We start from the raw sequence: 46,750 nt of genomic DNA, 5'->3' as shown, positions 1-46,750 counted from the left end.
ATTAGGCACGCCGCCAGCGTTCGTCCTGAGCCAGGATCAAACTCTCCAAGAAAGTTGATTAGCTCATTTGTTACGTTGGCTTAGTTTCTTAATAGAAACTAAAAAATATTGTTTGTTGACGTTTTTGTTTGTTTAGTTTTCAAAGAACAATTTGTTACCTCGTTCAGAAGCAACTTTATTACTATATCATTTCAAGTTGTCAGTGTCAACAACTTTTTTAAAACTGTTTTTCGTCTTGCTGACGACTTTTCATATATTACAGGAGATTAATAGATTGGTCAATGCCTTTTTTTAATTATTTTTAAATATAGTTCGTTGCAGCCTCTTTTCTTAATATAATCGCGATCATTTATTTTCGGGGTCACGGTGTTATGTTAGTGTTTCAGAGCAAAAAATAAAAAGAGCATCCGCATGCTCTTCCTTATCCCTTAATGATTGGCTACCCCTACATAATGAAAGCCTAGACTCTCCATTAAATCTTTATCAAGAATATTTCTTCCATCGAAAAGATATGGCTGTCCTATTAGCGGCTTTATACTTGCCCAATCAATATTCTTATATTCATCCCAGTCCGTACAAATAACGAGCGCATCTGCACGGGAAATAGTTTCTTCTATTGTTTGAAATTGCTCAGTAGGGCCGGTTATTTTTACAATTGGGTCGTGTACCCTAACCTTCGCCTCTTCTGCTAGTAATCTTTCAATTAAAAAGAGGCTAGGCGATTCCCTTGTATCATCCGTATTTGCCTTAAATGATAATCCGAGCAAGGCGATTGTCTTATTTTTCAAATCTCCACCAAGAGCCTGTTTCATTTTTTCAACAAAGATTAGCGGTTGAGTTTCGTTCACTTCAACTACTTTCTCTAAGATCGTTAGTGTGGTTTCATTTTCTTTCGCAATTTGAATGAGTGCGTTTACATCCTTCGGAAAGCAGGAGCCGCCATAGCCCATTCCCGCTTTTAAAAATTGCGGACCAATCCGGTTGTCGAGCCCCATCCCCGTTGAAACGTCATTTATATTGATCCCTAGCACATCGCAAACCCGCGCTAATTCGTTAATAAAGGAAATTTTCATCGCAAGGAAGGAATTCGCGGCATATTTAATCATTTCGGAGGCTTTCGGGTTGGTTTCAAGAATAGGGCATGAGAAATCTTGATACAATTCGCGCATTATTTTTCTTGCGGGTTCGCTCGTTGTACCGATGACTATTCGATCAGGGTTGAAGGCATCCTGAAGTGCGGAGCCCTCCCTCAGAAACTCGGGATTGGAGACAACATCAAAAGGGATGGCTTCGGCTTGACTTTCCTGAATCCATTTTGTCACTAAATCGGCCGTTCCTACTGGCACTGTGCTTTTTGTAACAATTACTTTATATTGGGTCATATATTTTCCGATGGACTCAGCCACATTTTTTACATAGGTGAGATCTGCACTTCCGTCCGACCTCTTAGGCGTTCCGACACAAATGAAAATAACATCATTCTCTTTAATAGCCTTTTTGGCCTTTTTTGTGAATTTGATTGTTTCATTTGTGACATGTTTATTTAACAATCCATCAAGAAAGGGCTCATAGAAATGTAGTTTACCTGTTTTTAATGCTTTTATTTTCTTTTCATCAAGGTCTAACCCTGTTACCTGGTGACCTTTTTCACAAAATACAAGACCTGTCGTTGTTCCGACATATCCCGTTCCGACGATTAATATATTCACAGTTGTTTATTCCCCCTTCATTACCGATAGGGACGGATCAGTATGGAAAAACTGACGTCCCCTTGACTTGGCTTGTATTAATTTATTCGCAAATGTGTTTTTTGGAAGGTCGTTCAACATAAACGGGCAATAAATGGGGAGTTGTCCTGTGGGGCTCTTCGGGCACAAAAAAAGGCACCTATAGAAGGTACCTCTCCACCGTTAGATCCAACCTTTTTTCTCGGCAATGCCGGCGGCTTCGGTTCGGTTTTTAGCATCGAGTTTGTGGATGATTTCTGAGATGTAGTTACGGACGGTACCAGATGATAGATAGAGTTCGGATGTGATTTCTTTGGTTGTTTTACCTAAAGCCGCCAGGCGCAGAATCTCTTGTTCCTTCGGGGTCAGCGGATTTTCTTCACGAATCACGTCAAAGGTCAGCTCCGGACTGAACACCCGTTTTCCGGCCATCACCTTGCGGATCGCATCTGCGAGTTCATCAATTTCCCCGTCCTTTAGTAAGTAGCCGTGAACACCGATTTTTACTGCGCGCTCAAAATATCCCGGGCGGGCAAAGGTGGTTAAAATGATGATCTTACTGGAGGACGCACGACGTGCAAGCTCTTCCGCGACCTCGAGTCCATTTAAAACAGGCATTTCAATATCCATCAAGCAGACATCCGGCTTAAGTTCCGTGATTGCTGCGAGTGCCTCCTCCCCGTTCATCGCTTGGCCGATGACCTTCATATCTTTCTCTAAATCTAGCAAAGACCCCAATGCTCCCAGCAGCATTCGTTGATCTTCTGCGATAAACAGGCGAATCATACCGTTGCCCCCTCCTTTTTAATAATTGGTATGTTGATTTCCAAAACTGTCCCATTGTGGTTTGACAGCGCGAGCAACCCGTCAACGAGTGCAAGCCTCTCTTCCATCCCCCGTAAACCATTCCCAAATGCATGATTATTCCGTATGCCCATCCCATCATCACGGATGACTAGGTTTATTTTTTCTGAAAAGAGCTTGATGGAAATGGAGCAATGGGTAGCGCGGCTATGCTTCACGATATTGGTTGCAGCCTCGCGGATGCACATACCGATGATATTTTGCGTAAACGGGGAAACACTGGAAAACTCACTATCGCCATCGTATTGAAAGGTAATTCCCGCTGCGCGTAAGATTTGTTGCACTTGCAGCAGCTCTTCCGTTATCATAGCTGCGCGCATATCGGTAACGAGTTCTCGTACCTGCTTGAGTGCGGTGCGGGAAGTGACTTCCATTTCCTTTGCTTCGAGACGCGCTCGTTCCGGATCAACCGCTGTTAACCGCTGTACTAGCTGGCTTTTTAACGTGAGGAGGGACAGTGTATGACCGAGCGTATCATGGAGATCACGGGCAATCCGGACACGCTCTTCTCTTTTGACTAATTCTTCGATTTTTTGATTCGCCCGAGCAAGCTCCTTTTCCAGCTCCATCCGGCGGTTCATGGAGCGGATGCCAAACGGAGAAATCAGCATAATAATTAGAAAGGGAACAAAGTAAATGAGTTCTGCCGGGGTGAGAAAGGTCTTCGTTCGGATCACATGAACAACGAATGGAAGAATTTCAACCACCACAAGCCAGATGAGTCCTCGTCTAAACACTCTTTTTTCTGGATACCAACCAATGAAATTCGCCGGGAAAAACCCTAAGAACATGTAGTTTAAGTTGTAAAACAGACTGAAAATAAACACAATCGCCAGTTGAATGGCAAGCCAGTAAGTGAATGTTCTTTTTCCCATCGAAAAATAAAGCTGGCGATAGGTCACCAAGAAAAGCAGCAACATTCCATAGCCAATGAGCTGCTTCATACCTGATTCTTTTGTTAAATAAAAAGCTGGAAAACCAATATAAACGAGAAAGACATAAGGGAAAAAGCCAAATTGTCTCGGAAAAACTGACCATTTCATACTACATCACGCCGCTTCCTGCTTTCGTCTAATATACCTCGATAGTAGCATGAATACGGCTAAATAGGCGATTAAAATCAGAATATTTTTCCAATCCGGCATGTTGCCGCGGATAATCTCCCAGGCGCCATTGCCGAAATTATAGGAAGGCAGCCATTTTCCAATCGATTGCATGATTTTTGGCATAATTTCGAGCGGCATCCACAATCCGCCGGCAATCGCCATCACCATATAGATCACGTTGCTGATACCGGCTGCCGTTTCTACTTTTTTCATCATCCCTATAAGAGTGCCGATGGCGAGGAATGGCAGCGAGCCGAGCAAAATCCACAAACCGCTGGCGATCCATTCAAAGGCAGTAAGTGTTACGCCATTGATGATTGCCCCTGCGATGAAGATAATCGTAATCGAAAGCAGATGGATGACACTTTGGCCAATCATTTGCGCCGCAAAATAGACAGTATCGGAAAGTGGCGTGATGCGAATGAAGGTTGACCAGCCTTGGGAGCGCTCCTGCACCATCCGGATGCCGAGCGTCATCATCGACGAGCCCATTACGCTGAATACGGTCATTGACATTAAGTAATGCGCCTGCCACTCGGCCTGGTTTGGCGCATTGGTGTTGACCACGTTTGTAAAAATATAATAGAAAAGAATCGGCATCACGAGCGACCAAAACACGAAATAGCGATTCCTAAGAATGCGGATGATTTCGACTTTGCACTGCATTTGAAATGTTTTCATTTATATGGCCTCCTTTGTTGTGCCGCTTGTCAGTTGTTCAAACGCTTCTTCCAGCTTGCCGCGTTCAATTTGAATGTCACGGGCACCGATTTTTTCTTGAAAAAGTAACTCTAGGACTCTGTCTGTGTTGTTCGACTGGACATAGACACGGTTGTTTTTTCTGTAGATATCATCAATTTCACTGTGAAGATATAGAGTTTCCAGCGAGATCTCCGGGTCAACGATAAAGGAAACGGACTGTTTCGAAATTCTTGCTTTGATTTGCGCTGGTGTCCCGTCGGCAACGATGGCTCCGTCTTTAAAAAGTAAGATCCTGCCGGCGGCATCATCCGCTTCCTGCAGATAATGCGTGGAGAAAATGATTGTTTTCCCTTGATCTGCCAAGTGATGAACCGTTTGCCAAAAACGATTCCTTGACGTTATATCCATGCCGACGGTCGGTTCATCAAAAATGATCAGTTCCGGATTGCCTGCGAGAGCTAGGGCAAAGCTTAAGCGACGTTTTTGTCCGCCTGACAATTTTTCCGCTCGTGTTTTCAAATCCTGCTCGGTTAAACCGGTTAAGTTGATGAGTTCCGGCATCGCGAGCGGATGCGGATAATAGCATCTGATTAGTTGGAGAATTTCGTGAACCTTTAGGCCAGGCATCACGCTTACTTCCTGGAGCATCGTACCGATTTTTTCGCGGACCTGCTTTTCCTGCGGCTTGTGGTTAAATAGTTTGACCTCGCCAGCGGTTGGGTGGAGCAGTCCTAAGATCATCGAAATGGTTGTAGTTTTCCCAGCGCCATTCGGGCCAAGAATCGCCACCACCTCGCCTTTTCCAATGGTGAAAGATACATCGTTAACCGCCGTTTTATGTTGAAATGACTTTGTCACGTTCAGTAAGCTTACAATTTCATTCATCTTTCGAACACCTCCTGATTACTTGATTTCATTGTATGATGTCCGGAAGGAAACTTTTAGTAAGTAATGTCACCAAAACGAGGTGACAAAAGTCATATTATGGTGCGGTGCCTGACACCATTACCACTGTCAAACTATTATTAATGGTGTCAGGCACCAAAGAAGGGATGCACCCAAAAAGGGATCTTCATGGGCGAAGATCCCTTCTCGATTTTTTATTTTTGATAGGTTAGTACCCTAACCCGTGGTCAAATCCGTATAAAACACTGCCGTCCTGGTTGTAAATTGTAACCGGAAGTTTGGCGGTTGGCTTATTTACACCAAATATGGTATTAACCGCCGCCTCAAAGCTTACGTCCTTTGTGCCATACTGTGTCAGGTACGCATCTGCATTTGGATAGGCCATAATATCATATGGATTGCGAATCCCAACACCAATAACCGAAGCATCCGTTTGCTCAATCACTTGATTTGCCAGCTTCATTAAGTTAGCAGAGGGTAATCTACCGCTAACTGTAGAGGTATTTGTGCCAACAATGATATATTTTGCTGATTTTGCTATTTCTAAATTGGCGGCTGAAAGCGGTGCTGCCGTATCGATCACCGTTACATTTTGATGGTGCTTTTTGACCTCAGCCGTGATAACCGAGGCGCTAGAACCGACGACAACAATTTTATCATCTGCGGCTCCCTTTAAAGGAAGAACGCCATTATTTTTTACAAGGGTAATCGATTTAGCCGCTGCTTCTTTTTCTACCTGCAAATGTTCGGCTGATCTTGTCACTTTCTCAGCATTCGCAATTTTTCCGTCAAGGCTCTTTCCCACTTCAGCCTTCACAATTCCGCGATTTAATTTCAATGTTAAAATTCGCTCAACGGACTGATCAAGTCTTTCCTCCGAAATATCCCCGGAGTTCACAGCATCGTAAAGTCCATTCGCAACGGATTCAAGTCCTACAGGCATTAACACAATATCCGTTCCCGCTTTCACGGCACGAACCGCTGCATCGACCGGCCCAAAATGGTCGGCGATCGCCTGCATATTCATCGCATCCGTCACAATAACGCCCTTAAAGCCCATCTCTTCACGCATTAAACCTGTTAACACCTTATGTGATAGTGTGCCTGGAATAGCAATTTCCGTACCATCTTTTTTCGATATGGCTTTCGTGCTGTCGATTTTCGGGAAGGTGACATGAGCCGACATCACTGCATCAATTCCAGCATCCATCGCCTGTTGGAAAGGGTACAATTCTACCTTTTTCAAGCGGTCAATATCATGCGGCACCTCTGGCAGACCTAAATGGGAATCTGTTGCGGTATCACCATGGCCGGGAAAATGCTTTGCCGTGGATGCTGTTCCGGTTTCATGAAGCCCTTTAATATAGGCGTTCCCCAATTTTGCCACCAACTCCGGATCCTCTCCGAATGACCGAACGCCAATCACGGGATTATCGGGGTTATTATTTACATCAAGAACAGGCCCAAAGTTCATATTAATCCCGACAGCGTTAAGCTCCTCGCCAATCGCCTTGCCAACTTTTTCGGCCAGCGCTTCAGACCTTGAGGCTCCAAGCGCCATGTTCCCAGGAAAATCTGTTCCGAACTGAAGGCGCGTGACAATCCCGCCCTCTTGGTCAATCGAAATCAACAAGCCAGCCTTTTCTGCAGCATCTTGGTAAGCAGACACGAGCTTCGTTGTTTGCGCAGCCGTTACGGTGTTTTCACGGAACAGAATGACACCGCCAAGATGATATTTTTTAACAAGCGCAGCAATTTCAGCATTCATTTCTGTCACATTTTGCCCCTTCCACGTACGGAAGTCCGGCATCAGCATTTGCCCAACTTTTTCTTCCATCGTCATCTGTTTGATTGCATCGCCGATAAGATCATAGCGTGATCCCTTTTCTTTTTCCACGAGGATTTCTCCTTGATTTCCTTTGAATTGAATCGCAATTCGATCAGTGAACCTGCCATCACTGACAGAGATAAATGTTTTGCCATTGTGTCCTGATAGGGTTACCGCACCTTCTTTAACAGCAGCCACATTTTTATTAGAAGATTTCCAGGTTAGATTCTCCGATGCCAACATAAAGTGGCCATCTTCGTACACATGAAGGGCATTTAATTGAATTTTGTTGCCATTCACTTCCCGTGTCACTTGAGGTACGTTAAGGTCAATCACAAGATCCTTAATCCCCGAAGCCGCCGATGCTCCTGAAAGTGGAACCCCTGTTAATAATAGAGCAAATGCCATCACTGTGATGATGAACGTTTTGAATAACTGTTGCATGGTTTCTCCTCCTCTATCTATTTGATAATTGACTTCATTGCGGGCGCCGCTTATGTAATGAGTGTATGATCGCGCTTACAATATTACTTAATCATAAACACCCCAATGTATGGTCGTCTATACCACTTTTATCCTATACAAACCATTTCCCCTTGTTTCATTAGGTATAAAGGAGCGTGTCATTAGATTTATTTTTTAAAGACCGATATCCACAGATTTCATTAAGATATCCACATTAAAATGGCAGTTATCAACAAACATTTCATGTTATTCACAAACTTATCAACATTATTTTATTATTCATCCACATTTATAGCTAGTCGAGCTTTCTATCCACATTTCATGTCTTTTTTTCCACATTTTTTAAAAAGTTATCTACATTATTGGTTACATTACCCACAAATCTTTTCCATCCCTGAGGATAACATCTAAATATGGACCTAGAAAAAATTCTAAGTCCATATTTTCCACCCTTTTTATTCCGGCATACCAGACTCCTTAGTATCAGGGGTGATCCTTCCTTTTTCCACAATCTCCTTTAATTCACCTTCATCCCCTTTTGCGTTAATAATCTCGAAAATTTGATTCAATCCTTCACTTGTTTTATCCATTTTATTTTTCAAAAAATAGCCTCCTTTTCCTAGTAGAATGCCCAGTTTGGATGCGGTTATTTAGCATTAACACGTTGTTAATATTGCCTTGCTCATTGGTTCACAATTTGTTCACTAGCTACCTCATTTTGAGTGATTTGAATCACTAGTGCAATCTGTTCAGAAGTTAAAATGAAGGGGTAGGAAGGAATTAAAAAAAGGGGTAACTGGGGGAGATTATTAATGGGTAAGGTAGCTAAGTTTGCAGCAATTATCGTTTCATCTGTCATGGTGTTAAGTGCTTGTGGTAAGGCGGATCTTTCAATTGAAAAAGATGTAAAGGCACAGACTAATAAGAATGCAACTTCTACTGTTATTGCACCCCATGAGCATCTAAATCAAAAACCAACTCCAATTAAAATAGATCGAATCGGCGAGCACGAGGTCAATATCGGAATGACTTCACAAATCACGGATATTGAAATTTCTAAAGGCGATATGTATAAAGCCTGGACCTTTAATGGCGAAGCCCCAGGGCCTGTCATTGTTGTGAACTAAGGCGATAAAATTAATTTTACCTTGAAAAATATGGATCCATCCATTCCGCACAGCATGGACTTTCATGCGGTTCATGCCGCTCCATCTGAGGATTTTGCGAATGTGATGCCAGACCATACCGGCACATTCAGCTATCCAGCTGACAACCCAGGCGTGTTCATGTATCATTGCGGAACAAAACCAGTGTTATCCCACATTACCAACGGCATGCACGGCACGATTATCGTCAAACCAACAAGCGGTTATCCAACGGATTCCGAAGTCGACCGTGAATTTGTGATCGTGCAAAATGAATGGTACAAATACAATAATTTAGATGATTTCACAAATGGAACACCAAAATATGTTGTTTTTTCAGCGAAGGCTTTAAAAGATGGGGATATCAATACGAACGGTACAGTGGGTGCGCTTGTTGACAAACCGCTGCTTGCAAAAGTGGGCGACAAGGTTAGATTCTACGTGATGAACGTTGGGCCAAATGAAGTGTCAAGCTTCCATGTGGTCGGCACCATGTTTGACGATGTCTATGTGGATGGAAATCCGTTTAACCATATGAAGGGCTTGCAAACAGTCATGCTTCCGGCGAGCGGTGGGGCGGTGGTTGAATTCACGGTTACGAAGGAAGGCAGCTACCCGTTTGTTACCCACCAATTTAACCATGCTACAAAAGGTGCTGTCGGCGCCTTGAAGGTTACGAAAGACGGTCATGATGATGGCAGCGCAGTGATGTCACATTAATTCTTAATCAAAATGAAAGTAAATTGAATTAATAACATAAACGGGGTGTAGAACCACAATCGTTCTATACCCTGTAGATTTTTTACAAACTTTCTAATAAAGAAAATCCAATATTTTGATCGTCATTTGCACCTAATCTATAATTAGCTAAAACCACAACAGCGACCTTTTTTTTCTTATCAATACCTAAGAATGAACTAAAGCAACCTGTTCCACCGCAATGCCAGCCTACATTATTATTTTCCTTTAAAAGCCACCATCCAAGACCCATATCATACTTCTTTTTTCCTTTTCCATGTTTTTTATGGCAAAGAGACAAATACGGTTTATCTTCGTAAATATTTATTTTTGCATAATTAAGCAGATCTTCAGCCGTTGAACTTATTGCCCCCGCAGGTGCTATAAGGTTATTTTGATTCCATTTCCAGTTTCCGCAATCATTATTTTTTTTGTCAAAACCATGTATATTATTTTGTGATGTTCCCAAATATGTATCGCTTAATCCAAGTTCATTTTGTAGGAAATCATTCATCGTGTCCCAGTATCCTTTGCCCGATATAATCCCCAACCCATACCCAATAAGTGACATACCAAAATTTGAATATTTCCATGAATAATCTTCGTCTCTCAATTTATTTCCCTCAGTAAGCATTTTCAATTTGTTAAAATCCATATTTAACGGATTATTCTTATTCATATCACCACCGCCACTTATTAATCCTAAAAGGATCCTAAAATATTCCCGTTTATTTAATGGCAGTGTTTCTGAATATCCAGAAGAGTGAGTAGCAAGACGGAGTAATGTAGGATAATACTGGTCTGCCCTAAGTTCTTCAATATATCTTTGTATTGAATCGTTTAATGACATCTTGTTTTCAAATACATATTTTGACAATAACGATGTAGTAAAGGTCTTGGTTATAGAGCCAATTTCATAATGATATTTTTTGTATGGAAGTTCCCCATTTGCATCATAAATTTTTATTACAGAATCATTGCCCCTTAAATATCCAACAGTTAACTTTAAATTTTTTCTTCCTTTACAAGTTTTTTGAATTAATCGTAATGTTTTATCATTGATTTCAAACATAACTATTACTCTCCCTAAGAATATCCTTTTTTTTATTATATTCTGAATTTCCATTAATTTCCCTATAACTACAATAAAAGCAAAAAGAAAAAGCATATATCATTCCGTCTTTGAATGACAATGCTTTTTCTTTTGTTAATTGGTATGCTATTTTACATTTTGTGATTCAAAAGGGAACGTCCTAGTGTGAGAACCCGACACTTTTTTGTTGGGCACCATGCCCGTTACATTCTTAAACCCATTTCTACCGCTTTACTGTTATGATACGTCGCTTTCACCTTTAACTTCATTCTTAGCGCATAATCCAGGCAATCTTGCTGCAGCAATTCATGGTGATGGTGCTGGAATAGATGATAATAATATTTGCCCCTTATAAATATTTTCAACACATGAAAACCTCCTCAATTGTTGGTTTACATAAATCGCAGGAGTTGGTCGTGTTCGGTAACTGGCAAGCATCGTTGGTAAACATTAGCCCCTATAGTTTTGCGTCACCATCTTTCAATGGTTTTGCCGTTTCGTACGATTTATGTGTTTATTAAAAATATAAGCATCCGCATTTTAAAAGGAAAGAGCAAATAGACCTAATTAGTCAAAATATTTGGGAAAGTTAAAAAAGAGACAGAATGTAACTGCTATAGTGCGGTTTATTTTTTTAGGCGTTTTAAAGTCTTTAATCGTGTCCATGATAGTAACAGAAGTAAGTTTTTAAAGAAAAGTGCAAGGCGCCCGTCTATCGGCGTATGGACTGGAGCGTTTCGACTGAGATAAAGGATACACGAAGAGCGTAGCGATTCGATGTTGACTTATCGTAGGGAGAAGAGCGAAGTACACTAGCCGATGGCGCCTGGAGCTAGACAATTCTCAAAGCCTAAACTTATACTTTCTTATCTTTTAAAAGGGACGATTACCATGTCAAAATTAACTAGATTCCTTATTTGCTTTCTTGTGATCGCACTTTCATTATTAGGCTACTCCTGGAAAAACCATTCGGTGAAAGAAGAGGGAAAAGTGGTTAATATGCCGCCTGTTCCCGCCAATCATTCTTCAACGGAGTCAAACAAAAACAAGGAGCGCACGGAGAAGGATTCGCGCATTCAGATTGTTGCTGCACCGGAGATCATCCCTGTTCTTGTCAACAAACAAAATATGCTTCCTGATGATTACAATCCGAGTGATTTGGTTGATCCCAATATCCCTTTTATTTTTACTGAGAAATTACCAAAGCGGAAAATGCGCGCTATGGCTGCGGCTGCCATCGAGAAATTATTTGCTGCGGCTAAACGGGATGGTGTGAGCCTTCTGGGTGTTTCGGCATACCGATCCCACGAAGCCCAAACCTCTTTGTTTAATCACTACGTTAACGTAGATGGGTACAAGGCTGCTATGACCTATAGTGCCGTTCCTGGTACAAGTGAGCATGAAACAGGCCTTGCCATTGATGTTACGGGCGGGAACGGGAAATGCGCGGCCGAGGATTGCTTCGAAGGAACACCTGAGGCGGATTGGCTTCAAGAACATGCCGCCGATTACGGCTTCATCATCCGCTATCCAAAAGGAAAAGACGAAATCACCGGCTACCAATACGAACCCTGGCACCTCCGCTACGTCGGCAAAACCATCGCCAAAAAAATCATGGATCGCGGCATCACCCTCGAAGAATACTACAACACCGCACAAGTAAATAATGGTGCCTGACACCCTTCGTGGACACAAGAAAAGCGAAAGGCGCCCGTTTATCGGCGTATGGACTGGAGCGCTTCGACTGAGATAAAGGAAACACGGAGAGCGTAGCGATCCGATGTTGACTTATCGTAGGGAGAAGAGCGAAGTACACTAGCCGATGGCGCCTGGAGCTGGACAATTCTCAAAGTCGAAATTTATACTTTCCACTGACACAAGAAAAAGGGGGCACCACTTGCTGCTAGTAATTTGCAGCGAGTGGTGCCCCCTTTTGTTATTTCCCTTTTATTTCTAACAGTTTTAATCGCAGGTCGTTTTCCATGTTGGCTAGTTCTTGTTCTGCAAGGCGGCGCTTGTGGCGGCCTTCTTCTTGGATTCGCATGGTTTCCTCGAGTGTGGTGATTAAGCTTTCCTGGGTTTTCTTTAATGTTTCAATATCCACGAGACCGCGCTCATTTTCTCTTGCCGTTTCAATCGTATTGGTTTTCAGCATTTCGGCATTTTTAAGCAAAAGCTCATTGGTGGTTTTGGAGACCTGCTTCTGCGCTTCAACCGCATGACGCTGGCGAATGAGTGTCAACGCAATGGCCACTTGATTTTTCCACAGAGGAATCGCCGTCATGATTGATGATTGAATTTTTTCCACAAGCGCCTGGTTCGTGTTTTGAATTAACCGGATTTGCGGCGCACTTTGAATCGTGATTTCACGGCTTAATTTCAAATCATGCAGACGCTTGTCTAGACGGTCGGCAAACTGGATCATATCGTTGACTTCTTGAAATTTCATTTGGTCATTGGCTGACTCCGCCGTCTTTTTCAACTGCGGAATGGTCTTGGTTTGCATTTCTTCCAGTTTTATTTCACCGGCAGCTATATAAATATTAAGGGCATGAAAATATTCTTTATTCGTTTCATAAAGCTGTTCAAGCAATTTAATATCAGATAAAAGGACATTTTTGCTGCGATCGAGCTTCACACTAATCCGGTCAATCTGCGCCCCCGTTTTCTGGTATTTGGATAGCACCTCTTGGAGGGTGCCGGAAATTTTTCCAAACATACGAGCAAATAAGGATGGCTTCCCATCCTTAAGTTCATCAGGATTTACCTCATCAAGTCTCTTCATTAAATCGCCGATGATTTCCCCAATTTCACCGACATCCTGTTTCTGAACATGCTCAAGCATTGCATGTGAAAAGGAAAGCAACTTTCCTTGCGCTTGGGTGCCATAGAGAATCATCGCTTGATGGTTGGTCGGGTCAATTTGTTCCGCTAGCTGGTACGCCTTTGCTCGGTTTTCCTCGGGTATGACATCAATTAACTTGACTGGTTTTGCTTCACTCGGAGCTTGAGGTGCAGGTTGCTTTGCGAGTTCAAGCTGATCACCAAATGGATTGGCCAGCATATCATCTAATAAATTTCCAGTTTTATTAAGTTCAATTGGATTGTTTTCACTCATTTTAGCCACCTATTTTCTTCTGGGAATTTGGAATCTTTATTCTTTTTGATAGAATGCTTTGCGACATCAATTTCAAAGTTTAATGTATCGATATCATTCGAAATGACGTGGTATAAATCTTCCTCCAGCACCTTTGTTAATTCATTTAATGTTCGGCGCGTTTCTATCAGGGATTGCCCCATCTCGATGTTTTGTTTTGGCTGGGAGGACAGGAAGGTATATTTTTCTGTCAGCTCAACGATGGAATCTAAATGGGAAAAATAAAATTCCTCCGCCTTGTAAAAACGCTTCGGTTCTTTCGTTGTCATTTTGTGTATTTTTTTTGTAATTCTGTGGATATCAATTCTTTGTTTGACAGATGAAATATCCCGGATCTTGAAAATGCTTTTATTTAAGCGTTTGATTTTCTGGTTTCCCTCGGCTAAATTTTTCTTAATATAGCGGTATTCTTTCCGTGTCAGCTGATGCTTTTTTAAATAGCTGGTGTTCATAAACAGCGAAAGGATCAGATGGGAAAGAACTCCTCCAAGAATCGCAAACGCGGTTGACGACCAGAAGGTGAGTCCAATAGGAAAATAGCAAATTAGCCATGTACTCACGGTTATAGGGACAGCCACTAATGAGCGAAGCAGTAATGACAATATCGGGTTCATAATAAATCGACTCCTGACTTAATAATCCTTTATATTCATACGAATGAAAGTAAATGAATGTTTCATATTCCTAAAGAATTTCCATTTACTACTTCCACAATACACGAAAAAACTCCTGCCTGCCATAGACCACAAACGGAAAGAAATCTAAGACCTAAGACGTATTTTTAATGTTTTGGGTGGTTTGGGTATTGTTTATAGTGTTATCGGTGTCAGGCACCATTCGTGAGGAGCCCATATTTGGTGGAGTTGCATATGTTGGGCTTTTGCCCAAGAGGAATATTAATTATTTCATAGGCTAATGAAGGTGTATGAGAAATAAAGAGTTATAAAGGGAAGAGAGGAGTTCACATGAATTATCCTTATAGAATGCCTGTTGAGCATCATCATGGAGGAAACCAGCATCACAATGGTGGACAATATCATCTGGGAAATCATCAGCATCATGGTGGACAGCATCAACAAGGAAATCATCAACACAATGGTCAGCACCATCATGGTGGGCAGCATCACCATGGTGGGCAGTCACATCACGATGGATCGTACCACCATGGGGGCAATTACCATCATGGAGATCATCAACACCATGGAGATCCGCACACAGCAAATTCTGGTCTAGGAGCATTGGGAGCTGGCATGCTTGGGCTAGGCTTAGGTTATTTAGGATCGGGGTTGGCACATGGATCCGTTCCGGGATATGGCGGTTATGGTGGTTATGGCGGTTATGGTGGTTATGGCGGATATCCTCCGGTTCCGGGGGCTTACGGTTATGGGCCTGGAGTGGGATATGGAGCCCCTGTTGCCGCACCTTCTGGGTATCCGGGGATGGGCCCGAATATGTATGGATCTTATCCACCATATCCAAATGTCGGCGGCTATGGCACATGGTCTCCCGCTGAATACGGTATCCCAAGATAAGTTCCAATTTAATAACAACAAAAAGCAGGCTATCAAATTGATAACCTGCTTTTGATTCTTCCATTTGACCTATCAACGCTCGTACAGCTCGATTGGCAGCCCATCTGGATCGGCAAAGAAGGTAAATTTTTTACCTGTTAAAGAATCTACGCGTATATCTTCGACGGTTACGTCATGTACAGCTAAATCGCGAACAGCTTCTTCGATATTCTCCACCTCGAAGGCAATGTGTCTTAATCCGGCGGCTTCCGGATAGCTTGGCCGTGCCGGTGGATCCGGAAACGAAAACAACTCGATTTGATAAAGGCCATCCACTGCCAAATCAAGTTTATACGAGTCCCTTTCCTTCCTGTAGACCTCCTGTACAGGTGTCAGTCCAAGAATCCGCACATAAAAATCCTTTGATTTTTGATAATCTGAACAAATTACGGCAATATGATGAATCCTTTTTAATTTCATCCAAACACTTCCCTTAAACAAAAATCAACACTAACCCTCTAATCTGCTCCTAGGCAAAGGGCAGTGCGTACCCTTAATACCTAAGATAACACATATGGTTGTTGTAAAGTGATATGGTATTTTTCTAGTGATTCATAAAAAAACTGCAAAATACTTTTTTCGGAAAAGATGACTTTTTCCTCCTCAAATAATCCTCGTCCGAACCTGAATAGACCCTCTTGTTCTTCATGGACAACTTTTTCCAAGCTTGCAGGAGCAGGGAACTGATCCTGACCTATTGGATAGGGGGTATGGAAACTAAACGTAAACGCTCCACTGCTGATAGACAGGAAAAATAAAGAATAATAGTCCTCGTTTGTATCATAGGTACAGCTTGGACATTTTCTTATTTCTTTTTCATACATCCAAAAATAATCCCATTTACTGATATAATCATCTTTCCTGATCATGACCCAAAAATCATAATGTTGTTCACAAAATTGAAGGTTTGAGATCTTGTGCGGTTTTTCCGGGCGGTAAAACTGAAGCTTACAAAGAGGGGATTTCATGAGGACGTTAAGCGCTTCACTCTTTAATTGATAAAAAAACTCTTTCTTCTCTCGATATTCAGCGGCCTTTTTTTAGCCTTTCCTTCTTTAACCTGCATTTCTTTGGCAAACCGATTGACCCACATGGTCCAAAATGCCAACTGAAGTGTGGCACCAGTTATCGGGTCTTCCATGTACCATTGTTTAAGCAAGGTTTTCCATTCATCTTCATAAAAATTTTTAATAAGAAATTGATGGTGTTTTCTAGTTTTAACAGCCGCCCTTGCGGAAACTTTTCTATTCATGGCTACCTCTTCATTATGTGACTTTCGCCATTTTTCAACTAAATTTTTACGCAATATTTGGATGGCCTCAAAGTAATTATACATAGGGTACTCTAAAGTCCTCCCCCATTTTCTAAAAGATTCGTAGTACACGACAGGTAATTTAGAATCCTTTGTCCAACGGGGCCTTTCTGATTTCGTGATCTCCAATAATTCCTCTACTTCTAATGGATGTAAGGCAAAAATAGCGGGATACTTTTTTATAATATTCAGTTGCAAAAGGTCGTTTCCCTCTATTTTTTCAAGAAATAGAGCAACCAGCTCTGTCTTTTTCAATTTCATTAGTGATTTATTCTGTGGAGATATTTCTTCTATTAATATAGATTTATGTAACCTTTTTGCACGTTCTTCATCAATTAACAATGTTAACACTCCTTTCACGCCTAACAGGAACGTATGTTTCTTATATGTTCTATTATACAACCCCCTATTTATAAAGCAAGAACCTCCCCTACATGTCACAAAAAGTTCGCAATTCCCCATTGCCTTTCCGAACTGTCAAAATGTTCAAAATTGTACAAATTACCTTTCCGCCGCCTTGGAATATATTGCAAGGGTGAATTGAAATATCCAATCCGAGAGGTGAATGAAATTTTGAAGAAAAGGGCTCTTTTTACCATTCCATTAAGCTTGGTGCTTATTGCTGTGATTGTAACCTCCTTCTTCTTAATCAATATCAAACCGGCAGAAGGAAAAATAGCGCAAGCACAGAAACTGGCTGAGTATACGAAGCCAGCGGTCGTTCGAATCGTTGATTATGCCGTTGTCGGGTGGCAATTTAACAACGCTAATGACCCTGAAGTTATGGCTATATTGGATCAATTAAAGTACCAATCAGTTGTTGGTGGTTCCGGGTCAGGCGCGATCATTAGCTCCGATGGCTATATCGTTACAAATGCCCATGTTGTCGAAGCGACGCAAATGAAGGACGAAGATATTGCCAATGCGGCGTTTGAACAACTCGTTGGCATTATGGCAGATCAATTTAAGGTAGACTTTGAAACAGCTCACCAATACATGCTCACGTATACCAAATATACTGAGATTAAAAGAGTATTGAAGGTGGTTTTACCGGGCGGGGATGTCCTAGATGGCGAAGTGAAAAGCTATGGAGCCCCTATTAATGAGGGTAAGGACGTTGCTGTTTTAAAAATTGAAGGGAAAAACCTGCCTACCTTACCGCTTGGCAATTCCGATGATATCCAGAATCAGGATAATATTTGGGTGAGCGGCTACCCGGCTGCAGCCGATTCTGACCTTTTGTCGACGGATTCATCCTTGGTTTCTTCGATGAATGCCGGGCAAATTTCGGCTACATCGAAAAAGACGGAACAGGGAAGCCCGGTCATCCAAATTAATGCAGCTGCTACACATGGGAACAGCGGGGGGCCTGTTATTAATGAACAGGGCGAGATTATTGGTTTACTAACCTTTAGAGGCGATACGGTAAATGGACAAGAGGTTCAGGGCTTTAATTTTTCCGTACCGGTGAATACGGTAAAAGAATTTGTGAACCAAGCCGGTGTCAGGGATTTCAAAAGTGAAACCGATAAGCTTTTTCAAGATGGACTGGAATTGTATTGGGGCGGCTACTATAAGCATGCGTTAGCAAAGTTTGAGGCAGTTCAGCGCATCTATCCAAACCATTCTGAGATCAAACAATATATCGCAAACTCAGAGAAGAAGATGAGCAGCAGTAAGACCCTATGGTCCGATTATACCACCACCTTCTATATCGTTGATGGTGTTTCCGGATTACTCATTCTTGTGCTGCTGGTGTTTACCTTTGCTTTTAGGCCGAAAAGCCCTGCGGTTGCCGTGGCAGCTCCAGCGGCCGGGTCAGCTGCGCCTGTTCCTCCGGTTCCGGCACCTGCACCGCAGCCAGCCACACTAGAAAATACCTTGGCAGACCTAAACAAAGATGGCAAAATCGACGTCCAAGACATCCTCCTCGCCCTTCAAGAACACCAGAAAAAACAAAAAAAAGACGACGATAGTGGAAATGGTGCCTGACACCCTTTCCACTACTGGGATGCAGTTTTTATGCTGTGTCCCCTTATTTTTTTATTTGGTCGGATAAATGATATTTGATAAATGATACGATAAATAGCACGTGACAGGAAGCAGATATTGTTTCTCGGCGGAAACTTTTCTGGGTTCGTGCATATAAAGTATAATTAAACCTAAAAGTCCAAATCTGTTCTCGTTAAGATAAAGCGGAACTTCCTTAAAGGAGCGAAACGAAGGTGACTGAAAATCTGTTATTAGCATTTGGATTAACATTATTTGCAGGCCTGGCAACTGGAATTGGCAGCGTTCTTGCCTTTTTTACTTCACACACCAACACAAAGTTTTTATCGGTAACGCTTGGTTTCTCAGCAGGAGTGATGATTTATGTATCCATGATTGAAATTTTCGCCAAAGCAAAAGTAGCACTTGTCGATGCCCTAGGAGTGGGTCTAGGAAACTGGCTGACTGTTGGCGGTTTCTTTGGCGGCATGCTATTAATTGCCAGCATTGATAAATTTATTCCTAAGCAGGGTAATCCACATGAACTGAAAACAGTGGAGGATATGCATGCTCCCGGAAGTAAAGGCAGCCAGCCGGATTTATTAAAAATGGGAACCTTCACGGCACTTGCTATCGGCATTCATAATTTTCCTGAAGGAATTGCCACCTTTACTTCGGCACTCCAAGATCCTGCACTCGGCATTGCCATTGCCGTAGCCATTGCCATTCACAATATTCCAGAAGGGATTGCCGTTTCCGTCCCTGTATATTTTGCGACAGGTGATAAGAAAAGAGCGTTTAAGCTTTCCTTCTTATCGGGCTTGTCAGAACCAATTGGAGCATTGGTTGCCTACCTCTTCCTCATGCCTTTTCTTAATGACATCATGTTTGGGATCATATTTGCTGCTGTTGCGGGAATTATGGTGTTCATCTCTCTTGATGAATTACTTCCGGCAGCTAAACGATATGACGAGGCACACCTATCCATCTACGGCCTGATTGGCGGCATGGCTGTAATGGCTCTTAGCTTGTTGTTATTTATTTAGGGCCTTTGCATGGTGCCTGACACCCTTTACACTGTATTCAGTGTGATTGACTCTGAAATGCTTTGGTCTGTGATGGCGGAGCTTGCTTGGAGGTCTGAGATGGTGCGGGCGAGGCGTATGATTTTGATTTGGGTGCGGTTGCTCCAATTTTTCTTGATAGCAAGCTGATGCAGGGTTGATTGTTGTGCACCCGTCAAAGGCTTTTCTCTTAGGAGGACTTCATAAGGGACTCGGCTGTTACTAATCTCCCCACCATAGCGGTCATACTGCCTTTCCCTTGCCTCCTTCACTCTTTCCTGCACAACTCGTGACGGCTCCCCAGGTTGCTCTATCCCAGCAGCCGATGTTAAATTTACTGGCCTTAACGCCAGATTAATATCAAACCGATCCCTCAGCGGACCAGAAAGCCTATTTTGATAAGCACGAATCTGTTTGGCTGAACACGTACAATAATGAGCATTTGAACCAGCATATCCACAGGGGCATGGATTCATCGCAGCAATCAGCACAAACGAAGCGGGATATGTAATCGTGGCGTGGGTGCGGCTGATCGTAATGAACCCATTTTCGAGCGGCTGCCGCAGCATATCTAAAGTTTTTCTTGGAAACTCACCAATTTCATCTAAAAATAAAACACCCTGATGGGCGAGCGAGATTTCCCCTGGCTTTGGGTATTGGCCGCCGCCAATAATGGCAACCCATGAGGCGGAATGATGAGGACTCCGAAAAGGTGGCAGCTGGCTCTGTGTGTAAGAATTTCTGCTTAATTGATACAAGCTAAGTACTTCTAGCTGCGCCTCTTTTGTTAATACTGGCAAAATAGACGGAAAGCTCTCGGCCAACAAGCTTTTACCACAACCAGGAGGCCCCGTCATCAGCACATGATGTTCCCCGGCAGCTGCTATCTCTAAAGCATGTTTGGCACCGGCGTGACCGATGATTTGCTGAAAATCTAAGTATGGACTGCTCTCGACTTTCACTTCATCCATTTTTTTAAAAATAGAAGGAACCCATTGCCCCGCAAGATGCCCAATGACATCTTTTAAGGAAGCAACGTAGATTATTTCTAAACCCTCGAAATCGAGAACAGGCAGATGATCATCAAAAGGGATATAAAGTCTCCTTATCCCTTGTTTTTTTGCCGCAAGAACTGCGGGCAGCAGCCCCTCCACAGGCTGCACTGAGCCGTCTAGGGAAAGTGCTCCTAGAAAACCCGTATCTTCAGGGATCACCGCCTCGACCTCATGCAGACTCAGCAGCAACCCAATTGCCATCGGGAAGTCAAACATCGGCCCAATTTTCTTTTGATCCGCTGGCGAAAGATTAATGATGATTTTATTACCCGATAAGACATAACCCAGTGAACTGAGTGCCGCAATTATTCGCTCCTTGGACTCCTTCACAGCCGCATCAGGCAGCCCGACAATTTTAAACGAGTCATTCCCTACATAAGTTCCAACCTCCACATTCACACGATATCCTTCCATCCCCTTTAAGCCAATGCTTGTCACTCGAGCCCACATGGAAACCACTCCCCCTCGAGCTTGATGATTTTTCCATCTTCCCAAAAGAACTTGTCCGTTACTAAAGATTGAATATATTGTTGGTAGTATTGGGGCTGTGGGTCAGGGAAAAAAGCGAGAATTGGGTTGGGGTTAACATGGGGGTTCTTTTCACTTTCGCCGTAGAGATAGGTACGATAGCTGCTCCAAGGATACTCCTCAGGCGCCGTCACCATCCCGGCTTCTACTGGATTTAGATGAATATATTTGCTGACATCAATCTCATATTCACGTGAGTTGAGGTGCTCTGCACCATAACGCTTGTCGAAAACATGGCCCGAAAAATCATACTTTTGATTAAAATATTTTGCGTATTTTGTATTGAGATGTTTCATGATGGTACTGAGTGGGGTTTCGTGAGTTTCAAGCTGGAGATGGGTATGATTGGTCATTAAGCAGTAAGAGTGGAGCTGAAAGGGATACCGGTCTTTCGTTTCTTCTATGTAACTAAGATACTTCTTGAAATCCTCATCCTCAAAAAACAGCGAACTTTTCCGAATTCCCCTGCTGGTCACATGATACTTCGCACCTTCATACCACAAACGAACCCTACGAGCCAAAACAATCACTCCTTCAATAAAAGCATATTTATACGATGTAAATGGTGTAATTGGTGTCAGGCACCATTTCCTTCTTTTCCATTATACAAATATTTGCCTCGAAAGTTAGCGATATTGAAATATGTAACAAAATGTTCAAATGGTTGGGTTGGGGAGCTATGTGATTTGCCTGTATCTTTCCTGAAGAAACCTTTTTGTCCCACTAAATAACCAAGTTCGAAGTTTATCATGAATGTATAAATGGTCGTTAGCCCTAATATTTATTAGTAAAGTCAAACTTCATTTCTTACTTTCCATTTAGGGGAGGAATGTCTCTGAAAAGTGTAAGAATGATACAAAGATTGGTTGGTGTTCTCCTTCTTGTGTACGGGATTTATCTCATTTTCGGCACACAAGAGTTCTTTGGTACCATATTAATAATTGTTGCCTTCTTAATTTTCCCAAGCCTAAACAAGGAAAAAAAACGATCCTATAGCAATGATGTTGATGACAGTGATCGTTACAATGATTCGGCCGATGACAACGACAGCTCCTATGGGGGCGGAGATTCGGGTGGTGGAGATGGAGGAGACTAATTCAACAAACCTTTTTGCAACTTATTGAAAAAATGCCTCCGATTTATAATATTTCGGGGGCACTTTCACATTCCATCTGAGTTACTTCGATATTGTAAAATAATACAAAAACCACACGGCGTGATTTTGCTCATCAGCCGCTGCCCTTCTGAATACTTCTTTAATGAACGGATCTGTCGCGGCATCCGCTATTTCCATATAGAAATCTACTGTTTTTTGTTCATCCTCGATAGCAAACTCCAATCCTCTTAAAAAACCCTCCGGACAGTCCTCGGTAATCTTTGGCTGAGGAGGGATTCCCGTTAAACCCCGATAAATCTGCACAAACTGCTGATAATGTTTAATTTCATCCTGACGAATCTCAAGAATTTGCTCCCGTACCTTCTTAGACGGAGCCAAATTTGCCAGCCTGGCATAACATTCACTCGCACTATACTCACCATTTATGGCTTTTTCAACATCCTGAACCAATGGATGAGATGACAGATTTATGGCATCGCGGTAATTTGTAAAACGGTACATAGAAGAACCTCCCCAATTATTTTCATTATATATATCCTATGGATAATGAAGGAATTGGGTGAATGGCCGAAATCCGTCGAATCAGCACACACAAAAAAAGCCACATTTCACCGAGTTACCCCCCCAGTAAAATGCAGCTATTCCAAAAATTAGCAAATGGTGCCTGACACCCTTTACACGTCTTGTGTGTTGCTAACCTTTTCCTTTATTTTTACCTTTTCGTTTTGAGATCCCTTTTGGTCTTCTTCGATGAGTTGTTTTAGGAATTGGAGAAGTTCATCATGGATGCCTTCCTGCTGAAGGGCAAATTCGATTGTTGTTTTGACAAAGCCGATTTTTTCCCCCACATCAAACCGTTTACCTTCGAAATTGTAAGCGAAGACGCGCTGAATCTGATTAAGTTTATGAATTGCATCCGTTAACTGGATTTCACCGCCAGCGCCTGCCTCCTGCTGGTCTAAGAACATAAAGATCTCAGGTGTTAAAATATATCTTCCCATGATGGCTAAGTTGGACGGGGCTGTTCCCGGATTCGGCTTTTCAACAAAATTTTTAACTTGATACCGTCGGCCTTCCTGCTGAAGCGGATCGACAATCCCATAACGATGTGTTTCATCTTCCGGAACATGCTGTACCCCGATAATCGACGAGAATGTCGCTTCATATTGATCAATCAGCTGCCGTAAACAAGGTGTATCGCTTTGAACAATATCATCGCCCAAAAGCACAGCAAATGGCTCATCGCCTATAAAATTCCGTGCACACCAGACGGCATGTCCCAATCCTTTAGGCTCCTTCTGACGGATATAATGAATATCAGCAAGGTTGGAGGTATAGTTCACCTTATTTAAAAGATCCCATTTCTCCTTTTCCATTAAGTTTTTCTCAAGCTCGGGGGCAGAATCAAAATGATCTTCAATCGCCCTTTTTCCTTTTCCTGTTACAATAATAATATCCTCAATCCCAGAGGCAATGGCTTCCTCGACAATATATTGAATCGTCGGCTTATCCACAATCGGCAGCATTTCTTTTGGCATTGCCTTCGTTGCTGGTAAAAAACGCGTCCCAAGCCCAGCAGCCGGGATAATTGCTTTACGAACTTTTTTCACAGCCTGTCTCTCCTTTAAATCATTATAATATGTATATTATAACAGTATTTTTAGTTTTACCCATAAATATCCCAATAACCTCTAGTATAATACCATAAGACACTTTTTTAAATAATACCTTTTATCTGAAAGGCGGTTTCCTATGTCATCTTTTATTGAGGTTCAGAATGGTGTTTTTCATGCGGTTTGCCCGCTTGATTGCCCGGATCAGTGTGGTTTGCTGCTGCATAAAGAGGACGGAAAAATTGTCAAAGTGGAGGGTGACCCTCGGCACCCGGTTACGAAGGGCCATATTTGTAACAAGGTGCGGAATATGCTTGAACGGATTCATGACGAACATCGCCTGAAATATCCACTAAAACGAATTGGCTCCAAGGGGAAAGGAAACTTCACCCCCATTAGCTGGGAGGAAGCACTCCATACCATTACTTCCCGCTGGAAGGAGCTCATCAAATCAGATGGGCCGGAAAGTATTCTTCCATACAGCTTTTATGGAAACATGGGTAGGCTCAGCGCTGAAGGAATGGATCGCCGTTTTTGGAATTACTTAGGCGCCTCTAGGCTAGATCGAACGATTTGTTCCTCCGCCGGATCTGCAGGATATCAATATACGATGGGCGGCAGCCTCGGCATTGACCCTGAAGATACATTCCATTCCAAACTGTTCATCTTTTGGGGTATCAATGCTGCCAGCACCAACATGCACCAGGTAGCCATGGCACAAAAAGCCCGCAAGCAGCACGGTGCGAAAATAATTGTCATCGATGTTCATAAAAATCAAACCGGCAAATTAGCCGATTGGTTTATTCCGATTTTGCCAGGGACGGACAGTGCCCTCGCCCTCGGGATGATGCACATCTTATTTGCTGAAAACCTGGTCGACCACGACTTTTTGCAAAAATATACCGTTGGACACGAAGAACTGCGCGAACATGTCAAGCAATACGACCCTGCCAACGTTTCCACCATCACCGGTGTTCCGGTTGAAGACATATACAAGTTAGCAAGAATGTACGGCGAAACGTCCCCTTCTTTTATTCGAATGGGCAACGGGCCGCAGCATCACGACAATGGCGGCATGTTCGTCCGTACCGTCGCATGCCTTCCTGCCCTTACCGGACATTGGCTCGTAAAAGGCGGCGGTGCCATTAAAGGAAATTCCGCCTTTCTTGCACCAAATACTAAAAGCTTGCAACGGCCAGATCTTTTGAAAAATAAACAAACCCGCATGATTAATATGAACCAACTAGGCGAAGCCTTATTAACATTAGATCCGCCCGTAAAATCCCTGTATGTGTATGGTTCAAATCCTGCACTGGTAGCGCCGTCCAGCAATAAGGTCAGAAAAGGTCTCGAGCGCGAAGATTTATTCCTTGTCGTTCATGATTTATTTTTAACAGAAACGGCCAAATACGCGGATATTGTGTTACCAGCAACATCATCCTTCGAAAACACTGATTTATACACGTCATACTGGCATCATTACGCACAAATTCAGCAGCCGGTCATCGCCCCGTACGAAGAGTCTAAATCGAATGTGGATGTCTTCCGTTTGCTGGCAAAAGAAATGGGCTTCCACGATGTGGCTGCCTTCAAAGAAACAGAGGTAGAAATGATTACTGGTGCGTTGAATAACCCGCGGAATTCCTTTTTGGAGGGGATTGACTACGACTCTTTAGTCGAGCGGCAATACATGAAAGCCAAGGTGAAACCATTGTTTCCAGGGACGCTTCCAACTCCCAGTGGAAAAATAGAGTTATATTCTGAGAGGATGAAACAGGACGGGTACCCGCCGCTGCCAACCTATATCCCGCTCGTAGACGAGGGGGATCACCGCTATCAATTTGTCCCTGGGCCGAATCATAATTTCTTAAACTCTACTTTTTCTAACAATCGGAAGCATATTTCCCTTGAAAAAGAACCACGATTACATATGAATCGGTTTGATGCGCTAGCTGCAGGAATTGAAGAGGGAGAGATCGTGCGTGTGTGGAACAATCGCGGGGAATGCGAGTTAAAGGTCACGGTGGGAGATAATGTCCTTCCAGGTGTTGTCGTGTCACAAGGACTCTGGGCAGATACTGTGGGCAAGTCAGGGGATGGCGTAAAAGCCACAAAACATTTAATGAACGCTCTGACCCCCGATCGCATCGCTGATATGGGAGGCGGCGCTGTCTTCTTTTCGGGAAGGGTCAGCGTGAAAAAAATTTAGAGTAAAAAAAGGAACCAAGGCCAAATCAGCCCTAGTTCCAGAAATTTCAAAATGGTGCCTGTCACCCTTTACTAGCTTTCTACGCATTAAATAGTGTTATTGGTGTCAGGCACCAACGGTTCCGCGGAGCCAATTTTTGCCTTCGACGAGGCGTGTGACGAGCATGGCGCAGACAGTGTTTCCGGTTGAGTTGAGTAGTGTGGCCGGTGCGTCGATGATGGTGCTGATGACGGCGATAATCGGCAGGGTTTCTGGCGGGAAGCCGTATACGCTGATAATCAGCATTTCGCCAATCATTCCGCCGCCAGGGATTGCCCCCATGACAGCACCGACTAAAAAGGCAACAGCGAGAATACTTAAGATATTCGAGATGCTCGTTAAATCCTTCCCGAATAACGCAAACAGGAAGACGATTTTTAGGACTCCGCCAAAGACTGAACCATCTTTATGTGTGTTCGCACCAAGCGGAACAATTGTTTCGGCAATATCCTTTGGCACACCCATTTTCCGGACCGTAGCGAGGTTCACAGGAATGCAAGCCGCACTCGAGCAAGTTGCAAGCGCCGTAACAGATGGGGTAATGGCATTTTTCCAAAACACCTTGACCCCGTCCTTGCCGCCGGCGATGAAGGCATACAGAGTGAAAAAGACAAAGTAATAAATAACTGCCAAAATCAAATACAGTATAAATGAGCGGGCATAGCCTTCTAAAATTTGCGGTCCAAGTTCGCCAATGACTGCGGCAAAATAACAGCCAAGCCCAATCGGCGCATAGTACATCACGATGCTGACCATCTTCATCATGACCCCCGTCGCCGCCGATAAAAAGTCCGCAACCGGTTTCGCCTTTTCCCCTACCATTGCTGTCGAAATTCCAAACAGCAACGAGAAAACAATTAGCTGAAGCATATTACTTCTCGATAGCAATAAATGAAAATCGGATACCGTGAAGGTGGCAACGAGATGATCCATAAACGATAATTTCTCCGCATCCGTTTCTACAGATGAATGATTCATAACCTCTTTAATCCCAGCAATATCCGCATTTTCAATCGGATGGATGATGGACGCACCTACCAATCCGAGAATGGCCGCAACCGAAGCGGTCACCAAAAACACGACAAGGATGCTGCCCATAATTTTTCCAAGCCGTTTCATGCCATTCATGTTCGCAATCGCCGAAGCAATGCTAAAAAACACTAATGGCACGATAATCATGAACATTAGGTTAAGAAACAGATCGCCAAATGGCTTCACAACCGCCGTCTTTGTTCCAAAAATCAAGCCAGCTGCCCCACCAATCACGATGGCAGACAGTAAAATCAAGGTGAATCGATAATTTTTAAAAAATAATTTCAAATGAATCCACAGCCTTTCGACAACAATCTACATCATATGCAAATAAATCATACCCAAATTCAGGCGCCGGGTAAATGGCTTTATTTATCAAAAAAAGCAATGCCCCATCTCAACCAAGATGAGCATTGCTTTTTTCATAAAATTAATATTGCTGTTTCTGATGCCACTTCCACGAATCAGCAATGATTTTTTCTAAATTTCGTTCTGCTTTCCAGCCAAGTTCCGAGAAAATTTTATCAGAAGAAGCCACAAGCCTTGCTGGATCACCCGCGCGGCGGTCAGCGATTTCTACATTCGCCTTCACACCGGTGACTTTTTCACAGGTTTCAATGACTTCCTTCACCGAAAACCCGAGACCGTTGCCAAGATTATAAATCTCAGCCCCCTTTTTCCCGGTTAACAGCGCTTTAAGTGCAAGAATATGGGCATTCGCTAAATCCGTCACATGAATGTAATCGCGAATACATGTGCCGTCTGGCGTATCGTAATCCGCACCATAGATAGAAATTTTTTCCCGCTGGCCTAGCAGCTGTTGAAGAATAATCGGGATTAAATGAGTTTCCGGGTCATGACTTTCACCAATACTAGACGATTCATGTGCACCGGCGGCATTAAAATATCGCAAAATCACATAATTCAGCCCATCAGATGTTGCAAGGTCTGCGAGAACCTGCTCCACCATTAATTTGGATCGACCATAAGGATTAATCGGCATCGTAGCACTTGTCTCATCAATCAGCTCAACATCAGGAATTCCATAAGTCGCCGCAGTTGAGGAAAAAATAAACCTTTTCACCTTGAATCTCATCATAACTTTTAATAGTGTAATAGTAGACGCCATATTATTTTGATAATACTTCAAAGGATCCACAACCGACTCCCCGACCAAACTGTAGGCAGCAAAGTGCATCACTGCTTTGATGGGATAACTTCTAAACACCATAAGAACATCATCCACATTGCCAAGATCCCCTTTGACAAAAATCGCACGGCTGTCAACGGCTGCGCGGTGTCCGGTCGAGAGGTTATCAAGGACGACAACATCTTCTGTTTCTACTAATTCTTTTACCACATGGCTACCAATGTAACCAGCTCCGCCAACGACGAGAATCATAGTCATTTCCCCTTAGCTAGAATTTCATTCACGTTTTCCATTATAGCATTTTTGAAAAAAAACAGCTTCTCACAGGGGTTTACCAATATTACCTAATACCAAAACATTTTTCCTTTCTGACAAGCCTTCGAAACTATGCTAAAATTTCGGTGATGAATGGAAAAAGGATGATGAAAATGTGGGGCATCACGACAAAACGACAGAAGAATCCCATGACCACCGAAGAATTTAATCAGTCTAACTACGAGCATTTATATGAAAGAATGAAACTCATTTCTTATATGTTAATCTTCACCTATCCCTGTTTCTTCATTGTCGACTTTGTTTTTTTTAAGAATCTCGACAATCCCGTATTTAAAATGGTGCTATCTGCCGTACACATAACAGGGCTCTTGATTTCTCTCATTTTTATAATGATTTACCGCAGCCATAAAGTTTCCAAGAGCGTAGTGGTGAATGGTTTTATCCTCCTTTATTTATTGATAGGAGCCGTCTCTTCTATTAATAGTCAGTTATTTACTGGAAACATTTACGCCTATATCATCATTTTATTGGCAATCGGCGCGATTTTTCCGATCCGTCCAAGGTATTTATTTTTCCATTATGCCCTTGTACATATTGGCTTCCTGGTTGGATTATTTTTCATAAAACTTGACCACTTTTCCTACTTATCTATGCTCATAAACTCAACTGGAACCGCAGCCATTTCGTTCACGATCGCCCTGGCATTTTATTCATTTCGAAAAAATGACTTTTTAAACAAGCAAAAACTGAATAGAAGTGAGGAGAGTTTTCGCAGATTGTTTAATGTCAATCCTAATCCGTTAATTCTCGCAAAAATGGGTACAGATGAAATCGTGCTCATGAATAAACAGGCAATCGACTATTATCAGCTCAATTCGAATGGCATAGAACCATTCGATATTCATTTTTTGTTCCGCAATTCCGAGGAAAGACAGGAAATTTTAAAAAGGCTGGAAGCAGAAAGGAGCATTAAAAACTATTTGTTGGAGCAAAAAATTTCACAGAAATGGTCGCTGCTTAATTTCGAATTGGTTGATTACATGGATGATACATGTATGTTAATCGATGCAACGGATATTACCGATCTGAAAAAGAAGGAAGCAGAACTACTCGAGCATGCATCGATTGATATGCTGACAGGTGTCAGAAATCGCCGCAGCGGCATCGAGCTGCTTCGCGAGCTGTTATCAGCGGGGTCACATGCAACAGAATTTATTCTCTGTTATATCGATATTAATAACCTAAAAATCGTCAATGATTGCTTTGGCCATTCGACTGGTGACGATCTAATTAAAACAAGCTGTGAAACCATTAACCTGCATCTGGGAAAAAAAGAAGTGCTATTCCGCCTTGGCGGGGATGAATTTGTTGTTATTTTTTTCAACAAGCAATTAGCTGACGTTGAACAAGTATGGAACCAGATTCATCTGTCATTTAAGGACATCAATGACAGCAAGCAGAAACCATATCAGATCTCGGCTAGTCATGGGTATTATCACTATAAGCTGGAAACTCCGATTACACTGGAGGAAATGCTGGAATTAGCTGACCAAGACATGTACAAGAACAAGGTACACTATAAAAATCAACAAGCAGAACTTGTACGAAATTAAGCCGGATTCTCGCTGAATCCGGCTTTTTTTAACAATTACGGTCTTGGAAGCATAGTATGCAGGTGGGCGAGACTGCGAACAAATCACAAATTACCCCATAGCATATAGTGTACAAACATAAAAAATAATGGGAGGAATTTTTCATGAAGCTTTATTTAGACCCAGGTCACGGCGGCACAGACCCCGGCGCTCAGGGCAATGGACTCAATGAAAAAGATGTTACATTAGATATTGCGCTGAAATTACGCTCCATTTTAACCAATAGTTATGAAGATATTGAAATAAAGATGAGTCGATCCGCTGATATCACTAAAAGCCTGAGCGAACGAACAAGCGAGGCCAATAACTGGGGTGCGAATTATTTTTTGGCGATTCACATTAACGCTGCCGGCGGTTCTGCCGAAGGATATGAGGATTATATTTATAGTGGTCTATCGGACTCATCTACGACCGCGAAATACCAGGAGATCATCCATGGTGAGGTCATTAAGATGAATCAGTTGAAGGATCGTGGCCGGAAAAAGGCCAATTTTCACGTATTACGTGAGTCAGCGATGGATGCCCTTTTATCAGAAAATGGCTTTATCGACAACCCCAACGATGCCGCGTTAATGAAACAAGACTCTTGGCGTCAAGCTGTAGCCCAAGGTCATGCAAACGGAATTGCCAGCGCTTTTAATCTAAAAAGAAAGGCAAACAATCCACCGGAACCAGCGAATCCAGGGACAGGAACACTTTACAAGGTGATTGCAGGATCATTCCAATCGAGAGAAAACGCCAATGAACGGGTTGCTTTCTTAGGTGCGAAAGGAATCGATGCGTTTGTGAATCCTACAATAATTTCGGGTAAAACCTGGTACCGTGTTCAAGCTGGTGCCTATTCAAACTGTGATAATGCTGAAGAACAAGTAGCTGTACTGAAACAAGCTGGGATTGCGGATGCTTTCATTGCTGCTGAAAATAGCAGCCCCGCACAAGTGGCCGCAGCCGTTGATTCCATTTTAGGGCCAACCCGTTTATCAGCAGAGCAAATGAATTCGTTTGTGAAAACGGTGAATCCCGACGCATTAGAGCTAGGTAGTTTTTATCAAGAATTCGGAGAATACTATGGAATTAGGGGAGATATCGCCTTTGCCCAGGCATTACATGAAACAAATTATTTCCGCTTTACCGGGATCGTTCGGTCAGTGCAAAACAACTATGCCGGGATCGGCGCAACGGGGGCTGATCACCCCGGGGCAAGCTTTGCCGATCCGAAAGAAGGAGTACTCGCCCAATTTCAACACTTATTTGCCTACGCTTCTACCGCGCCATTGCCTCCACAATATCCATTAGTTGACCCTCGTTTTCAGTTAGTGGAAAGGGGTTCCGCTCCGAAATGGACTGATTTGAATGGAAAGTGGGCAGTGCCTGGTAAAACCTACGGTCAATCGATTTTGGATTTATATGAAAGAATGGTGAACTCCACTGTATGAATGAAGGGCATTTTTGTCCTTCATTTTTATATTACTCCCCGCCCCTCCAACAAAATCGTCTTTCATTCAATGGGTAGTCTTCCAAGAAATGGGCAAGATAAAAATTATCTATTGAAAATTCACCTAGAAACGAATAATATAATTAAGTCATAATAAATCGTTCGTGTTTTGGAGGAACTATCATGTTCAAACTGAAAGAAAATCAAACAAATACTAAAACGGAACTGCTTGCGGGGATCACAACCTTTTTCACCATGGTCTATATCGTGGTTGTAAACCCAGTCATTCTCGCAGATGCCGGCGTTCCATTCGAACAAGTCTTTTCAGCAACGATCATCGCCGCCTTAGTGGGTACACTGTGGATGGCGCTTTTCGCCAATTACCCAATCGCCATAGCGCCCGGCATGGGGCTGAACGCCTACTTCGCTTATTCTGTTGTCGGCGGCCATCAAGGGATCAGCTACCAAACGGCGTTTGCTGCCGTCTTCGTTGCTGGTCTTATTTTTGTCATTTTATCTTTAACACCATTTAGGGAAAAATTAATCGAGGCCATCCCAGATAACCTTAAACACGGAATTACTGCAGGAATTGGGTTATTTATTGCCTTTATCGGCCTGCGCCAAACCAAAATCATTACCGCACACCCATCCAATCTTGTTGGGCTGGGCGATTTGCATTCCCCAGAAGCGATTTTAGCGATTATTGGGCTTGCGGTCACATTGGTCTTGATGGTGCTTAGAGTAAACGGTGCCTTATTTTTTGGAATGATTGTTACGGGGTTAATCGCCTTCTTTACCGGCCAGCTGTCCTTTGACAAAGGATTTATGGCGCTGCCTTCCCTTCCAGAGGGGTTAATGGTTGCGAATCCAATCACAGCACTAACGGATGTGGTGCAGCACAGCCTTTATGCCGTGGTGTTTTCCTTTATTTTAGTCACCATTTTTGACACAACCGGCACGATGATTGGCGTCGCGAATCAGGCGGGATTAATGAAGGGCGACAAGTTGCCTCGTGCACGCCAGGCGCTGCTTTCTGACTCGCTTGGGACAGCTGTCGGCGCCATGTTTGGGACAAGTCCAACAACGGCCTTTATTGAATCCACTTCCGGTGTCGCAGCCGGCGGCCGGACTGGTTTAACCTCCCTGACGGTTGCCGTGCTGTTTATCGTATCGGCTTTCTTTGGCCCGCTCGTTAGCGCTGTGTCTGGAATTGCTGCGATTACGGCACCTGCCTTGATCATTGTCGGCAGTCTGATGATGGGCAGCATCGCCAAAATTCGCTGGAATGAGCTCGATGAAGCCTTCCCGGCATTTTTGACCGTACTCAGCATGCCGCTTACCTCAAGCATTGCAACGGGAATTGCCCTTGGTTTTATCAGTTTTCCACTGTTAAAAATCGCTAAAGGGAAATGGCGTGAGGTGCATCCATTACTTTACGTGTTCGCGGTGTTATTCTTTATTCAATTAGCATTTTTACAGCATTAGAAGAAAAGCTCCATCTCGTTTTAATGAGATGGAGCTTTTCTTTATGCCGGCAATTCACTCGGCTGCTTTGCTTCATGAGGCGCTTCTTTAATCAGGATTCCCCCAATTAAACCAATCAGTGCGAATACGACGGGAATAATGAAACCATACTGATATCCAATACTTGAAGATGGTTGAAAATGGTCTAATACCTTGCCAAAAATAATCGGCAGGAGGACAGCGCTCAAGAAGCCGCCCGTATTGGCAAAGCCTGAAACAACACCAACCTCTTTCATGTCAAAGGATTTCCGCACAACGGCAAACGTTAACGCGCTTCCACCATTCCCAAAACCCATGATTAAAAACATAATCACCAGCATAAAATAGGGTGGCTTTCCGTTAAAGAAGAGCATCCCTGTCCAGCTAATAAACACAAATAAATGGACAAGCAAATAGGGGCGTTTAATCGAATCCAAACGGCTTGAAATCCAGCTCATGAGCGGCGCACCAATAATGGCGCCAAAAAGACCAATCATGATGAGCTGGCTTGCGTCCGACCGTGACATTCCATACACGTGCATCCCATAGGGAACGGCCCATGAACCAATAAATCCAACATATGTACCGACCAAGCCAAAGTGACAGAAGAATGTCGCCCATGCCTGGCGGCTGGTGAAAATACGCCGCAAAATAACGAGCACTTTTTCCTGCTTTTTCTTCTGTTTAACCTTTCCGGACATTTCATTTTTAAAAAGTTGTTTCGGCTTCCTAACGAGCACATAATAAAGGAGAATTCCGGTCAGGACTAACACAATCCCTGTTGTTAAAAAGGGAGCCCGCCATCCAAAATGCGCGATCCACGCTGAAAAAGGAACAGTCGCCAGCAGGAAACCAAAACTCCCGGCCACACCCGCAAACCCGAGTAAGCCAACAAATTCCCTTACTTTAAACCACTGACTCAAAATGATAACCAAATTGACCCAAATTGCCGCATCCCCTGTCCCCACTAAAAAACGGGCAACTAGGAGCACAAATTCATTTGGAGCCAAACTATAAATGAGTGTCCCGAGCCCATTTAGCAGCGCTCCAGCAATTAGAAAGAAATTGGGGCCGAAACGGTCGGATAGAATCCCAATCGGAACCTGCAAACCCGCATAGGCCAAAAATTGTATACTCGTCAGTAAACCGATGGTGGAGGCAGTCAAGCTGAACTCCCCCATCAATTGATCTGAAATTAACCCTGGGGCTGTTCGTTGACTCACAATTAAAAAATACGCAAACAATACCGCGCCAAAAACAACCCATCTGTACCTGCTATTTTGTTTTTCCACTATTCTCTACTCCTGTTAGCTGTCATCATTCTCCTATTATAACCTAATTTTTTTCAGATAGATTTCGATTTGCCTCAGAACCTAAAGGATTGCTTTTTCAAAACGCGGGAAAAAAGGTGCCTGACACCACAATGGTGTCAGGCACCTTTTAATGACCCCTCTATGTGACCGGGCGACTACCTTTTTCACTCTTTTGGACACGTAGAAGCCCTCTACGTGACCGGACGATTGCCATTTTCACTCTTTCGGACACGTAGAACCACTTTACGTGACCGGACAATTACTTTTTCTATTCTTGCGGTCACGTAGATCCATGTGGGTTCTTTTTTACAGCAGAAAAAACTGCCCCATCGATAAGATGAGGGCAGTTTCCATGTTTCAAACCTGTATTAATTTTATTTTCTGACCTGGACGGAGCAGTGAAAGCAGCGGTAGATCAGCTTCTACGACGTTTCCGACCACATTGACGCGCTCGTCAGCCGGCAAGTCTCGAAGGGTAATCTGTACCTCGCCGCGATATCTACCATAGCGGTCATTATCCCTCGTAATCGTCCCCACAGGCCGAGCACAAGTATTCTCCGGAACAACCGGATCAACAGTTCTCGTATCCATGAACCGGAGTACATCGCGGGAAAAATCAGGGCGAAGACGGAATTCCCCTTCTTCAAACCCTTCTACTCTTATCGAAATCCGGCGATGACAATCAAAATCGATTAATTTCCCCAAAAGATCTGGACTTACTTCCGGATCACCGATGTACACATCCTCGACACCCGCCGAGAATAATTCCAGTGCTGCCAAAAATGGATCAATCTCACGATGTCCCTCCAACGTTGGCAGCCCTTCAAACAGCGGCCCGCGTTTCTCCCCGTCACCGGGAATATAGGCACTGACTGGAATTCCAAAACGCGCAAAGAGTTCATTTTGCGAATGAAAAAACGACTCCGCTAAACCAGTTTCACGCCGAGGATAGAAATTATGCCAAGCGAGCAGCTGGCTTGCCGCCAAACCGCCATCTAGCAAGGCACGCACATCCTCCCCAAACAAAACGCTGGCATTCAAGGCAAGCTTGAACTCCTTAGCTAGCGCCAAAATCATTTCATGCGCAAAAAAGTCATCCAAGCGAAGCCCGCTGACCCCTAGGTCTCGTAACTCCACTAAACTGTTTAATCCCAAATGGGCAGGTGTCCGCAGCGATACATCTGCATACACCTCTATTCCAGCTTCCTTCGCCGCCCATAGCAATTGTTTCGCGCGGCTCGCCAAATCACCCGACTCCTCCGGAATGTGAAGCGAGGTAAACGCCCGCTTCACACCCATTTTCCCTGCCAGAGCAATCCGCTCCAAAGCTTCAGGATCATTTAAATAGAAGGAAATCCCGATCACTCAAATTCACCGGCCATCTCATCTTTGAAACCGAATAAATAAGTAAACAAGAAACCAGCAGCATAGGCAATTAAGACACCTACTAAATAAAGAAGAACTTGGCCGCCTACCACAAGGAAGGAAAGCGGTAAACCAGATACGCCAATCGCAGTAGTTGCGACATGGAAGGCTGCCTGGAACGCACCGCCAATACCGGCTCCTAAACAAGCCGTTAAAAACGGACGACCCAATGGTAAGGTAACACCGAAAATAAGCGGCTCCCCAATTCCAAGAATCCCTGCTGGCAGACCACCGCCAATCGCTCTTTTTAAGCGCGTTTTCTTGGTTTTCAAATAAATCGCAAACGCAGCCCCAACCTGTCCGGCACCTCCCATTGCTAAGATAGGAAGAAGCGGGTCAATGCCAGTTGAATTAATTAACTCAAGATGGATCGGTGTTAAACCTTGGTGTAAGCCCGTCACCACGAGCGGAAGGAAGGTTGCCCCGAGGACAAAACCTGCTACAACACCGCCCACATCAAGCAGCGAAGTTAATCCTTTTGTGATAAGATCTGAAAAGAAACCACCAAGCGGCATAAAGACAAGATAAGTAACAATACCAGTAACCAATAAAGCAACCGTTGGTGTGATAAATAGATCTAGAGATTGCGGTACAAACTTACGAACCCGTTTTTCAACAATAGCAATAAAAATAGCAGCAAACAGAACGCCAATTAATCCGCCTCGTCCAGGAAGCAATTCCGCCCCGAACAATTTGATGCCTGCTACAGCCGGGTTAATGATTAAGATCCCAGCGATCGCTCCCAGTGCTGGCGAACCGCCAAACTCCTTCGCGGCATTCATACCAACTAAAATGCCGAGGTAACCGAATAATCCACCGCCGATGACAGATAAAATCGTAGCAAGTTGGGAATCTCCTGCAAGCCATCCAGCTTGAATGATTGCTTTTGTGATCCCTGTAATCAATCCGGATGCCACGAGGGCCGGGATTAATGGAATGAAAATACTAGAAATTTTTCGTAAAAACAGCTTAAATGGTGTGGCATTCTTTTTGTTAATTTCAGCCTTAGTGCTTGCGGCCTTAGCCTTTAAATCAATTCCGCCAGCGGCATCTATTAATTTACCAAACTCTTCTGTTACTCTATTTACTTTTCCAGGACCGAGAATGATTTGTAGTGTCTCTTCTTCTACAACCCCAAGTACCCCATCGATTTTTTTAATTGCCGCCTTATTGACCTTCGACTCATCGTTTGGTGTCACACGAAGTCTTGTCATACAATGCGTGTAATTGCCAACATTCTCAGCTCCGCCTAATTGTTCAAGAATCTTTTCGGCTAATTGTTTATTCTCTCCAGCCATACTGATTTCCCCTTCTCTCTGTTGTTAGTTTATTTTTTGAAAAAAATAAGAACGGAATGGTGTCCGCATCACCCCCTGAAAAGATGACCCTTATGAAGGGAGATAAGTCCCCCAAGGTTTCCTATTTCCCCTCTTTGATAAACCGAATCGCTTCTCTTGTTTTGTCAATCGAGTGAATCGTTTTTTCATACTGAACGGTTGCCATCGACAAAAATAAAATATCGATTAAATATAACTGCGCGAGCCGTGATGAGGTAGCAGCACTGCGAAACGGCGCCTCTCCGGAATAAGCAGTAAATAACTTAATATCAGCAAGCGACGAGACGGTTGATTGTCCGTATTTCGTTAAACTAATCGTTTTCACGCCGCGCTCTTTCGCAAGCTGCATCACCTTCACAACCTCTGCCGTTTCCCCGGAATGCGAGATGCCAAACACGACATCATCCTTATTGGCATTCGCAATTAACGTCGCGACTAGATGTGTGTCCGTAAAAGCGGTTGCATTTTTATGAATGCGAAGGAATTTTTGCTGCGCATCCTTCGCGATAATATTTGAAGCGCCAATGCCAAAAAAATGAACATTTTGCGCAGGCAGCAAGGTGTGGACCGCCCGTTCCAATTCCTCGTAATTGATGATTTCTTCCGAATCACGGATGCTTTGGATACTATTGCTGGTGGTCTTCTGAACAATCGTGAAAAAGGATTCCTCCGGTTCGATGTCACGATACCCTTGCTCCACAGGCTTCACTAAATCCCCGGCAATTCTTACTTTTAAGTCTTGAAATCCAGTTAAGCCTAAGGACTTACAGAGCCTGATAACGGCTGCACCGCTTGTGTTGGCTTGGATCCCAATGTCATTGACTGTACTGTTTAAAATACTTTGCGGATTTTCAAGAATAAACTCCGCAATTTTTCGCTCAGAAGCCGGAAGCTGTTCCAGCATGTTCTGAATCATCTTTAAACCACCTGCTGCCACACAAATACCACCTTTTCATCTACATCATTTTTCAACCTTTTGGATTGCCATTTTCACATAACCATTTGCATCTGCTAATCGCTTTTCTGCTTCAAGTTTCGTTGTCTCCGTCTTAATCATGACAATGGCTGTTTTGACTTGGAGGTCTGCTTTTTCTAGTGTCTCCAAGGCCAATTCATAGGAAACCCCGGTAATTTTGCGGATGATGCTAATGGCCCGCTCTTTTAACTTTTGATTACTCACATGAACATCCACCATCAAATTTTCATAGGCTTTCCCTAACAAAATCATTGCAGAGGTGGAAATCATATTCAAAACCATTTTATGAGCTGTCCCTGATTTCAAGCGCGTCGAACCGGTTAGAACCTCGGGGCCGACAATCACCTCGATTGGTTGATCGGCTTCCTTACTAATCGCCGCATTTCTATTACAAGAAAGGGCAACTGTTTTCGCGCCAATGCCTCGAGCATAGTGGAGCGCGCCAATGACATAAGGTGTCCGGCCGCTTGCAGCGATGCCAATCACGGTATCATTTTTCGTCAGATCCAATGCTTTCAGATCGCTAACACCAAGCTCCGGATCATCCTCCGCTCCTTCAACTGCTTTAATGAATGCCCCTTCGCCCCCGGCGATAATTCCTTGAACCATCCCAGGATCCGTGCTGAAGGTAGGCGGACATTCGACCGCATCTAGAACCCCTAAGCGGCCGCTCGTGCCTGCCCCCAAATAGATTAGGCGACCGCCATTTTGAAACGATGTAAAGACAAATTGAACGGCTGTCTCTATTTCCGGTAAAACTTCCTTAACAGCTAATGCGACCAATTGATCTTGCTCATTCATGATCCGTAAAATATCCGTTGGGTTTGCCGTATCGATTTGCATGGACTCTTCATTTCGCGATTCTGTTGTTAATAACTCCAGATTTTCTTCCATTGGTTTGTTGTCCTCCTGTTGGCGTTTTCTAGGCTGTAAGCGGTTTCTGTATTTTTATTATATTCTCTTTAAAATAACATTTCAATATTTTTATCAAAATTTTGAAATGTTATTTCAGAAAATTATTTTATGAAATGCGCAAGCGCCCTTGTCCCACGCCAATTAATCAAGTAAATAGCGGCGAATCGCCTGCGCCACTCCTGCTTCGTTATTATTCCCCGTCACCTGATCCGCCAGTAGTTTCACTTTTTCCGGTGCATTTCCCATCGCAATTCCCAGTCCCACCATGGAAAGCATCAGCGCATCATTATAATTATCGCCAATGGCTGCTGTTTGCACGATTGGGATTTCTAGCTTTTCCGTGAGCTTCATTAATGTTGCTGCTTTTGTGACACCACTTGGGGAAATCTCTAAATTGAGGAAATTGAAACTGCTGCTGATTTCCATGTCCTCCACCTGTTCAGCGACTTTTTTTGAAAAATCAGCAAGCCGTTCCCCATCATCAAACACAGCTATTTTTGTAATCTTAGGTTGATTTTCTTTCATATATTGATAAAAATGATCAACGACTTTAATCTGGCATTTATTCCGGAAACCTTCACAGTCTTTAAGTCTGCCGCCTGTTTTTTCAAGGGTAGGAATATTATTTTCAATCCAGTTCTCGTTCCATTTATTTACCATCGGTACGAGCAGCGTATCGCCTTCATAAAAATGGGCATAGATACCTTCTGCCTCACATAATTCCCAGAAATGGTAAAGCGGCTCGTGCTGAAATACAGCCTGCTCTTGTACTTCGCCATTCTCATCAAGCAGGATGGCTCCATTGTAGGCAATGATGGGCTCTCCCTTTAAGCCGATGGTACTCGCAATCCATTTCGTTGAAAGCGGGGAACGGCCGCTGCAAATCACTACTTTCCCTCCTTGTCTGCGGTATTCATGAATCGCTTCGATTGTTTCAACATCGATCTCTTTTTGATTGTTTAACAACGTACCATCCAAATCAGTAGCTAATAGAGAATATTTCAATAGTATTGCTCCCTTTGAATTAATATTTTATAATTATTATATATTTATTGAAATAAAATTTCAAAGCGCTTTGTTTATTATAATTCTGTTATGATTTTTAAAGAAATGGGGGAAATCTAGTGCTTTCAAATGAGATAAAAGAAAAACTGATATCTATTGTAACCAAGGAAAATTTCGCCGATTCTAAAACCGAACGTTTAGTTTATTCCTATGATGCAACACCAAACTTCCAATCAATGCCGGATGCCGTGGTCAGTCCGCGCAATACCGCAGAGGTTTCGGAAATCCTCAAGCTTTGTAATCAATATAAATTTCCGATTGTGCCGCGCGGCTCTGGAACCAATCTTTGTGCCGGGACATGCCCAACCGAGGGCGGGGTTGTGCTTCTTTTTAAACATATGAACAAGATCCTTGAAATTGACGAAGAAAATTTAACCATCACCGTGCAGCCAGGTGTGGTCACGCTTGATATGATTCATGCCATCGAGGAAAAGGGGCTATTTTATCCACCCGATCCAAGCTCGATGAAAATCTCGACGATTGGCGGCAACATCAATGAGAACTCCGGGGGCTTGCGAGGACTGAAATATGGCGTCACAAGAGATTATGTCATCGGTCTTAAGGCGGTATTGCCAAATGGCGATATCATCGCGACAGGCGGCAAGCTCGCAAAGGATGTCGCCGGGTATGATTTAACCCGGCTATTTGTTGGCTCAGAAGGAACGCTCGTTGTCATAACAGAAGCGACTTTGAAACTAATTCCGATGCCGGAAACGAGAAAAACGATGCTGGCACTCTATCAAGATTTGGGCGCTGCTGCCCAATCAGTTTCCAAAATTATTGCGAGTAAAATCATCCCAACAACACTGGAATTCCTTGACCAGCCGACATTAAAGGTGGTCGAAGACTTTGCCCAAATCGGCCTCCCTACCAATGTCCAAGCGGTACTCTTAATTGAGCAAGACGGCCCTCCCGAAGTGGTCGAACGGGATATGGAAAAAATCGCTGAAGTATGTAAGCAGGAGAATGCCGTATCCATTCAGGTGGCCGCAACTGAAGAAGAAGCGGATGCCCTTCGAACCGCACGGCGCGCGGCGCTGTCTGCCATTGCCCGCTTGAAGCCGACAACGATTCTCGAGGATGCGACGGTGCCAAGATCAGAAATTGCCAATATGGTGAAGGCGATTAATGAAATTACCGAAAAATATCAGCTGACGATTTGTACCTTTGGCCACGCAGGAGATGGAAATCTCCACCCTACCTGCGCGACCGATGCCAGAGACCATGAAGAAATGGAACGCGTCGAAAAGGCATTTGCGGAAATTTTTGAAAAAGCGATTGAACTAGGTGGAACGATAACCGGGGAACACGGAGTTGGCGCCATGAAGGCACCCTATCTTGAATGGAAGCTGAAGGCGGAAGGTATTGCCGCGATGAAAGCGATTAAACAGGCGTTTGATCCAAATAACATCATGAATCCAGGGAAGGTTTTTGCCAAAGACAGCAAGAAACGCGTGGTGATCACCAGATGACAACGATCCAAGAACAAGAGAAGATCCAGGAACAATTTAAAGCACGAATGAACGAGGATGAATTGTTAAACTGTATGCGCTGCGGCTTTTGTTTGCCAACATGCCCGACTTATATTGAATCGGACTATAAAGAATCACATTCGCCTCGCGGAAGAATCGCTTTAATGAAAGCGGTCGTAGACGGAATGATTGAACCAGATGAGGATTTCGAGCGTTCCCTCGAACTTTGCCTCGGCTGCCGGGCCTGTGAACCCGTCTGCCCATCTGGCGTCAATTATGGACATTTATTGGAAGACGCCAGGGATATCATTAATCAAAATAAAAAACACTCTTTACCTGTTCGGGCTGTGAGAAAAGTGGTTTTTGAAGAGCTGTTTCCCCACCCAAATCGGATGCGTTGGACAGTTGGGATGCTTGGATTCTACCAACGCTCAGGAATTCAGACTCTAGCACGGAAAATAGGGTTTTTGGGACTTTTGCCTGATAGCTTAGCCACTATGGAAAAGGTGCTGCCAGCCGTACCTACGATGAAAGAGATGAAAAATCGGCCTGAACAGCTGCCCGCTTTGACGGAAAAAGTGCATCGGGTTGCTTTTTTCAGCGGCTGTTTAATGGATACAATGTTCATGAAAACCAACGATGCCACCATGAAGCTGCTGCAGTTGGCCGGCTGTAAGGTTGTGATTCCGAAGAATCAAACCTGCTGCGGCGCCCTGCATGGCCATAGTGGTGAAAAAGAGGAAGCGAAGAAGCTTGCGAAACGAAATATTATCGCCTTTGAAGAGCTAGACGTCGATTATATCATTACCAATGCCGGCGGCTGCGGTGCGTTTTTAGTCGATTACGATCACTTATTAAAGGATGACCCCGATTGGCGCGACCGCGCAAAAGCGTTTAAAGAAAAAATAAAGGATATTTCCGAAGTATTGGTGGCTGTTGATTTCCACAAAAAGGTTAAGTTGGAGCTTCCTGCTGGCGTCATAACCTATCAGGATTCCTGTCATTTACGAAATGTCATGAAGACGGCTTCCGCGCCAAGGGTGTTGATTGGGGCTATAAAAGGTACGGAATACGTCGAGATGAAGGAGGCAGATCGCTGTTGCGGTTCGGCCGGTATTTATAATATTGTGGAGTCGGAGATGTCGATGGTCATGCTCGACTACAAAATGGTTCAGGCTCGGGATACCCATGCGGCTACGATTGTAACGGCAAATCCTGGATGCCTGTTACAAATGATGCTTGGCATTGAGCGCGAGGGCTTGTCTGATAAAATGCGCGCTATTCATATTGTCGACCTGCTGGCAGAAGCGGTTCAGGACTAATCAAAGATTTCTTTTAAAGGCTACTTTTTAAAAAAGTAGCCTTTCTTTCTCCTCATTTTCGAAAAAATACAAAAAATCTTTTCCCCATCGCGTGACAGATGCCGCAAATAGGATTAAAATCATCTAATAAAGAAAACTCGTTAGTGGCAAAAACCTTAGAGCAGCCATAGACGTTGTTATTCTTATTCTTGAATGGAATGTTGAGGAGGCCGCTGATATGCAGCTTAGCAGTGTAGAAATTGAAATTTTAAAAATTGTGGAAGAGAATCATAAACTACCAATAGAGTCGATTGCCTTAATGGCTATGTGCAGCGAAGAAACGGCCAGCGCAGCCATCCAAAAATTAGAGCAAGCGAACATTATTATGAGTTATCCGACCCTAATCGATTGGAGCAAAGTTGAGGGGGAAGAAGGCGTGATTGCGATGATTGATGTCAAGGTTACCCCGAAGCGCGGCGTTGGTTTCAATGAAGTAGCTGAGAGAATCACTCGTTTCCCGGAAGTATCGTCGCTCTACCTCATGTCAGGTGCCTATGATTTATCGATTACCGTGGAAGGAAAAACGATGAACCAAATCGCGCAGTTTGTTTCGGAAAAATTATCAACGATTGAAAACGTTGTATCTACCACCACCCATTTCATGCTAAAAAAATACAAGCATGATGGCGTTAATTTTAACAGTGGCAATGAGGATAAAGACCATAGAATGGTGGTTTCACCATGAAGCATAGCTATGAGCACTACCTTTCCCAAACAGCCAAAGAACTGCAGCCTTCTGGTATTAGAAAATTTTTCGATTTAGCCGCCAGCATGGAGGGCGTGATTTCCCTTGGCGTCGGTGAGCCAGACTTCATCACACCATGGAGCATTCGCGAAGCCACCATTTTATCGTTGGAGCAAGGCTTTACCTCCTATACTGCCAACGCCGGATTGCTTGAATTACGGGAAGAAATTACTTTCTATTTAAAAAATAGATTTGGGGTTCAGTATGATCCTAATAATCAAATTATTGTGACAATCGGTGCAAGCCAGGCGATTGATCTTGCCTTTCGCGCCATTTTAAATCAAGGTGATGAGGTACTGATTGTTGAACCTGCCTTCGTTTCCTACGCCCCGCTAGTGGCGATTGCCGGAGGGACACCTGTTGCTGTTTCAACTTCGCCCGTTAACGGTTTTAAAGTAACCGCTGAACAAATCGAAGACGCAATTACGGAAAGAACAAAAGCAATTTTACTATGTTCGCCAAACAATCCAACCGGCAGTATGCTAACGAAGAATGAGTTGATTGAAGTGGCTGAGGTCATCAAAAAACATGACTTAATCGTCGTGTCCGATGAAATATATGCAGAACTGTCCTATGATGAAGAGTTTTGCAGCATTGCCGCGATTGACGGCATGTACGAGCGGACGATTTTAATTAACGGTTTTTCCAAGGGCTTTGCGATGACAGGCTGGAGATTGGGATTTCTAGCATCGCCAACAGAATTTTTCGAGGTCATGTTAAAAATTCACCAATATACAACGATGTGTGCGCCGAACATGGTGCAGCGCGGTGCCATCGAGGCACTTCGCAATACGTATCCTGAAGTGGAATCGATGCGAAACAGTTATCGCCGCCGGCGGAACTATGTCGTGCAGACCCTCAATCAAATAGGACTCGATTGCCACACGCCCGGCGGTGCGTTTTACGTGTTTCCTTCCATTCGAGCTACCGGCCTAAGCTCCGAACAATTTGCTGAGGAACTATTGATGCAGGAAAAAGTCGCCGTCGTTCCCGGACATGTATTTGGCGAAAGCGGCGAAGGATATATCCGCTGCTCCTACGCTACTTCAATGGCCCAGCTGCAAGAGGCACTAAAACGAATGCAGCGTTTCATTGAATCGAAGGGTGTTTTTGCAGATAGTAAGACTGAAAAAGTAAAAACTCACTAAAAAAACAACTCCCCAAGTGTCGCTCACACCTGGGGAGTTGTTCTATTAAGCCTCATACCCATTCGGATTATTCTTCTGCCATTTCCAAGAATCGCGGCACATGTCCTCAATTCCACGTGACGCAACCCAACCAAGTTCATTCTTTGCCTTAACAGGGTCAGCATAGCAAATCGCTACATCTCCCGGTCTTCGATCGACAATCTTATATGGAACTTTTACCTCTGATGCTTTTTCAAAAGCCGCTACAATCTCTAGCACACTATAACCAGTACCTGTACCTAGATTGTACGCCTCCACACCGTTCGCAGACATGACCTTCTCAAGTGCCTTTAAATGGCCTAGTGCAAGATCCACGACATGGATATAATCCCGTACACCTGAGCCATCAACCGTTGGATAATCACTGCCAAACACTTGTAATTCCTTCAATTTTCCAACAGCGACCTGCGTAACAAACGGCATTAAATTATTGGGAATCCCGTTTGGATCCTCGCCAATCCGGCCGCTTTCATGGGCACCAATTGGGTTGAAATAGCGCAGCAAAGCAATACTCCAGTCATGATCCGCCACATATAAGTCACGTAAAATATCCTCAATCATCAGCTTTGTCCGACCATAAGGATTTGTCGCACTAAGTGGGAAATCCTCTGAAATCGGAACGCGTTCAGGCATACCGTACACGGTCGCAGACGAACTAAAGACAAGGTTTTTCACATCATATTTTTTCATTATTTCACAAAGAATCAATGTACCCGTGATATTATTATGATAGTAGTGAAGGGGAATCGATACGGATTCTCCCACCGCTTTCAATCCGGCAAAATGAATCACAGCCTCGATTTGATTTTCGGCAAAAACATGCTCAAGCTCATCCCGGTCAAGCAAGTTCACTTCGTAAAATGTAAAATCCTTGCCTGTAATCTCTTTTACCCTCTGTAACGATTCTGGTTTACTATTTGAATAATTATCTAGGACAATGATTTCATGACCCGCATTCAACAGTTCAATACATGTATGACTTCCGATATATCCGGCTCCGCCAGTGACTAATATAGACATCCCATTAATCTCCTTACCAGTAATAATTCACCTGTAAAAATTGTAATAAATTACATCCGGTTACCATTATACACTACTATAGAGTATCATTGAAATATTTATCAGAATAATCCTGCAGGAGGTTATGGATAAAGCTTCGTGTGGATTCCGGCACATGAAAATGGACACCGTACTGGTATAAGTCTTCAGTCAGTTCTTCACACCAAAGTATATCCCCCGGAAGGTGAATTTTGTCTTCAAGAATATCTGCTTCTAAAGAAAAAATAATCTCTTGACCACCCATTAATGGCAGATTAGCTAAAAACCTTAACCCACCTGGGCCAATGTTCTCAATAAATACAACCGGATTCTCCGTTTCTACATCTTTTACTCCTAAATTCAACAATGTCATCTCCGAATCAAACGGATATTTGATCTGGATTCGATAGGAAGCTTGATGGATTGGATGTGTGTTTTCCTTTTTAGCAGATTTTGCATTAAACAATTTTAGTGTCATGAACCATTACTCCTTAATTCCAACATCAGGTTGCTGCCAATAGATGTGTGTATGTTATACATAACGGCATTTTTTCCCCAATCGTTGAAACATAAGAAAAGCGCAAGCGCCCTGGTCAGCGGCGTATGGCCTGGAGCGCTCCAACTGAGATAAAGGAAACAC

The 46,750-nt window shown here is 43.5% G+C and carries 41 protein-coding genes, 1 pseudogene and 1 riboswitch; of the genes and pseudogenes, 14 read left to right on the top strand and 28 right to left on the bottom strand.

Annotated elements, in window-relative coordinates; all coding sequences use genetic code 11:
• Positions 1 to 428: 428 nt before the first annotated feature.
• The 7 genes from BABA_RS06515 to BABA_RS27210 all read right to left on the bottom strand — a co-directional run bounded on the left by BABA_RS06515 (position 429) and on the right by BABA_RS27210 (position 8,200).
• On the bottom strand, positions 429 to 1,709 hold the full coding sequence (locus tag BABA_RS06515) for a UDP-glucose dehydrogenase family protein (protein WP_007084350.1): 1,281 nt from the start codon (positions 1,707 to 1,709) through the stop codon (positions 429 to 431).
• 201 nt (positions 1,710 to 1,910) lie between these two features.
• On the bottom strand, positions 1,911 to 2,513 hold the full coding sequence (locus BABA_RS06510) for a response regulator transcription factor (RefSeq protein ID WP_007084349.1): 603 nt from the start codon (positions 2,511 to 2,513) through the stop codon (positions 1,911 to 1,913).
• Positions 2,510 to 3,634 (bottom strand): sensor histidine kinase, encoded by a 1,125-nt coding sequence (locus BABA_RS06505; protein ID WP_007084348.1) that lies wholly within the window; start codon positions 3,632 to 3,634, stop codon positions 2,510 to 2,512. Before BABA_RS06505 ends, BABA_RS06510 begins: the two co-directional genes overlap by 4 nt.
• Before the next feature lie 6 nt (positions 3,635 to 3,640).
• Positions 3,641 to 4,378 carry an ABC transporter permease gene (locus BABA_RS06500; RefSeq protein ID WP_007084347.1) on the bottom strand — a complete coding sequence of 246 codons (738 nt, stop codon included), beginning with the start codon at positions 4,376 to 4,378 and terminating at the stop codon, positions 3,641 to 3,643.
• Positions 4,379 to 5,284, bottom strand: a complete 906-nt coding sequence (locus BABA_RS06495) for an ABC transporter ATP-binding protein (RefSeq protein ID WP_007084346.1) — start codon at positions 5,282 to 5,284, stop codon at positions 4,379 to 4,381.
• A 229-nt stretch (positions 5,285 to 5,513) separates the two neighbouring features.
• Positions 5,514 to 7,577, bottom strand: a complete 2,064-nt coding sequence (locus BABA_RS06490) for a glycoside hydrolase family 3 protein (RefSeq protein ID WP_007084345.1) — start codon at positions 7,575 to 7,577, stop codon at positions 5,514 to 5,516.
• A 476-nt stretch (positions 7,578 to 8,053) separates the two neighbouring features.
• Complete coding sequence (locus BABA_RS27210) at positions 8,054 to 8,200, bottom strand: hypothetical protein (RefSeq protein WP_007084344.1); 147 nt, start codon at positions 8,198 to 8,200, stop codon at positions 8,054 to 8,056.
• Between the two features lie 210 nt (positions 8,201 to 8,410).
• Here BABA_RS27210 and BABA_RS06485 point away from each other — a divergent pair.
• Positions 8,411 to 9,463: pseudogene (locus tag BABA_RS06485) on the top strand (multicopper oxidase domain-containing protein).
• A gap of 82 nt (positions 9,464 to 9,545) precedes the next feature.
• Here BABA_RS06485 and BABA_RS06480 read toward each other — a convergent pair.
• A complete protein-coding gene (locus BABA_RS06480) occupies positions 9,546 to 10,553 on the bottom strand; it encodes a serine hydrolase domain-containing protein (RefSeq protein WP_007084343.1) in 1,008 nt (335 codons plus the stop codon).
• Between the two features lie 224 nt (positions 10,554 to 10,777).
• The gene (locus BABA_RS27205; RefSeq protein ID WP_157273127.1) at positions 10,778 to 10,942 is read right to left on the bottom strand and encodes a hypothetical protein; all 165 of its coding nucleotides are present in this window, start codon (positions 10,940 to 10,942) and stop codon (positions 10,778 to 10,780) included.
• A 51-nt stretch (positions 10,943 to 10,993) separates the two neighbouring features.
• A riboswitch (cyclic di-GMP riboswitch) is annotated at positions 10,994 to 11,078 on the bottom strand.
• A 315-nt stretch (positions 11,079 to 11,393) separates the two neighbouring features.
• Between BABA_RS27205 and BABA_RS06475 the strand changes: the two genes are divergently transcribed.
• Complete coding sequence (locus tag BABA_RS06475) at positions 11,394 to 12,251, top strand: M15 family metallopeptidase (RefSeq protein ID WP_007084342.1); 858 nt, start codon at positions 11,394 to 11,396, stop codon at positions 12,249 to 12,251.
• Positions 12,252 to 12,510: 259 nt separating this feature from the next.
• On the opposite strand, the gene BABA_RS06470 is transcribed toward BABA_RS06475, so the two are convergent.
• Both BABA_RS06470 and BABA_RS06465 read right to left on the bottom strand, forming a co-directional pair.
• Positions 12,511 to 13,692 (bottom strand): toxic anion resistance protein, encoded by a 1,182-nt coding sequence (locus BABA_RS06470; protein WP_007084341.1) that lies wholly within the window; start codon positions 13,690 to 13,692, stop codon positions 12,511 to 12,513.
• On the bottom strand, positions 13,689 to 14,345 hold the full coding sequence (locus tag BABA_RS06465) for a 5-bromo-4-chloroindolyl phosphate hydrolysis family protein (RefSeq protein ID WP_007084340.1): 657 nt from the start codon (positions 14,343 to 14,345) through the stop codon (positions 13,689 to 13,691). The genes BABA_RS06470 and BABA_RS06465 overlap by 4 nt, the downstream gene beginning before the upstream one ends.
• A 351-nt stretch (positions 14,346 to 14,696) precedes the next feature.
• On the opposite strand from BABA_RS06465, the gene BABA_RS25960 reads away from it, so the two are divergent.
• Positions 14,697 to 15,263, top strand: coding sequence for a hypothetical protein (locus BABA_RS25960; RefSeq protein WP_051186018.1), 567 nt, complete (start codon positions 14,697 to 14,699; stop codon positions 15,261 to 15,263).
• Between the two features lie 72 nt (positions 15,264 to 15,335).
• On the opposite strand, the gene gloA2 is transcribed toward BABA_RS25960, so the two are convergent.
• From gloA2 to BABA_RS06445, 3 genes are all read right to left on the bottom strand, one after another.
• Entirely contained in the window at positions 15,336 to 15,722 is a 387-nt protein-coding gene (gene gloA2, locus BABA_RS06455) for an SMU1112c/YaeR family gloxylase I-like metalloprotein (RefSeq protein ID WP_007084338.1), read from the bottom strand.
• An 80-nt stretch (positions 15,723 to 15,802) separates the two neighbouring features.
• Entirely contained in the window at positions 15,803 to 16,171 is a 369-nt protein-coding gene (locus BABA_RS06450) for a hypothetical protein (RefSeq protein ID WP_157273126.1), read from the bottom strand.
• A gap of 122 nt (positions 16,172 to 16,293) precedes the next feature.
• A complete protein-coding gene (locus tag BABA_RS06445) occupies positions 16,294 to 16,956 on the bottom strand; it encodes a hypothetical protein (protein WP_007084336.1) in 663 nt (220 codons plus the stop codon).
• Between the two features lie 231 nt (positions 16,957 to 17,187).
• Here BABA_RS06445 and BABA_RS06440 point away from each other — a divergent pair, with 231 nt between their 5' ends.
• Positions 17,188 to 18,606, top strand: coding sequence for a S1C family serine protease (locus BABA_RS06440; RefSeq protein WP_007084335.1), 1,419 nt, complete (start codon positions 17,188 to 17,190; stop codon positions 18,604 to 18,606).
• A gap of 233 nt (positions 18,607 to 18,839) precedes the next feature.
• A complete protein-coding gene (gene zupT / locus BABA_RS06435) occupies positions 18,840 to 19,649 on the top strand; it encodes a zinc transporter ZupT (RefSeq protein WP_007084334.1) in 810 nt (269 codons plus the stop codon).
• Positions 19,650 to 19,675: 26 nt separating this feature from the next.
• On the opposite strand, the gene BABA_RS06430 is transcribed toward zupT, so the two are convergent.
• On the bottom strand, positions 19,676 to 21,172 hold the full coding sequence (locus BABA_RS06430) for a YifB family Mg chelatase-like AAA ATPase (RefSeq protein WP_007084333.1): 1,497 nt from the start codon (positions 21,170 to 21,172) through the stop codon (positions 19,676 to 19,678).
• Positions 21,157 to 21,780, bottom strand: a complete 624-nt coding sequence (locus BABA_RS06425; RefSeq protein WP_420805981.1) for a transposase — start codon at positions 21,778 to 21,780, stop codon at positions 21,157 to 21,159. Before BABA_RS06425 ends, BABA_RS06430 begins: the two co-directional genes overlap by 16 nt.
• Positions 21,781 to 22,079: 299 nt before the next feature.
• Between BABA_RS06425 and BABA_RS06420 the strand changes: the two genes are divergently transcribed.
• Positions 22,080 to 22,346 (top strand): hypothetical protein, encoded by a 267-nt coding sequence (locus tag BABA_RS06420; protein WP_007084331.1) that lies wholly within the window; start codon positions 22,080 to 22,082, stop codon positions 22,344 to 22,346.
• Between the two features lie 81 nt (positions 22,347 to 22,427).
• Here BABA_RS06420 and BABA_RS06415 read toward each other — a convergent pair whose 3' ends face one another.
• Complete coding sequence (locus BABA_RS06415; RefSeq protein WP_007084330.1) at positions 22,428 to 22,868, bottom strand: ferritin-like domain-containing protein; 441 nt, start codon at positions 22,866 to 22,868, stop codon at positions 22,428 to 22,430.
• A 173-nt stretch (positions 22,869 to 23,041) separates the two neighbouring features.
• A complete protein-coding gene (gene galU, locus BABA_RS06410; RefSeq protein WP_007084329.1) occupies positions 23,042 to 23,977 on the bottom strand; it encodes a UTP--glucose-1-phosphate uridylyltransferase GalU in 936 nt (311 codons plus the stop codon).
• Between the two features lie 142 nt (positions 23,978 to 24,119).
• On the opposite strand from galU, the gene BABA_RS06405 reads away from it, so the two are divergent.
• Positions 24,120 to 26,189, top strand: a complete 2,070-nt coding sequence (locus BABA_RS06405) for a molybdopterin oxidoreductase family protein (RefSeq protein ID WP_007084328.1) — start codon at positions 24,120 to 24,122, stop codon at positions 26,187 to 26,189.
• Positions 26,190 to 26,294: 105 nt separating this feature from the next.
• On the opposite strand, the gene BABA_RS06400 is transcribed toward BABA_RS06405, so the two are convergent.
• Together BABA_RS06400 and galE (BABA_RS06395) are read right to left on the bottom strand one after the other, a co-directional pair.
• Complete coding sequence (locus tag BABA_RS06400; RefSeq protein ID WP_007084327.1) at positions 26,295 to 27,548, bottom strand: dicarboxylate/amino acid:cation symporter; 1,254 nt, start codon at positions 27,546 to 27,548, stop codon at positions 26,295 to 26,297.
• 142 nt (positions 27,549 to 27,690) lie between these two features.
• A complete protein-coding gene (gene galE, locus BABA_RS06395; protein ID WP_007084326.1) occupies positions 27,691 to 28,662 on the bottom strand; it encodes a UDP-glucose 4-epimerase GalE in 972 nt (323 codons plus the stop codon).
• Between the two features lie 167 nt (positions 28,663 to 28,829).
• On the opposite strand from galE (BABA_RS06395), the gene BABA_RS06390 reads away from it, so the two are divergent.
• The 3 genes from BABA_RS06390 to BABA_RS06380 all read left to right on the top strand — a co-directional run bounded on the left by BABA_RS06390 (position 28,830) and on the right by BABA_RS06380 (position 33,258).
• Positions 28,830 to 30,299, top strand: coding sequence for a sensor domain-containing diguanylate cyclase (locus BABA_RS06390; protein ID WP_157273124.1), 1,470 nt, complete (start codon positions 28,830 to 28,832; stop codon positions 30,297 to 30,299).
• A 143-nt stretch (positions 30,300 to 30,442) separates the two neighbouring features.
• Positions 30,443 to 31,774 (top strand): N-acetylmuramoyl-L-alanine amidase, encoded by a 1,332-nt coding sequence (locus tag BABA_RS06385; RefSeq protein WP_007084324.1) that lies wholly within the window; start codon positions 30,443 to 30,445, stop codon positions 31,772 to 31,774.
• 182 nt (positions 31,775 to 31,956) lie between these two features.
• On the top strand, positions 31,957 to 33,258 hold the full coding sequence (locus BABA_RS06380) for an NCS2 family permease (RefSeq protein ID WP_007084323.1): 1,302 nt from the start codon (positions 31,957 to 31,959) through the stop codon (positions 33,256 to 33,258).
• Positions 33,259 to 33,299: 41 nt separating this feature from the next.
• Here the strand turns inward: BABA_RS06380 and BABA_RS06375 are convergent, their stop codons facing one another.
• The 6 genes from BABA_RS06375 to BABA_RS06350 form a co-directional block, all read right to left on the bottom strand.
• Positions 33,300 to 34,568, bottom strand: a complete 1,269-nt coding sequence (locus tag BABA_RS06375) for an MFS transporter (protein ID WP_007084322.1) — start codon at positions 34,566 to 34,568, stop codon at positions 33,300 to 33,302.
• Positions 34,569 to 34,946: 378 nt separating this feature from the next.
• Positions 34,947 to 35,954 (bottom strand): MupG family TIM beta-alpha barrel fold protein, encoded by a 1,008-nt coding sequence (locus BABA_RS06370; protein WP_007084321.1) that lies wholly within the window; start codon positions 35,952 to 35,954, stop codon positions 34,947 to 34,949.
• Positions 35,951 to 37,312, bottom strand: a complete 1,362-nt coding sequence (locus tag BABA_RS06365) for a PTS transporter subunit EIIC (protein WP_007084320.1) — start codon at positions 37,310 to 37,312, stop codon at positions 35,951 to 35,953. The genes BABA_RS06370 and BABA_RS06365 overlap by 4 nt, the downstream gene beginning before the upstream one ends.
• 121 nt (positions 37,313 to 37,433) lie before the next feature.
• The gene (locus BABA_RS06360) at positions 37,434 to 38,288 is read right to left on the bottom strand and encodes a MurR/RpiR family transcriptional regulator (protein ID WP_007084319.1); all 855 of its coding nucleotides are present in this window, start codon (positions 38,286 to 38,288) and stop codon (positions 37,434 to 37,436) included.
• A 24-nt stretch (positions 38,289 to 38,312) separates the two neighbouring features.
• Entirely contained in the window at positions 38,313 to 39,221 is a 909-nt protein-coding gene (murQ, locus tag BABA_RS06355; protein ID WP_007084318.1) for an N-acetylmuramic acid 6-phosphate etherase, read from the bottom strand.
• A gap of 162 nt (positions 39,222 to 39,383) precedes the next feature.
• On the bottom strand, positions 39,384 to 40,247 hold the full coding sequence (locus BABA_RS06350) for a Cof-type HAD-IIB family hydrolase (RefSeq protein WP_007084317.1): 864 nt from the start codon (positions 40,245 to 40,247) through the stop codon (positions 39,384 to 39,386).
• A 119-nt stretch (positions 40,248 to 40,366) separates the two neighbouring features.
• Here BABA_RS06350 and glcD point away from each other — a divergent pair, with 119 nt between their 5' ends.
• From glcD to BABA_RS06330, 4 genes are all read left to right on the top strand, one after another.
• The gene (gene glcD / locus BABA_RS06345; protein ID WP_007084316.1) at positions 40,367 to 41,779 is read left to right on the top strand and encodes a glycolate oxidase subunit GlcD; all 1,413 of its coding nucleotides are present in this window, start codon (positions 40,367 to 40,369) and stop codon (positions 41,777 to 41,779) included.
• On the top strand, positions 41,776 to 43,101 hold the full coding sequence (locus BABA_RS06340) for a (Fe-S)-binding protein (RefSeq protein ID WP_007084315.1): 1,326 nt from the start codon (positions 41,776 to 41,778) through the stop codon (positions 43,099 to 43,101). Before glcD ends, BABA_RS06340 begins: the two co-directional genes overlap by 4 nt.
• A 217-nt stretch (positions 43,102 to 43,318) precedes the next feature.
• Positions 43,319 to 43,825: an Lrp/AsnC family transcriptional regulator gene (locus BABA_RS06335; protein WP_007084314.1), complete on the top strand. Its 507-nt coding sequence runs from the start codon at positions 43,319 to 43,321 to the stop codon at positions 43,823 to 43,825.
• A complete protein-coding gene (locus tag BABA_RS06330) occupies positions 43,822 to 45,033 on the top strand; it encodes an aminotransferase (RefSeq protein ID WP_007084313.1) in 1,212 nt (403 codons plus the stop codon). The genes BABA_RS06335 and BABA_RS06330 overlap by 4 nt, the downstream gene beginning before the upstream one ends.
• 45 nt (positions 45,034 to 45,078) lie before the next feature.
• Here the strand turns inward: BABA_RS06330 and galE (BABA_RS06325) are convergent, their stop codons facing one another.
• Positions 45,079 to 46,092, bottom strand: a complete 1,014-nt coding sequence (gene galE / locus BABA_RS06325; protein WP_007084312.1) for a UDP-glucose 4-epimerase GalE — start codon at positions 46,090 to 46,092, stop codon at positions 45,079 to 45,081.
• A gap of 76 nt (positions 46,093 to 46,168) precedes the next feature.
• Positions 46,169 to 46,588, bottom strand: coding sequence for a PilZ domain-containing protein (locus BABA_RS06320; protein ID WP_007084311.1), 420 nt, complete (start codon positions 46,586 to 46,588; stop codon positions 46,169 to 46,171).
• Positions 46,589 to 46,750 lie beyond the last annotated feature (162 nt).

Origin of the sequence: Neobacillus bataviensis LMG 21833 (assembly GCF_000307875.1) — a bacterium.
Lineage (GTDB): Bacteria > Bacillota > Bacilli > Bacillales > Cytobacillaceae > Neobacillus > Neobacillus bataviensis.
This window is presented reverse-complemented; position numbering and strand designations above follow the sequence as displayed.

Bases quoted from the DNA above. Each gene is read 5' to 3' on its own strand.
- galE (WP_007084312.1), bottom strand. From the start codon at position 46,092: ATGTCTATATTAGTCACTGGCGGAGCCGGATATATCGGAAGTCATACA.
- BABA_RS06335 (WP_007084314.1), top strand. From the start codon at position 43,319: ATGCAGCTTAGCAGTGTAGAAATTGAAATTTTAAAAATTGTGGAAGAG.
- BABA_RS06510 (WP_007084349.1), bottom strand. From the start codon at position 2,513: ATGATTCGCCTGTTTATCGCAGAAGATCAACGAATGCTGCTGGGAGCA.
- BABA_RS06405 (WP_007084328.1), top strand. From the start codon at position 24,120: ATGTCATCTTTTATTGAGGTTCAGAATGGTGTTTTTCATGCGGTTTGC.
- BABA_RS06495 (WP_007084346.1), bottom strand. From the start codon at position 5,284: ATGAATGAAATTGTAAGCTTACTGAACGTGACAAAGTCATTTCAACAT.
- BABA_RS06320 (WP_007084311.1), bottom strand. From the start codon at position 46,588: ATGACACTAAAATTGTTTAATGCAAAATCTGCTAAAAAGGAAAACACA.
- BABA_RS25960 (WP_051186018.1), top strand. From the start codon at position 14,697: ATGAATTATCCTTATAGAATGCCTGTTGAGCATCATCATGGAGGAAAC.
- BABA_RS06475 (WP_007084342.1), top strand. From the start codon at position 11,394: ATGGCGCCTGGAGCTAGACAATTCTCAAAGCCTAAACTTATACTTTCT.
- BABA_RS06500 (WP_007084347.1), bottom strand. From the start codon at position 4,378: ATGAAAACATTTCAAATGCAGTGCAAAGTCGAAATCATCCGCATTCTT.
- BABA_RS06415 (WP_007084330.1), bottom strand. From the start codon at position 22,868: ATGTACCGTTTTACAAATTACCGCGATGCCATAAATCTGTCATCTCAT.
- BABA_RS06380 (WP_007084323.1), top strand. From the start codon at position 31,957: ATGTTCAAACTGAAAGAAAATCAAACAAATACTAAAACGGAACTGCTT.
- gloA2 (WP_007084338.1), bottom strand. From the start codon at position 15,722: ATGAAATTAAAAAGGATTCATCATATTGCCGTAATTTGTTCAGATTAT.
- BABA_RS06385 (WP_007084324.1), top strand. From the start codon at position 30,443: ATGAAGCTTTATTTAGACCCAGGTCACGGCGGCACAGACCCCGGCGCT.
- BABA_RS06365 (WP_007084320.1), bottom strand. From the start codon at position 37,312: ATGGCTGGAGAGAATAAACAATTAGCCGAAAAGATTCTTGAACAATTA.
- BABA_RS06450 (WP_157273126.1), bottom strand. From the start codon at position 16,171: ATGATCAGGAAAGATGATTATATCAGTAAATGGGATTATTTTTGGATG.
- BABA_RS06420 (WP_007084331.1), top strand. From the start codon at position 22,080: ATGTCTCTGAAAAGTGTAAGAATGATACAAAGATTGGTTGGTGTTCTC.
- BABA_RS06330 (WP_007084313.1), top strand. From the start codon at position 43,822: ATGAAGCATAGCTATGAGCACTACCTTTCCCAAACAGCCAAAGAACTG.
- BABA_RS06505 (WP_007084348.1), bottom strand. From the start codon at position 3,634: ATGAAATGGTCAGTTTTTCCGAGACAATTTGGCTTTTTCCCTTATGTC.
- BABA_RS06480 (WP_007084343.1), bottom strand. From the start codon at position 10,553: ATGTTTGAAATCAATGATAAAACATTACGATTAATTCAAAAAACTTGT.
- galE (WP_007084326.1), bottom strand. From the start codon at position 28,662: ATGATTCTCGTCGTTGGCGGAGCTGGTTACATTGGTAGCCATGTGGTA.
- murQ (WP_007084318.1), bottom strand. From the start codon at position 39,221: ATGGAAGAAAATCTGGAGTTATTAACAACAGAATCGCGAAATGAAGAG.
- BABA_RS06490 (WP_007084345.1), bottom strand. From the start codon at position 7,577: ATGCAACAGTTATTCAAAACGTTCATCATCACAGTGATGGCATTTGCT.
- BABA_RS06465 (WP_007084340.1), bottom strand. From the start codon at position 14,345: ATGAACCCGATATTGTCATTACTGCTTCGCTCATTAGTGGCTGTCCCT.
- BABA_RS06390 (WP_157273124.1), top strand. From the start codon at position 28,830: ATGATGAAAATGTGGGGCATCACGACAAAACGACAGAAGAATCCCATG.
- BABA_RS06340 (WP_007084315.1), top strand. From the start codon at position 41,776: ATGACAACGATCCAAGAACAAGAGAAGATCCAGGAACAATTTAAAGCA.
- BABA_RS06470 (WP_007084341.1), bottom strand. From the start codon at position 13,692: ATGAGTGAAAACAATCCAATTGAACTTAATAAAACTGGAAATTTATTA.
- BABA_RS06430 (WP_007084333.1), bottom strand. From the start codon at position 21,172: ATGTGGGCTCGAGTGACAAGCATTGGCTTAAAGGGGATGGAAGGATAT.